Source organism: Falsiroseomonas ponticola, assembly GCF_016805305.1.
GTDB classification, from domain to species: Bacteria; Pseudomonadota; Alphaproteobacteria; order Acetobacterales; family Acetobacteraceae; genus Falsiroseomonas; species Falsiroseomonas ponticola.
Map to the genome: position 1 here is coordinate 221,699 of NZ_JAERQN010000010.1, position 46,882 is coordinate 268,580.

Consider the following 46,882-nt stretch of genomic DNA (forward strand, 5'->3'; position numbering starts at 1 on the left):
TTCAGCGAATTCACATGGCCATCGGCCGGCGAATAGATCGCGCCCACCACATCCGGCCCGATATCCGGCAGCATCCGCTTCGTGCCGGCATGGTCCAGCACCTGATAGGGAATGGCGGGCGCGCCGGGCTGGGCCTGCAGGCGCTGGATGTAGCGCGTGCGCGCCTCCATCTCGTCATCGGAGAGGCAGAGCGCGAAGCCGCCGGGGCGCTGGTGCACCACGTCGATGCCGGTCTCCTCCCGCAGATCGGCCGCGAATCCCGCCCAGCGTTCGGAGGAGCCGTAGGACCAGGCCGAATATTGCGGCATGCCCATGCCCTTGGACTGCACCCAGACCAGGGCGAAATTGGCGCGGGAGGCGCGGCGCGCCACATCGCCCTCATCCAGCACCAGCACGCGGGCGCCGAGCCGCGCCAGGCCGTAGGCCATGCAGGACCCCACCAGCCCGCCACCGATGACGGTGACATCGGCCTCCATCTGCCATTCCCCTTGCATCCCGGGCGCAGCATAGGCGGCGCGCCACGGGGCGACCAGGGAAGCCCCGCCCCGCAAGCGGCGCCTTCACGGCGGTTGCCCGGTGTGTGTAGCCTGTATCCCACAGGCAGGCGGGGGATGGGACAATGCGGATCACGCGACGCGCGATGGCGGGGCTGCTGCCCGCGGTGGCGATCACGGGCGGGGCCTCCGCCCAGGCGACGTGGCAGCCGGGACGGCCGCTGCGCATGCTGGTGGGCTTCCCGCCCGGCGGGGCGGCGGACATCCTGGCGCGCAAGCTGGCGGACAGCCTGACCCAGGCGCTGGGCCAGGCCGTGGTGGTGGAGAACCGGCCCGGCGCCGGCGCGCAGCTGGCGCTGGATGCGGCGGCCAAGGCGCAGCCGGACGGGCTGACCATGTCGCTCTCCCCCATGGGCCCGCTGGCGGTGAACCCGGCGCTGACGCCGGGGCGCCTGCCCTACAACGCGGCGGAGGATTTCACGCCGCTGATCCATGTCTGGGACCAGCCCAATGTCATCGTTGGCGGGCTGGACGTGCCCCAGGCCTGGCCGGCCTTCGTGGAATGGCTGCGGCGGCGGCCGGAGGAGCCCTATGCCTCGGTCGGGCCGGGGTCATCGAACCACCTGACCGGCGCGCTGATGTCCCGCGCGCTGGGGCTCAACCTGCAGCACATCACCTATCGCGGATCGGCGGCGGCGCTGACGGCGATCATGGGCGGCGAGATCAAGCTGTTCGTGGACAACGTCACCACCACCATCCCCCTGGCGCGGGAGGGACGGGTGCGCGCCATCGCGGTGACGACGGCGCAGCGCAGCGCGGCGCTGCCGGATGTGCCGACCTTCGCGGAGCTCGGCCTGCCGGAGCTGACGGTGTCCTCCTGGCAGGTGGTGGTGGGGCCGAAGGGCCTGCCGCCGGCGGTGGTGGCGCGGCTGAACGCGGAGCTGAACCGCGCCATCCGCACCCCCGACGCCATCGCCTGGATGCGCAGCCTGGGCGCGGAGCCCGTGGGCGGCACGGCGGAACAGGCGGCGGCCATGCTGCGGACGGAGCGCGAGCGCTGGGCGCGCCTGATCCCCAGCATGGGCATCACGGTGGACTGAAGCCGGGTGGCTGCCGTCAGCGATAGATCCCGCCGCGTCAGCGATAGATCAATGTCGGCAGCCACAGCACCATGCCCGGCCAATAGGTCACCATCGCCAGGCAGATGAAGAGCGGGATGAGGAAGGGCGCGCAGGCCTTCGTCGTCTCCTCGAAGGTCAGGCCGGAAACGCGCGCCAGGATGTACAGCACCATCCCCACAGGTGGCGTCAGCAGGCCGATCATCAGGTTCAGCACCATGATCAGCCCGAAATGCACGGGATCGACGCCGATCGCGGCCATCAGCGGCAGCAGCACCGGCACCAGGATGGTGATGGCGGCGATCGTCTCCAGGAAGCAGCCGACGACCAGCAGCAGGATGTTCACCAGCAGCAGCACCAGGATCGGGTTGCTGGTGATGGACAGCACCGCGCCGGCCACTTCCTCCGTCACCCGCGTGGTGGTGATGAGCCAGCCGAAGATGGAGGAGCCGGCGACGATCAGCAGCACCACCGCGGTGGTCTCGATCGTCTCCATCGTGACGCGCATCAGGCCCCGGAAGCTCAGCGTGCGGTACACCACCATGCCGAGGATCAGCGCGTAGAAGGTGGCGGCGATGGCGGCTTCCGTCGGCGTGAAGGCGCCGCTCGTCATGCCGCCGACCAGCAGCACCGGCGTCATCATCGGCAGGAAGGCACGCTTGGCGGTATGGCCGAGCCGCGCCCAGCGGAACTCCGCATCCCGGTCGAAGCCCCGGACATGCGCGACCCAGGCGACGGAGGCCATCAGCGTCAGCGCCATCAGCAGCCCCGGGATCAGCCCCGCCGCGAAGAGCTGGCCCACGGAGGTGTTCGCGCTGACGCCATAGATCACCATGGGCAGGGAAGGCGGGATGATGGGGCCGATGGTGGCGGAGGCGCCGGTCAGCCCGACGGCGAAGGGCAGGGGATAGCCATGCTCCTTCATCGCCTTGATCTCGATATTGCCGAGCCCGCCGGCATCCGCGACCGCCGTGCCCGACATGCCCGCGAAGATCACGGACCCCACCACGTTCACATGGCCGAGCCCGCCCTTCAGCCAGCCGACCAGCGCGGTGGCGAAGCTGTAGATGCGTTCCGTGATGCCCGCCGAATTCATCAGGCTGCCGGACATGACGAAGAAGGGGATGGCGAGCAGCGGGAAGCTGTCCACGCCACTCGCCATGCGGTGCAGCACGACGAGCGGCGGCACCGACTGGTCGAACCACACATAGATCAGCGAACCGGCACCGAGCGCGACCGCGACCGGCACGCCCAGCAGCATCAGGCCGAGGAAGCCCGCGAAGAGGATCCAGGTCATCGCGCCGCCCTCACAGGTGCACGCCGCCGAGGGAGGGATCGTCCACGCGATCCGGCTCCCCCCGGCGGAAGCGGAGGATGGCGGCCTGCGCGGCGCGCGCCGTGGTCAGCACCAGGCCGACCAGGATGGAGAGATAGACCCAGGAGAGCGGCCAATCGATCACCACCATGGGCTGGTACTGCATCGCCTCCGCCACCTGCCAGCACAGCCAGCAGAGGATGGCGTAGAAGCAGACGGCGAAGAGGTTGGCGGCCAGGAACATCCAGCGCCGCTGCGCCGCCGGCAGCATGGTCGGCAGGAATTCCACCGCGATATGCGTGCCCCGCCGCGCCGCCATGGCGCTGCCGGTGAAGGTCAGCACCATCAGGATGTAGCGCGCGATCTCCTCGGTCCAGGCGATGCTGTCGTTCAGGATGTAGCGGCTGAAGAACTGCAGGAACACCACGCCCGCCAGCGCCCAGAACAGGATCACGGAGATCCAGTCCTCCGGCGCGAGGTCCGCTTTCTCCTCCGGCGCATCGGCCACTTCCTGCGTCAGCGCGACGAAGAGATCCTCGTCATCGGTGCCTTTTGGCTGCACGAATTTACTGCTCCCAAGGACGTGGTTCGACCCTATCATTCCGGCCAGCACAGGGAGGAATGACAACATGTCCAGGATCGAACGATTGGAAATCCTGCAGGTGGACCTGCCGCCCAAGGTGGCGCGCAGCGATGCGATCCAGTCCTTCGCGACGCAGGAAACACCCATGATGCGCATCACCGACAGCGATGGCGCGACGGGCATCGGCTACAGCTACACCATCGGCCAGGGCGGCTCCTCCATCATCGCGCTGCTGCGCGACCATCTCGGCCCCATGCTGCTGGGGCGAGACGCCGACTGCATCGACGCGATCTGGCATGACCTCTTCATGAAGACGCATGCGCTCAGCGTCGGCCCGCTCGTGGCGCTGTCGCTCGCCGCCATCGACACGGCGCTGTGGGATCTGCGGGGGAAGAAGACCGGGCTGCCGCTGCACCGGCTGGCCGGCGGCGCCAAGCCGCGCATCCCCGTCTACACGACCGAAGGCGGCTGGCTGCATATGAGCCAGGCGGAGATCGTGGCGGATGCGGAAGCCGCGCGCGGCCAGGGCTTCGCCGGCACGAAGATCAAGGTCGGCCGCGCCACGGTGCAGGAGGATATCGCGCGGCTCTCCGCCGTGCGGCGCGTGGTCGGCGACGGCTTCCAGATCATGACCGATGCCAACCAGGGCTTCACGGTGGCGGAGGCGATTCGGCGCGCCGGCGCCTTCGAAGCCGCGGGCCTCGACCTGGCCTGGTACGAGGAACCCCTGCCGGCGGAAGACGTGGAAGGCCATGTCCGGCTTTCCGCCGCGACGCGCATTCCCGTGGCGGTGGGGGAGAGCCTGTATCACCCCGCGCAGTTCCGGGACTACCTGGCGCGCGGCGGCTGTTCCATCGTGCAGGTTGATGTCGCGCGCATCGGCGGCATCACGCCCTGGCTGAAGACCGCGCATCTGGCGGAGACCTTCAACGTCCCGGTCTGCCCGCATTTCCTGATGGAGCTTCACCTGCCGCTGGTCTGCGCGGTACCGAACGGGGCGTGGCTGGAGCACATTCCGCAACTCGATGACATCGCGGCGAGCCGCGTGGTGGTGAAGGATGGCTTCGCCGCGCCGCCGGAGGCGCCAGGCAATGGCATCGAGTGGGACGAGGCGGAGATCGCGCGGCGGCAATCCTTCACGCCGATCGTGCTCCGCTGAGGCGGGTGCCGGGCCGCGGGGCCCGGCGCCCTTCATCAGCCCGCGCGGGATGCGATGGCCTGGAGGCGGTCGTAATGCTCCCGCGTCCAGCCCGCGCCCGCGGCGCTGTCATTGTGCAGCGGCTGCGCCACCGCGCGGAAGGCGGCGCGGTCCGGGCGCTGCACCGTCTTGCCCTGGGCGGTGAACCAGTCCGGCAGCACCAGCTCCGCCTGCCGGATCTCGTTGGTCGCGCGGGTGGAGGCTTCGCGCAGCACCTCCGTGAACACGCCCTTGTCGGCATCGTTCAGCCGCCGCCAGGTATTGCCGGAGACGATGGTCAGCAGGCTTTCCGTGATATGCGCGGTCAGGGAGATGTGGCTCTGCACCTCGTAGAACTTCTTGGCCTGGATGGTCGGCAGCGGATTCTCCTGCCCGTCCACCGTGCCCTGCTGGAGCGCCAGATAGACCTCGGCGAAGGCGATCGGCGTGGCATTGGCGCCGACGCTGCGCGTGAACATCAGGAACAGCGGCGCCTGCGGCACGCGCAGCTTCATGCCGCGCATATCCTCCGGCCGCATCACCGACCGGTTCGCGGTGACGTGACGCTCCCCGTAATAGGTCAGCGCCAGCGCCTGGTGGTTGGTCTGGCGGCTGTAGCCCGCCATCATGTCGCGCAGCAGGTCGCTTTCCCGATACGCCATGAAGTGCTCGAAATCCCGCAGCACATAGGGCGCGTTGGTGATCGCGATGGGGCGGTAGGTGGCGCCGGCGAAGGCGACGCCTGTGTAGATCATGTCCACGGTGCCGAGCGCGAGGCCCTGGTTGATCGTGGGTTCGTTGCCGAGCGCGGAGGCCGGGAAGACCTCGATCGCCCAGCGATTCTGCGTCCGCTGCTGGATCTGCTGCGCGGCCCAGAGGGCCTGGGTGTGATAGGCCTCGTTCGTCTCATAGACATGCGCCCAGCGCAGCCGCGTCTGCGCCTGGGCGGCACGGCCGAGCAGCGCCGGTGCGGCGATCGCCGTGCCGAGCAGCACGCGGCGGCTTGTGATGATGGACATTCGGCAACCTCCCACAGGCACCGGTTGCGCCCGGCGCGTCGTTCCGGGGGGAGCATGGAGAGGTTCGGGGCCGCGCCGCAAGCCCGCCGTGCGGCAGCGGGGTCGCTACCAGCCGGTGGCGAGCAGCGCCTCCACCGCCGCGCGGCCTGGCGCGGCATCCCAGCCGCTGCCGGCGGCGGCCTTCAGCGCGGCCGCGGCGGTGGCGAAGCGCGCGGCCTGCGGGACGGGCGCGCCCTCCGCGATCGCCAGCGCATAGGCGCCATGGAAGACATCGCCGCAGCCCGTGGTGTCCACCGCCTGGACGCGCGGCGCGGGCAGGGGATGCGCGGCGCCGTCCCGCCACCAGAGGCTCCCGGCCTCGCCCAGCGTGACCGCGAGCACCGCGTCGAAGCGCGCGGCGACGGCAGCGAGGCCCGCGGCGGGATCCTCGATGCCGGTGAATTCGCGCAGGCCGCGTTCGGAAAACAGGATGTGGTCCGCCATCGGCGCCAGGCGGTGCAGCGCCGCGCCGGCCGCGACCTCCCCATCCAGCACGCGGGGGATGCCCATGGCGCGGGCCAGGGTGAAGGCATGCGCCGCGCCATCGGGCCAGCGGGGATCGGCCATCACCGCCGCCACGCCCTGCAGCGTGAAGCGCGGCGCCTCCACCAGGCCCTCGCCGGGGAAGACGGCCAGGATGCGCTCGCCCTCCGGGTCCACCAGCACGGCGGAGTTGGGGGTGATGCCGCCTGGCGCCACCAGCTCCGGCAGGTGCCGCACGCCCCGCGCCGCCAGCCCCGCCCGCAGCCATTCGCCCGCGGGGTCGTCGCCCGTGCGCCCGACCCAGAGCGCATCGCCGCCGAGCCTGGCCACGGCGACGGAGGCCGTCGCCGCCATGCCGCCGCCGACATCCTGGTAGCCCGCCGCGACATACTTCCCCGGTGCCGGCGGCAGGCGCGGCATGCGGTAGGTACGGTCGAGCGCGGCCATGCCGATGCAGGCGATGCGGGGGGCGGTCATGGCGCGGACGATGGCACCCGGCCGAGGGCGCCGGAAGACCGGTTGGCGCCCCGGCGTGGATGTGGCACCTTCCACATATGCCCCGCCGCCCCTCCGGCGCCCCGTCCAAGGCGGAGCGCCATCGCAGCATCCTCGCCGCCCTCGCCACCGACCCCACGGTGCGCATCTCCGCCCTCGCGCTGCAATTCGGCGTGGCGGCGGAGACGGTGCGCCGCGACATCGAGGAGCTGACCAGCCAGGGCGCCGTGCGCCGCACCTATGGCGGCGCCAGCGTGGTGCATGCGGGGCTGCAGCCCGAGCTTTCCTCCCGCGAGACGATGGCGGTGGCAGAGCGCGCGCGGATCGGCGCCGCGGCGGCCGCCATGCTGGCGCCGGGTGCCGTGGTGATGCTGGACGCCGGCAGCACCACCGGCCATGCGGCGCGGGCGCTGGCCGCGCGCGGCATCGCGGTGACGGTGCTGACCAACAGCCTGCGCGCCGCGCAGGACCTGGCGGACCACGCCCGCGTCATGCTCTGCCCCGGCGATGTCAGCGGGGCGGAGCAGGGGGTCTATGGGCCGGAGACCGGGGCCTTCCTCTCCCGCTTCAACGCCGATGTCGCCCTGGTCGGGGCGACGGGCCTGACGGCGGAAGGCCCCTGCGATGCCAATAGCCGCGCCGCCTGGGTGAAGCGCGCCATGCTGGCCCGCGCCACCCGCCGCATCCTGCTGGCGGATTCGGAGAAGTTCGGGCGGGAGGTGCTGGAACGCATCTGCCCCATGGCGGAACTCACCGACCTCGTCACCGATCGCGCGCCCGACGGCGCCCTGGCGCGGGCGCTGGCGGAGGCCGGGGTGGCGGTGACGGTCGCGGGGCGTTGATCCCCGAAATCCTATTTGACCATCCACATCGAACGTCGTACCTGCCACAGTCATCGAACCGTCACGGAAACGCCCCCTGTCCCTCGCCCCGCCCCCGCTGAAGCTCTCGCAGGTCGCGCCCCGGGCGCTGGCCGGGCTGCGCTGGGTGCTGGCCGATATCGACGACACCATCACCACCCATGGCCGCCTGGACGCGGCCGCCTACACCGCGCTGGAGAGGCTGCGGGATGCCGGCATCGCCGTGGTGCCCGTCACCGGCCGCCCCGCCGGCTGGTGTGACATGATCGCCCGCTTCTGGCCCGTGGCCGCCGTGGTCGGGGAGAATGGCGCGCTCTGGTACTCGCTGGACCACGCCGCGCGCCGCATGCGCCGCTGGCAGGCGCAGCCGGAAGCCGATCGCCTGGCCCGCCGCGCCACGCTCGATGCCCTGGCGGCGCAGGCGCTGCGGGACGTGCCGGGCAGCGCCATCGCCGCCGACCAGCCCTTCCGGCTGTTCGACGTCGCCGTCGATTTCGCGGAGGATGTGGGCCCGTTGGAAGCCGGCGCGGCGGAGCGCATCGCCGCCATCTTCCACGCCGGCGGCGCGGCCGCGAAGGTCTCCTCCATCCATGTGAATGCCTGGATGGGCGACTGGGACAAGCGGGCGGGGGTCGAGAACCTGTTCGCCACGCTGTGGCAGCCGCTCGATTCGGTGCTGGACCGGGTTGCCTTCCTGGGCGACAGCCCGAACGATGCGCCGATGTTCGGCCGGATCCCGCTTTCCGTGGGCGTCGCCAATGTGGCCCCCTTCCTGCCGGGCATGGCCACGCCACCCGCCTATATCGCCAGCGCCGAGGGCGGCGCCGGCTTCGTCGAATTCACCGAGGCCGTGATCGCGGCCCGCAAGCACCAGGAGAGGAAACAGACGCCATGAGGAAATTCGCCCCCGCCGCGGGCTTCGCGGTTGCGCTGATGGCCTCCATGCCCTGGACGGCCTCCGCCCAGGGCGCCGCCTGCGGCTTCCGCGGCTCGCTCGACGATGCCTATTGCGACGAGAACCGCGACATGGTGGCCGACGTGCCGCGCGAGGCATCGCGCCTGCGCGATCCCTCCACGCTGGTCTTCGCCTATACGCCGGTCGAGGATCCCGCCCTCTATGCCAGCCAGTTCCGGCCGCTGCTGGAATACCTGACCAGCTGCACGGGCAAGCGCACCGTCTATTTCCAGGTGACGTCCAACGCCGCGCAGGTGGAGGCGATGCGCTCCGGCCGCCTGCACATCGCGGGCTTCTCCACCGGCCCCACCGCCTTCGCCGTGAACCTGGCCGGCGCCGTGCCCTTCGCCATCAAGGGCAACGAACAGGCCTTCGAGAGCTATCGCGTCGTGATGATCACGCGCGCCGACAGCAACATCCAGAACCTGACGGACCTCAAGGGCCGCCGCGTGGCGCATACCTCCGCCACCTCCAACTCCGGCAATCTGGCGCCGCGCGCCTTCTTCCCGGGCCTCGGCCTGACGCCGGACACGGATTATCGCGTGGTCTATTCCGGTGGCCATGACCGCAGCGTGATGGGCGTGAATGCGGGCGACTACGATGCCGCGCCGGTGGCCTCCGACGTCTACAACCGCATGATCGCGCGCGGGCAGGTGCGGCGGGAGAATTTCCGCGTGATCTGGGAAAGCGACCCGTTCCCCACCAGCAGCTTCGCCCTGGCCCATGATCTGCGCCCTGAACTCGCGCAACGCATCCGCCAGTGCTTCTACGATTTCCGCTTCCCGGAAGCGATGCGCCGCGACATGGGCGGCAATGACCGCTTCTGGCCCGCGACCTATGCCCAGCAATGGGCGCCGGTGCGCGCCGTGGCGGATGCCGTGAACGCGCCCTACAACCGCGCCGCCTTCGATGCCGAAAGCCGTCGCGAGTTGGAGGCCGAGCAGCGCCGCCAGCAGCAGGCGCCGGCCGCCGCGCCGCGGGTGCAGTAACCATGTCCGCGCGCCACGGTCTGTCCATCAAGGGCCTCGTCAAGGAATACGTGCCCGGCAAGCCCGTGCTGCGCGGCATCGACCTCGACCTGGCGCCGGAGGGGATCACCGCCATCATCGGCCCCTCCGGTACCGGCAAGTCCACGCTGATCCGCTGCATCAACCGGCTGGTGGAGCCCACCCGGGGCGAGATCACGCTGGGCGGCGAAAGGCTGACCGGCATCACCGGCGGGCAGCTTCGCCTGGCGCGGCGCCGCATCGGCATGGTGTTCCAGGAATACAATCTGGTCGAACGCCTGACGGTGATGGAGAACGTGCTGTCCGGGCGCCTCGGCTATGTGCCGCTGTGGCGCGCCTGGCTGCGCAAATACCCGGCCGAGGATATCGCGCTGGCCTTCGAACTGCTGGACGCGGTCGGCCTGCCGGACCATGCGACGCGGCGCGCCGATGCGCTCTCCGGCGGCCAGCGCCAGCGTGTCGGCATCGCGCGCGCGCTGATGCAGCGGCCCGCGCTGCTGCTGGCGGATGAGCCGACCAGCTCGCTCGACCCCAAGACGGCGGTGGAGATCATGGAACTGCTCGCGCGCCTCACCCAGGCCGCGAACGTCCCCGTCGTCATCAACATCCATAACGTCGAACTCGCGAAGCGCTTCGCGCAGCGCATCGTCGGCATGGAAGGCGGCCGCGTGGTCTTCGACGGCCCGCCGGAGGACCTGCAGCCCCACCACCTGCGCCAGATCTATGGCGGCGAGGATTGGCTGTGAGCGCGACCCTGACCGCACGCGAAGCCTTCAAGCCCAACTGGACGGCGCGGCTCGGCCTCATCGCCGTCGCGCTCTACAGCCTCTACGCCATCGGGCAGCTCGACATCTCCTGGGCCCGCCTCTCGGTGGGGTTCGGGGAGGCCGGGCGCTTCCTGGCGCGCATGGTCCCGCCGAATTTCGCGCGTTGGGAATTGCTGCTGGAAGGCATGATCGAGAGCCTGCAGATCGCGGTGCTGGCGACGGTGCTGGGCATCATCATCTCGCTGCCGCTCGGCCTGATGGCGGCGCGCAACCTGGCGCCCTGGTGGCTGTCGGCGCCGATCCGCGGCGTCATCGCGGTGTGCCGCAGCCTGCACTACGTCATCGTCGCGATCCTCTTCGTGAAGGCGATCGGCTTCGGCGCGCTGGCGGGCGTGGCCGCACTGACCGTCGCCTCCATGGGCTTCGTCGCGAAGCTGTTCGCGGAGGCGGTGGAGGAGATCAGCATGAAGCAGGTGGAGGCGATCCGCGCGACGGGCGCCGGGCCCGGCGCGGTGCTGCTCTATGGCGTGCTGCCGCAGGTGGCGTCGCGCTTCATCGGCTTCTCGCTCTACCAGCTCGACAGCAACCTCCGGAACTCCACGCTGGTCGGAATCGTCGGCGCGGGCGGCATCGGCGGCACGCTCTTCGCCGCCTTCAAGCGCTTCGACTACGACTTCGTCTGCGCCATCCTGCTGGCCATCATTGCGCTGATCTTCGTGGCCGAGCTTGTCTCCGGCCGGGTGAGGGCCGCGCTGCGATGAACGCCCCCATGGACGCGACCATGAAGCCGCTCATGCGGGAATGGACCTACCTGACCCCGGCCGAGGCGATCGGCCGCTGGCTGGTCTGGCTCGCCGTCGTTGCCGCCACGGTCTGGGCCGTGCGCAGCATCGACATCATCCCGGAATTCCTGATCGACGCGCCGGAACAGATGGCGGACCTGCTGGTTCGCATGTGGCCGCCCGATGCCGCGCATTACTATCCCGATGTCCATGCCGCGCTGATCGAGACGCTGCACATCGCGACGCTCGGCACCATCCTGTCGCTGTTCCTGGCGATCCCGATCGCGCTGCTGGCGGCGCGGAACATCTGCCGCATTCCCGTGCTGAACGTGACGGCGCAGCTGGTCCTCGTCTCCTCCCGGTCCGTCAATTCGCTGGTCTGGGCGCTGATCTTCGTCGCCGTCTTCGGCCCGGGGCCGGCGGCCGGCACCTTCGCCATTGCCTTCCGCAGCATCGGCTTCGTCGGCAAGCTGCTGGCGGAGGCGCTGGAGGAGACGGCGCCGGGGCCGCTGGAGGCGCTGACCGCGGCGGGCGCGCCCTGGGGCAGCCTGATGCTCAAGGGCGTCTGGCCGCAGGTGCAGCCGGCCTTCTGGGGCATCGCGCTGTTCCGCTGGGACATCAACGTCCGTGAATCCGCGGTGCTCGGCCTGGTCGGCGCCGGCGGCATCGGCGTCGTGCTCGATGATGCCATCAACTTCTTCCAGTGGGACCGCGTTGCGACGGTGCTGCTGGCGATCCTCGCGGTGGTGGTGGTGGCGGAAATCGTCGTCACGCGCATCCGCTCAAGGCTGATCTGAACCCCATGGCTGACACCTTCGACCTTCTCGTCATCGGCGGCGGCATCAACGGCGTCGGCATCGCGCGCGATGCCGTGGGCCGGGGGCTTTCCGTCTGCCTGGTGGAGCGTGGCGACCTCGCGGGCGCTACCTCCTCCAACTCCTCCAAGCTCATCCATGGCGGGCTCCGCTACCTCGAGCATTACGAGTTCCGCCTGGTGCGGGAGGCATTGGCCGAGCGCGAGGTGATGCTGAAGATCGCGCCCCACATCGTCTGGCCGATGCGCTTCGTCCTGCCGCACCGGCCGGAGATGCGGCCGCGCTGGATGATCCGGACGGGCCTGTTCCTCTATGACCACCTGGCGCGCCGCGTCAGCCTGCCACCGGCCGAGGGGCTCGACTTCCGCCGCCACGCCTATGGCACGCCGCTGTCGGAGAAGATCGCCGCCGGCTTCGCCTATTCCGATTGCTGGGTGGAGGATAGCCGCCTGGTGGTGCTGAACGCGAAGGATGCCGCGAAGCGCGGCGCCGATATCCGCGTCCGCACCGCCTTCGCCGGCGCGGAACGCGATGCGGAGGGCTGGACCGCGCGGCTGCGCGGCGCCGATGGCGGCGACACCGCGGTGCGGGCGCGGGCCATGGTGAATGCCGCCGGCCCCTGGGTGCTCTCGGCGCAGGATGCGGCGCATGCGAAGCCCGCGGGCAGCGTGCGGCTGATCCGCGGCAGCCACATCGTGGTCCCCGCGCTCTATGACGGCCCGCAGGCCTATATCCTGCAGAATGACGACCGCCGCGTTGTCTTCGTCATCCCCTACCAGAGCCGCTTCTCCCTGATCGGCACGACGGATGTGCCGCATGAGGGGGATGCCTCGACGGCGCATTGCACGGCGGAGGAAGCCGAATACCTCTGCGCTGCCGTCACGCGGCAGTTCCGCAAGCCGGTCACGCCGGCCGATATCGTCTGGTCCTATGCCGGCGTCCGGCCGCTCTATGACGACGGGGCGGACAATCCCTCCGCCGTCACGCGCGACTATGTGCTGAAGCTGGACACGGAAGCGGCGCCGCTGCTGTCCATCTATGGCGGCAAGATCACCACCTATCGCCGCCTGGCGGAGGAAGCGGTGGAGAAGGTGGCGCATGCGCTCGGCCGGGACGCGAAGGCCTGGACCGATACGGCGCCGCTGCCCGGCGGCGATTTCGGCGGCCGGGACCTGGCGGCGATGGAGGCCGACCTGGCGGAGCGCTATCCCTGGCTGCCCGCGCCCACGCGCGCCCGTCTGCTGCGCGCCTATGGCACGGAAGTGCCCGCGCTGATCGGCGATGCGGAAGGCTGGCAGGCGCTGGGCCGGGATTATGGCGCGGGCCTGACGCAGCGGGAGATCGACTGGCTGGTGCGGGAGGAATGGGCGCGCACGGCGGAGGATGTGCTGTGGCGCCGCTCCCGCCTCGGCCTGCACATGACGGCGACGGAACGGGACGCGGTCGCGGCCTCCATGGGCGGCTGATCAGCGGCGATAGAAGCCGATCAGCCCGGCGATCATCCCGCCTTCCTCGTCATCCGGCAGCAGCACGTTGTCGGGCACGCGCAGCCCGCAGGCGCGCAGATGGGCGAGCAGGGCGGCGGCGATGGCCTTCGGGTCATGCCGCCGCGCGAAGCTGCCCTGGAAGCCCGTGACCTTGGCGATGGTCAGCGCCGTCGCCTTGCGGGGGCGGTGGACGCCGCCGCGGTTCGCATCCACCTTCTCCGTCGTGCTGCCCAGCAGGCTGTTGGACCGGCGATCCACCGGCATGGTACGCACCAGCAGCCAGCCGCGCCGCGCCGCCGCCGTTTCCGGGAAGAGGTGATCGACGGCGAGCTTGCGGCCGGCGACCTCGGATGCCGGCGCTTCATGGCCCAGCTGCTTCACGAAGGCGGCCCAATAGGCGGCGTAGCGGCCATCGCCCTCCGCCTTGTCCTCCGGCCGGACCCAGAGCTGCGGCCGGGATCTCGCATCGTGGCGCATCAGCGCCTCGGTAGGCGACGTGCCGGGCAGGGGGGACCAGCGCCCGCCGCCGCCGGGAAAGCCCGGCTCCGCCAGCTTCTGCACCCAGCTCATATCCGGCAGCGCGATCCAGGCCAGCGGCATGCCGACCGCGCTGTCGAGCCCGAGCCAGGCATCGAGGAGGTCCTGCCACTGGCTGCGCAGGAAGGTCGCGTAGTCCATGGCGGGACGCCCCCAGGTCGGTTCCGTATCGTTGCGGCGGCCGCGAACTGCCGGTAGCGTTTCCCGCATGAAACGCATCCGGGACCTGCTGTTCGGCGCCTCGCTCCTCATCGCAGGCTTGCTGATCCTGATCGTGGCGTCCACCGTCGTCGCCACCGGCTTCGCCGCCGCCGTGCGGACGGTGATGCCGTACAGCGCGGTCCGGGCGCTGGAGATCGATCCATCGTCGCTCACGGCCCGGCTGGTTGACTGGGCCATCGCGGTAGGCCCGTCGGGCAGTTCCGATGGGTCGCAGGCGGCCGATCTCCGATCCGACGGGCAGGGGGAGCGCGAGCGGCGAAGCGCGATGGGCGAGGCCGACGTCATCGACCAGTGGATGGACGCCTGCAAGCGGGCCGTGCAGGCCCTGCTGCCACGAGACGCCCAGGCCCCGACGCTGGGCACCAGTTTTCCCGAACTGGATCGCATCGCCCGCACGGTCTTCCTGGAACGCGTGGGCGCGGCGCAGCGGGCCGAGACCTCCTACGCCGAGTTGCAACTCTTCACCTGGCTGTCGATCGGGCTCGGGCTGCTGACGACGGTGCTGGTCGCCTTCAGCGCGACGGAGTTCGGGCGCGGCGATGGGCGCGTGGCGCGCGGCATCCGCGTGTTGGCCGTGATCTTTCCCGCCGTCGGCACCAGCCTGGCCGCCATCGCGGCCTTCTATGCGCCGCGCGAGGAACTGGCGCGGTCTTCGCAGCTCCTGGCGACCCTGCGGCAGGCGCATGTGCAGATCGCCATCGACCTGCCGCGGATCGCCTGCCCGACCGACGCGGCGACGCGCACGGCCTATCTGACCGCCATCGGCGGCTGGAACCGGCGCTTCGAGGAGGCGCGCGCCGCGGCGGAGGCCGCGGCGCTCTCCGCCATCGATCCGAGCCGGCAGTCGGGGGGCGGGCGCGGCAGCGACCAGGGCACCAACCGGACGACGCCGCCGACGCCGCAGTGACGCCCGGCCTCCAGGCGTCGGCGTGGCGCCCTGTCGCGATCAGTACCGCTTGTAGCTCAGGAACTTGCCCGTCATCGTGATCTTCACGCGGTCGCCCTTCTGGTCGGGCTGCCGTTCCAGGATCATGTCGTAGTCGATGGCGGACATGATGCCGTCGCCGAACTCCTCATGGATCATCTCCTTCCAGCTCGTGCCATAGACCAGCACCAGCTCGTAGAAGCGGTAGATCAGCGGGTCGGTCGGCGGCATGGGCTGGGCGCCGCGATAGGGAATCTCGCAGAGCGTCGCGGCATCCTCCTCATCCAGCTCCAGGATGTCGGCGATGCCCGCCGCGTGGTGCGGCTCCGCGCTCATCTGCCCCATGCACAGCGCGCAGGTCCAGACGGGGGACATGGCGATGCGGTTGGCGATGTCGGCCCATTTCAGGCCCTTCGCCTTCTTGATCTTCAGGATCTTCTTGCCGAGCTCGGTCTTGGCGTCGTTCACGGGGCTCTCCCTGGTTCAGGCAGCGGGTCGCAGTTCCGGCACCGCGCGCGCGGACCATCCGGCGGGCGGGTGGCGCGCATCGAATTCGCGCGACCGGGTGATGAGGAAGTCGAGCACATGGTCCCGCAGCGCGTGGTAGCCGGGCATGTGGTGCAGGCTGGCGCGGGTGCGGGGGCGGGGCAGGGTGTTCACCACCACCTCCGCGATCCGCGCGCCGGGGCCGTTCGACATCAGCAGGATGCGGTCCGCCAGCAGGATCGCCTCATCCACGTCATGGGTGATCATGAAGCCGGTCTGCCCGGCTTCCGTCACCAGGCGCGACACCTCCTCCTGCAGCGCGCCGCGCGTCAGCGCATCGAGGGCGGAGAAGGGTTCGTCCATCAGCAGGATCTTCGGCTGGATCGCCAGCGCGCGGGCGATGCCGACGCGCTGCTTCATGCCGCCCGAAAGCTGCGCGGGCTTGCGGTCCGCGGCGTGGGACAGGCCGACGCGGCCCAGCGCCTCCCGCGCCGCATCCTCGCACATCCGGCGGTTCCAATGCGGGTTGCGGCAGGACAGCGCGAAGGCGACGTTCTGCGCCGCCGTCATCCAGGGCATCAGCGCGTGGGACTGGAAGATGACGGCGCGGTCGAGCGAGGGGCCGCTGACCTCCCGCCCCCCCACGATCAGCGCGCCGTCATCGGGCGCGTCGAGCCCCGCGAGGATGTTGAGGATCGTCGTCTTGCCGCAGCCGGAATGGCCGACCAGGCAGACGAATTCGCCGCGGCCGACGCTGAACCACACATCCTCGAACACCGCGGTCGCGCCGAAGCGCCGCGCGATGCCCTCCACCTGCACATCGGGCCGTTCCATCAGGGACGCGCTCATCGCGCTCACTCCGCCCAGGCGACGGCGCGGGCGAGCAGCCCGAGCAGCCGGTCCAGCGCCAGCCCCACCAGCCCGATCATCAGGATGGCGATGACGATGTCGGCGATGGAGAGGTTGTTCCACTGGTTCCAGACCCAGTAGCCGATGCCCGTGCCGCCCACGAGCATCTCCGCCGCCACGATCACCAGCCAGGCGATGCCGATGGAGATGCGCATGCCCGTCACGATGGTGGGCGCGGCCGCCGGCAGGATGATGCGCGTCGCCGTCCGCCACGGCCCCGCTTCCAGCGTCCGTCCCACATTCAGCCATTCGCGCCGGACGCTCGCCACGCCGAAGGCGGTGTTCAGCAGCATCGGCCAGATGGAGCAGATGAAGATGACGAAGACGGAGCTGATCGAGCTGTCCTTGATGGAGTAGAGTGCGAGCGGCATCCAGGCGAGCGGCGAGACCGGCCGCAGCACCTGGATGAAGGGGTTCAGCGCCGCGTTCAGCAGCGGCGACATGCCGATCGCGAAGCCGAGCGGGATGGCGACGATCGCGGCCAGGCCGAAGCCCGCGCCGACGCGGGCCAGCGAATAGGCGATCTGCACGCCGATGCCCTGGTCATTCGTGCCGCGGACATAGAAGGGGTCGCGCAGCAGCTCCCACAGCCGCTTCGCGATGTCGCTCGGCGCCGGCATGGCGGTCTGCCCGCCCGTCGCCGCCGCCTGGCCCATCAGCGCCGCGTATTCGGGATCGACCGCCGGGCCGGATGCGGTGGTGGCGGCGCGGATCGCCGCTTCCCAGCCGCCGAGGAAGACGGCGAGGATCAGCAGCGACAGCGCCGCCGCACGCCAGAACGGTACTGGTGCCTGCATGGGATCAGCTGCGGATCGCGCGCTCGGTCCAGCCAGCCGGGTTCGCCGGGTCGAAGGTCCGGCCCATGATGGTTTCGGTGCGCAACGCGCTGCCGGGCACGGGCAGGCCGAGTTCGCGCATGGCGCGCCCGGCATCGAGCGCGAGGAACACCTGGCTCGCCACCTGCGCGTAGTCCACATCCTGCCGCAGCTGCCCCCAGCGGCGCATCTGCGTCAGCATCCAGATCGCCATGGAATGCCAGGGGAAGGGGTCGAAGCCGATGCGGTCCGGCACGCGGCGCACCTGGCCGAGCCCATCCGCATAGGTGCCGGTCAGCACCTGGTTCACCACCGTCTCCGGCTGGTTGAGGTAGTTGGCGCCGCTGATCGCGGTCGCGACCTCTCGCCGGTTCTCGGGCTTGGCGGAATAGGCGGTGGCCTCCACGATCGCGCGCATCAGGGCGGCGAAGGTGTTGGGCGCTTCCGTGATCATGGCGCGCGGCACGGCGAAGGCGCAGCAGGGATGGCCATCCCACAGCTCCTTCGTCAGCAGGTGGATGAAGCCCACGCCGTCGAAGACGGCGCGCTGGTTGAAGGGATCGGGGCCGAGGAAGCCGTCGATGTTGTCGGCGCGGAGATTGGCGACCATCTCGGGCGGCGGCACGGCGCGGATCTGCACGTCGCGATCGGGATCGATCCCGTTCTCCGCGAGGTAGTGGCGCAGCAGGTAGTTGTGCATGGAGAAGTCGAAGGGCACGGCGAAGCGGAAGCCGCGCCAGTCGCGCGGGTTGCGCCGCTCCCGGTGCTTGGTCGCCAGCGTGATGGCCTGGCCGTTGACGTTCTCGATCGCGGCGACCGCGAAGGGGATGGGCTGCGCCACGCCGACGCCGAGCGACATGGCGAGCGGCATCGGGCTCAGCATATGGGCGGCATCGAATTCGCGGGCGATGGCGCGGTCGCGGATCACCGCCCAGCCGGCGGCGCGCACCACCTCCACGTTCAGCCCGTGGCGCTGATAGAAGCCCATGGGATGCGCCATGATGATGGGCGTGGCGCAGGTGATGGGGATGAAGCCGACCTTGAGGTCGCGCTTCTCCGGCTGGCCGGCCGGCTGGGCCAGCGCTTCCTTCGCGGCATCCAGCGGGAAGACGGAGGCGAGGGCCGCCAGCACCGTCGCCGCGCCGAAGCGCTCCACCAGCGCGCGGCGGGTCGGGCCGTGGCGGAAGGTGGCGCGCAGCACGGCACCCTCCGCCACCTCCGCCATCGCCTGCTCGGCGGAGGGCGCGGCGCCGGCGCATTCCATCGCGCTGCCATGCTGGCCGCAGCCGCAGCGGTTCAGGCGCGTCTTCGGGTCGAGCGGATTGGCGGTCAGTCGGCGCATGGGGGAGGCTCCCTGGGTCCTGCCGCCGGTTGCAACCGCCGTGCCGCGCGCGCGCATGGCGGGATTCGACGCCATCGGACCGGAGGCGGCGACGCGGATGCCCAGGAAGTAGGCAGTCCGGTCGCATTGCATGCAGCATGGCGCTGGCATCCGGCCGCGCCCGCGCGTTAGCCTCCCCTGGCTTCAGGAGGCACGGCCATGGCCCGTATCACCCTTCCCCTTCTCGCCCTCGCGGGCGGCGTGGCGCTGGCGCCCGGCCAGGCGCGCGCCGATGCCATCGATGGCCATTGGTGCAGCGACGGCGGGCTGCGCCTGACCATCCAGGGGCCGAACCTGCTCTCCCCGGGCGGGGCGCGCATGTCGGGCGATTATGACCGCCACGGCTTCAGCTACACCGCCCCGGCCGGGGAGCCGGGCGGCGGCGGGCGCGTCGATCTCCGCCTGATGGGGGAGAATGCGGTGCGGGTGCAGGCGGCGAACGGCCCGATCGAGCCGGTGTGGCGCCGCTGCGGCCCGCCGGTGTCCTGAAGCGTCAGGCGCCGGCCGGGAAGACCCTTCCGCCCCGCGGCACCAGGCGGCAGGCATCGCCGCGGGCCAGGCTGGCGCCGGGCGCGGCGCGGGCATCCAGCACCAGGCCCGCGGCCTCCACCACCAGGTGAAGCTCGCCGCCCCCCTGCGGGCGCAGCAGCCGCACCGTGGCGCCGCCGCCGGGTTCCGCCAGCAGTTCCGCCGGGCGGAGGAAGGCGGTGGCGGGGCCATCGGGCGCGGCCACGGGCAGGGGGGCGATGGGCAGCGGGTCGAAATGCGCCACCCCGCCCTCGACCCGGCAGGGCAGCCGCGCGGCATCGCCGATGAAGCCCGCGACGAAGGGCGTGGCGGGGCGTTCCAGCAGCGCGTCCGGCGCATCGAACTGCACGACGCGCCCGCGTTCCATCACCGCCACGCGGTCCGCCATCTCCATGGCTTCCTCCTGGTCATGCGTCACCAGGATGGTCGTGATGCCAAGCCGTTCCTGCAGCCCGCGCACCCAGCGCCGCACGTCGCGCCGCACCAGCGCATCCAGCGCGCCGAAGGGCTCGTCCAGCAGCAGCAGCCGCGGCTCGATCGCCAGCGCCCGGGCCAGCGCGACCCGCTGCCGCTGGCCGCCTGACAGCTGGTCCGGGTAGCGCCGCGCGAGGTCGGGGATCTGCACGAGGTCGAGCAGCGCCGCGACGCGCCGCGCGACCTCCGCCCGTTCGGGCCGCGTGGCGCGGGGCCGGACATCGAGGCCGAAGGCGATGTTGTCCGCGACATTCATGTGCCGGAACAGCGCGTAGTGCTGGAACACCACGCCGATCCCCCGTTCCCGCGCCGGGACGCCGGCCATGTCCTGGCCCGCGATGCGCAGCGTGCCGGCATCCATGCCCTCCAGCCCCGCGATCACGCGCAGCAGCGTGGTCTTGCCGGAGCCGGAGGGGCCGAGCAGCGCCACCAGCTCACCCTCCCGCACCGAGAGGTCGGCGCCGTCCAGCGCCGCGGCATCGCCGAAGCGGCGGATGATTCCACTGGCCGAGACCGTCACGCCGCGCGCCCCAGCCGTTCCAGCACCGTCTTCGCCGCCAGCGTCACCAGGCCCAGCAGCGCCAGCAGGGCGGCCACCGCGAAGGCGCCGGCGAACTGGTATTCGTTGTAGAGGATCTCGACATGCAAAGGCATCGTGTTGGTCATTCCCCTGACATGGCCTGAAACGACCGAGACGGCGCCGAATTCGCCCATGGCGCGCGCGTTGCAGAGAAGCACGCCGGAGAGCAGCGCCCAGCGGATGTTGGGCAGCGTGACGCGGCGGAAGATCTGCCAGCCGGAGGCACCGAGCGTGGCCGCCGCTTCCTCCTCCTCCCGCCCCTGTTCCTGCATCAGCGGCAGCACGGTGCGGGCGACGAAGGGGAAGGTGACGAAGATGGTCGCCAGCACCAGGCCGGGCAGGGCGAAGATGATCTGCACGTCCCGCGCCTGCAGCCAGGGGCCGAGCCAGCCCTGCGCGCCGAAGATCAGCACGAAGACGAGGCCTGAGATGACGGGCGAGACGCTGAAGGGCAGCTCCACCAGCACCACCAGCAGCCGCTTGCCCGGGAAATCGTGCTTGGCGATGGCCCAGCAGGCCGCGAGCCCGCCGATGGTGTTGATCGGCACGGTGATGGCGGCGACGACGAGCGTGAGGCGGATGGCGGCGCGGGTATCCTCCTCCGCCAGCGCGTCCCACAGCACGCCCCAGCCACGGCGCAGCGCCTCCGTGAACACGGCGGCCAGCGGCAGGGCCAGGATCACCACGCCGATGGTGATGGCGGCCAGCACGAGCAGCGCGCGGGCGGGGCGCGAATCCTCGGCGGCTGGGCGGAACCGCGCGCTCACGCGAGGTATATCCGCGCGCTCATGCGCGACCTCGCCGCAGCAGGCGTTGCAGCACGGACAGCGCCAGCAGCACGGCGAAGGACAGCACCAGCATGGCGAGCCCGACCGCGGCCGCGCCGGCATAGTCGAACTGCTCCAGCCGGATGACGATGAGCAGCGGCGCGATCTCGCTCACCATCGGCATGTTGCCGGCGATGAAGATGACGCTGCCATATTCACCGACCGCGCGGGCGAAGCCGAGGCCGAAGCCCGAGACCAGCGCGGGCGCCAGCGCCGGCAGCACCACGCGGGCCAGCGCCTGCGGCCGCGTGGCGCCGAGCGTCGCCGCCGCTTCCTCCGCATCCCTGCCGAGGTCCCGCAGCACGGGCTCCACCGTGCGGACGATGAAGGGGAGCGCCACGAAGACCAGCGCGACCACGATGCCCGCCGGCGTGAAGGCGATCTTCCAGCCGAAGGCCGCGGCCAGCGGCGCGCCGAGCCAGCCATTCGGCGCGAAGAGCGCGGTCAGCGCGATGCCCGCCACCCCCGTCGGCAGCGCGAAGGGCAGGTCCACCATGCCGTCCAGGATGCGCCGGCCCGGGAAGCGCAGCCGCACGATGGCATAGGCCAGCAGCAGCCCGATCGGCAGGCTGGCGAGACCCGCCAGCGCCGCCGTGCCGAAGCTCAGCGCCAGCGAGGCCAGCACCCGCTCCTCCGAGAGCGAGCGCAGCACGCCCGCCACCCCCATCTCCCAGGGCTTCACCGCCAGCGCCAGCAGCGGCACCAGCACGATCAGCGAGACCCAGAGCAGCGCGATGCCGATCGAGAGGCCGAAGCCGGGGATCGCCCTGGCCGTCATCGTCCCGGCCGGTAGATCCGGTCGAAGACGCCGCCATCGTTGAAATGGGTGCGCTGCGCCTCCGTCCAGCCGCCGAAGACATCGTCGATGGTGACGAGGTCGATGGCCGGGAAGCGGGATGCGTTGGCGGCCAGCACGGCGGCGTTGCGCGGCCGGTAGAAGTGCCGCGCCGCGATGGCCTGGCCCTCATCCGTGTAGAGGCCGCGCAGATAGGCCTCCGCCACCGCGCGCGTGCCGCGGCGGTCCACGATCTGGTCCACCACCGCGACGTTGGGCTCCGCGAGGATGGAGAAGCGGGGATAGACGATGTCGAACTTGTCGGCGCCGAATTCCTGCAGCGCCAGATGGGCCTCGTTCTCCCAGGAGAGGAAGACATCGCCCTGGGCGCGCTGCGCGAAGGTGGTCAGCGACCCGCGCGCGCCGGTATCCAGCACCGGCACCTGGCGGAACAGCCGCGCCGTTGCTTCCTCCGCCGTCGCGGCGCTGCCGCCGGGCTGGCGCAGCGCCCAGGCCCAGAACGCCAGGTAGTTCCAGCGCGCGCCGCCGGAGGTCTTGGGATTGGGCGTGATGATGGACACGCCGGGCTTCAGCAGGTCCCCCCAATCCTGGATGCCCTTCGGGTTCCCCTTGCGCGTCAGGAAGATGATGGTGCTGGTGTAGGGCGCGCTGTTGCTGGGCAGGCGCGAGATCCAGTCCCGCGCCAGCAGGCCGCGTTCCGCCACGGCGTCCACGTCATAGGCCAGGGCCAGCGTCAGCACATCCGCCGCCAGCCCATCGATGACGGAGCGCGCCTGGCGCCCCGACCCGCCATGGGAGGTGTTGATGCGCACCGCCTGGCCGGACTGCGCCTGCCAGTTGCGGGCGAAGACCGCGTTGTAGTCGCGGTACAGCTCCCGCGTCGGGTCGTAGGAGACGTTGAGCAGCGTGAGCGGCGCCTGGGCGCTGGCGCCGGTGGCGATGAAGGGCGCAGCCGCCAGCAGGGCGCGGCGAGGCAGCGCGAGGCCGGTCTTCGGCATCGGGGGTCACTCCGTCAGGGATGTCGTCGGGCCGCGCGCGGGGCGCGGTTCAGGGCAGGCGCGAGGGGGTCTCGGCGCGCCGACAACAGGGCCGACAGGAAGTGTCGCTGGGCACGGCCACGGCATCCTCCGTCAGGGTCGGGTGGCCCGGGATCACCGGGGTCGCCGAAACCCTATCGGGATGATGGGGATTCGATCAAGCCCTTTCCGTCACCGCCTCCAGCAGGGCGGTCACGGCGGGGCGCGGCGTGGGGGTGGCGATGTCGGCCAGCATGGTGCCGTCCAGGATTTCCGCGGTGGCGTCCCGCACCTGGCGCATCACGCGGCGGATGGCGCAATCCGCGGGCTCCACGCAATCGACGCAGGGGCGATAGGCGGTCAGGCTGGCGCAGGGGATCGGCGCCAGCGGCCCGTCGATGGCGCGGATCAGGTCCGACAGCGCGATCTGCGTCGCGGGCCGGGCCAGGGCGTAGCCGCCGGCCTTGCCGCGCAGGCTGTCCACGAAGCCGTGGCGCCGCAGGTCGAGCAGGATGGCTTCCAGGAACTTCCTCGGCGCCCGGGCACGCTCCGCGATCTCATGGATCGGCATGGTGGCGCGGCGCGCGGGGGCGGCCGCGCCGGCCTCCGCCAGCACGGACAATGCCTTCAGACCGTACTTGGCCTTCTGCGTCAGCATGTCTTCTCATACGATGCCAGGCGGGGCGGGGCCAAGCCTGGGAGCGGGTTCATGCTCCGAAATCGGCGTTGGGGAGGAAGATTCATGTCCGTGACCGGGATGACGCGCCGGGCCGCCCTGGGGGCGGGGCTGTCCATGGCGGCGCTGCCGCTGGCGGCGCAGGAAAGGTTCCCGGCGCGCCCCGTGCGCCTGATCGTCGCCTTCCCCCCGGGTGGCGGCACGGACATCCTCGGCCGGCTGCTGGCGCAGCGGATGCAGGAGGCGCTGGGCCAGCCGGTGGTGGTGGAGAACCGGGGCGGCGCGGGCGGCAACATCGCCGCCGTGGCCGTCGCCCAGTCCGCGCCGGATGGCTATGCGGTGCTGTTCACCGGCAGCAGCCTGGCGGTGAACGAGGTGCTGTTCCGCAGCCCCGGCTATGACAGCCGGCGGGAATTCGCCGCCGTGGCGCGCCCGGCCAGCACGCCCATGATGCTGGTGGTGCACAAGGACCTGGCGGCGCAGGACGTGGCCGGGCTGATCGCGGCGGCCAAGGCGCGGCCCGGCGCGCTGAACTGCGCCGTGCCCGGCGCCGGCACCAGCCAGCACCTGGCCTTCGAGCTGTTCAACGAGATGGCGGGCACGCGCATCACCGGCGTGCCCTATCGCGGCGGCGGCCCCGCCATCGCCGCGGTGGTGAGCGGCGAGGTGCAGATGCTCTTCACCTCCGCCGGGTCGGTGGAGGCGCTGGTGCGGGACGGCCGCATGCGGGCGCTGGCCGTGACCACCCGCGCGCGCATCCCCGGCTGGCCCGAGGTGCCGACCGTCGGGGAGGCGCTGCCCGGCTTCATCGCCGAGCTGTGGTACGGCCTCTACGCCCCCGCCGCCACGCCGCCGGCGGTGGTGGCGGCGCTGGAGGGCGCGGTGCGCGACAGCGTGGCCGACCCGGCCTTCGCCCAGCGCCTGCGGGAGCGCGGCTTCGAGCCCGATTTCCTCGGCGCCGCCGCCACCGCGGCCGCGACGCAGGAGGAACGGGCGCGATGGGAACCCGTGATCCGGCGCGCCGGGATCACGCCCGAATGAGCCGCGTGATCGGCCATGTCCGGGACCTGCGCCGCTTTCCCGTGAAATCCATGGGCGGCGAGGCGCGCGACGCGCTGGAGCTGCGCTGGCCCGGCCTGCTGGGGGACCGGCAATACGCCTTCCACCGGCTGGAGGAACGCGGCCGCTTCCCCTGGCTGACGGCGCGGATCGTGGCGCCGATGGTGCTGTTCCAGCCCCGCTACCGCGAGCCCGAGGACCCCCGGACCAGCGCCGTCAGCGTCCTGACGCCGGAGGGGGAGGAGCTGGACCTGCACGACCCCGCGCTGCTGGCCCGGCTGTCGGCGGCGGCCGGCCAGCCCATCGGCCTGATGCAGGTGGGGCGCGGGGTCTTCGACACCATGCCGGTCTCGATCGGCACCACCACGGGGCTCGGCCTGGTGGATGCGCTGCATGGCGCGGCGCTCGATCCGCGGCGCTTCCGGCTGAACGTGCTGATCGACACCGAGGAGCCGGAGGAGGCGCTGAAGGGCAGGCGGCTGGCCTTCGCCAGCGGCGCCAGCCTGTTGGTGAACGAAGGCATCCCGCGCTGCGCCATGGTGCAGGTGGACCCGGACACGGCGGCGCGCGATCCCTCGGTCCAGAAGACGGTCATCCACCACTTCGACAATTGCGTCGGCCTCTATGCCGCGACGGCCGCGTGCGGCGCCATCCGCGTGGGGGATGCTGTGGCGCTGCTGGATTGAGGCGCCGGGGCGCGCGGGCTACACCCGCCGGGTGACAGCAGCCCGACGCAACCTCGCCCTCGGGCTGTTCTTCGGCCTCACCGCGGCCATCACCTGGGGCAGCCAGGCGGTGGTGGCGCGGGCGGGGACGCTGGCGGGGTTCTCGCCGCTCGATCTGTCCGTGCTGCGCTTCGCCACGGCGGGGCTGATCCTGCTGCCCTTCGCCTGGCGCGGGCGGCATGCGCTGGCGCGGGTCGGGCCCTGGCGGCTGCTGGTGCTGGCCTGCTGCGGGGGCTTCGGCAATTCGCTGCTGTTCGGCGGCGGCGTGGTCTTCGCCCCGGCGACGCATGGCGGGACCATCGCGCCCATCACCGCGGCCGTGACGGGCGCGCTCTTCGCCATTCCCGCGCTGGGGGAGGTGCCGACGCGGGGGCGGGTGGTGGCGCTGGCGGGGCTGGCGCTGGGGCTGCTGCTGCTGGGCTGGGACGGGTTGCGGGGGGACCATCCCGGGGCCTGGCGGGGCGATATCCTGCTGTTCCTGGCGGGCGCCATCTGGGGCGGCTTCACGGTGCTGCTGCGGCGCTGGTCCATCCCGGCCCTGCCGGCCACGGCGGCGATCTGCGCCATTTCCGCCCTGGTGGTGATCCCGCCCTGGGTCTTGCTCGGCTTCGGCGCGGTGCCGGACCTGTCCTGGCGGGACGCGGCGCTGCAGATGGGCGGGCAGGGGATCATGTCCTCCGTCATCGCCATCAGCCTCTATGCCAAGGCCACGGAATACCTGGGCGCCACGCGGGCGGCCTGCGTTTCGACCATGATGCCGGTGGCGGCGATCATCCTCTCCGTCACGCTGCTGGGCGAGAGCCTCGGCCCGCTGAAGGTCGCCGGCGTCGCGCTGGCGGTGGCGGCGATGCTGGGGGCGGTGCTGTTCACCGGGCGACGCGGCGCGGCGCGCTGAGGCTAGATCGTCGGCACGGTGCCGCCATCGATCGCGTACTCCGCGCCATGGATCGCCGCGGCGCGGTCCGAGGCGAGGAAGGCGATCAGCTCCGCCACCTCCTCCAGCCTGGCGGGGCGGCCGATGGGGATGCCGCCCAGCGCCTCCAGGATCGCCTGCCGCGCCGCCTCCGGCGTGGTGCCGCCGCTGGCGGCCAGGCGCTCGACCAGGGCTTCCGACGCCTCGGTGTAGATCCAGCCGGGGGAGACGGTGTTCACCCGCACGCCCCTGGGCCCGACCTCCTTCGACAGCGCCTTGCTGTAGGTCGTCAGCGCGGCCTTGGCGGCGGCATAGGCCGTGGTGGAGTCGGGCAGCGGCACGCGGCGCTGGATCGAGCCGACATGGATCACGGCCCCCGAACCCCGGGCCGCCATCGACGGCACCAGCAGGCGGTCGAGACGCACGGCCGGCATCAGGTTGAGGTCGAGCTCGGCCCGCCAATGGTCATCCGTCAGCGCCGCGAAGCCGCCGCCGGGGGCGCCGGAGCCGCCGAGCACATGGACCAGTACATCGACGCCGCCGAGGCGCTCCATCGCGGCCTCCGCCAGCGCCCGCGCGCCCTCCGCCGTCGTCAAATCCGCGGCCATGAACGCGGCGCCGGCGAGGTCCGCGGGCGGCTGGCGCGCCGCGGTCATCACGCGGGCGCCGGCGGCGAGGAAGCGGGCCACGGTGGCGCGGCCCGTTCCCTTGCTGCCGGCGGTGACCAGGATGCGGCGGCCCTCGAACTCGCGCCCCTCGGCCATCACGCGATCTCCAGCGCGGCGATGGCGTCGTCGCGGACCGTGAAGCGGAAGGTGAAGGCGATGGGGCTGCCCGGGAAATCGCCGCTGGTCAGGCCCTCCACGACGATCCCGCCGGCCTCCGCGTGCCAGCGCCGTGGCGTGAAGACGGCGCGGGCCGCGATGGTCGCGCCCGCGATCCAGGCGCGGATGGCGTCCCGCCCCGCATGGGTGCCGCCATCGTCCCGCACCACGGCATCCCGCGCGAAGGGGGCCAGCATGCCGGCCGCATCCAGCCTGGCATTGGCGGCGGCATAGGCGGCGATCGGGGGCGGCAGGGGTTGGGTCATGGCCAGTCTCCGGCGTTGCTTGTGCCGCGGGAAAGCTCGGTCCAGGGTGCCGGCATGACAAGAACGAACCAGGAAGTAAGGGACTTACCCGCCGGTGAGCGCCCGGCCTACACGGCCCAATCCGCGGCCGAGGGCGTGCAGGGCGTCATCCGGATGCTGGAGGGGCGATGGAAGCTCGTGATCCTGTTCCAGCTTTTCGGCGGGCAGGTGCGGCGCTTCTCGGAGCTGGAGCGGGCGATACCGGGCGTGTCGCAGAAGATGCTGATCCAGCAGTTGCGGCAGCTGGAGGCCGATGGGCTGGTGGCGCGGGTCGTCCACGCCCAGGTGCCGCCGAAGGTGGAGTATCACCTGACCGAATGGGGCCAGGCGCTCTGTCCCGCGCTGGACGGGCTGCTGCGCTGGGTGGAGGCGGCGCGGTAGGGGTGTGGCTTTTTAGTCGCTAACCCGATTTAGCCGATTATGCCGTTTATGCGGGTTTAGCACCGTTTTCGCGGGGTGTGCCTGGGCGATGCACGCCCCGATCACCCTCCCGCCCTCGGGGGGAGTGCTTGAGCGGGCATGGGTGTGGCGCTTGATGGGGAGAACATAGCCCGAACGCGGCCGGTATTCCAGCATATTCGCGGGTCAGGGCGCCGGGCGGGGGGGCGTGCGGCAACGCCACCCGCATTCCCCACGAAGGTACCGCATGACCGGCCAGTCCCGGATGCGGGGCCACCCCGCGACCATGGCGATGATGGAAAGGCCGCCCACCACCAGCCAGTCGCGACGGTTCAAGACTGCCTAGGGCTCCGGGTCCTGCCTGGCCCAGCGGGGCATGGCGCAGCCCATCAGGGCGGCCATCCGGTCCCGCGCCAGAAGGCGTTCGCGGGTCAGGCGGCGGATCGCCGCCTCATCGGGCACGCCGCGCGACCGTTCGGCGGCGATCAGCCGCTCCAGATCCGCCAGGCGATCCACCAGGCGACCCATCAGGGTGCTGCCGGGCGGTAAGCTGCCGTCCATAGTCCCCAGACCTCCTCATGCCGTCGCTGCGCGGGGGCGCGGCGGTTCAGTGGGAGGCCCGACATCGCGGATGCCGGGGGGCAGCCCGCCAGAGGGGCCCGGGCCTCGGATGGAAGGCTGGACCCGGCCCGTGGCGATTTCAAGACTGTAATGCGACACGGTTGAGTGTTTTGTCGCAACGGTTTAGCCCCGGTTCATCCCGTGCTCGAAAGTCGGGGCACCGCTGCCCAACTCGTGGTCACATGGGCGCAGGGCTCGGCCGCACCCTCCGCCCGCAGCGTCACCTCGCCATAGGAGAGCGTCCGCCCCTTCTTGATGACGCGCGCCTCCGCCAGCACGGCGCCGGGGGGCGGCGCGCGGAGGAAGGTGATGGAGAGGCTGGCGGTCAGGCTCTCATCCCGCCCCCCGGTCAGGGTCAGCAGCGCCGCCCACATCGCCACATCGGCCAGGCCCATCAGGGCGGGGCCGGAGACGGTGCCGCCGGGGCGGAGCAGGTCGTCGCGCTGCGGCAGGCGGAGCAGGGCGCGGCCGTCCCCGGCTTCCAGCACCTCCACCCCCCAGGCGCCGGCCAGCGGCACGCCGGTGCGGACGCGGGCGGTGAGGTCGGCGGGACTCACTGGCCCACCACGATGCGGCCGATACAGGGATTCCGACCCAGCCAGTAGCAGAGCTCGGCGGGGCGGTTGATGGCGAAGAGGGAGAGGTCGCAGCGCAGCCCCGGCGCCAGCGCGCCCCGATCCGGGAGGCCGAGCGCGGCGGCGGCATGGGTGGTGACGCCGGCCAGGGCTTCGGCCACCGTCAGGCGGAACAGGGTGCAGCCGAGGTTCAGCATCAGCAGCAGGTTGGGGGAGGGGCAGGAGCCCGGGTTGCAATCCGTCGCCAGCGCCATGCGAAGCCCCGCCGCGCGCATCGCCGCGATGTCCGGCAGGTGGGTTTCGCGGATGAAGTAGTAGGCGCCGGGCAGCAGCACGCCGACCGTGCCGGCGCGGGCCATGGCTTCGATGCCCGTCGCGCTTGCGTATTCGATGTGGTCGGCGGAGAGCGCGCCGAACCGCGCGGCCAAGCCCGCGCCGGCATCGTCGCGCAGCTGGTCGGCATGGAGCTTCACGGGCAGGCCCAGCGCGCGCGCGGCGAGGAACACCGCCTCCGTCTCCGCCGGCGTGAAGCCGATGGCGCTGTCGGTGAAGGCGTCCACCGCATCGGCGATGCCCTCCGCCGCGATGGCGGGGAGGATGGCGTCCGCGACATGGCGGGCGAAATCGGCGCGGTGTCCCTGGTACTCCGGCGGCACGGCATGGGCGGCGAGCAGCGTCGTCGTCACGGCGACGTCGCGCCGGCGGCCCAGCGCCCTGGCGGCGCGGAGCATCCGTGCCTCCGTCTCCAGGTCGAGGCCGTAGCCGGACTTGATCTCGACGGTGGTGACGCCCTGCGCCAGCAATTCGTCGAGGCGCGGCAGGGCGCTGTCGATCAGCGCCTGCTCCGTCGCCGCGCGCGTGGCGCGGACGGTGGAGAGGATGCCGCCGCCGGCTTTCGCGATTTCCTCGTAGCTCGCGCCCTCCAGCCGCATCTCGAATTCCCGGGCGCGGTCGCCGGCGAAGACGAGGTGGGTGTGGCAGTCGATCAGCCCGGGCAGGATCCAGGCGCCGTCGCAGCGCGTGACGCTGGCAGCGGAGGAAGGAAGGTCCGCGCGGCGGCCGACCCAGGCGATGCGTCCATCCTTGGACGCGATGGCGCCATCCTCGATGATGCCGAGCGGGTCGTCGCCGCGTGGCATCGTCGCGCCACCGGCGCGCGGGATCATGGTGGCGAGGTTGGCGTCCAGCCAGACGCGGTCGAAGCTCATGCGGGAAGGTCCACCAGCGAGGCGAAGGCGCCATGCTGCACCAGGCGCTTCACCGCCGCCATGTCGGGGGCCATGAAGCGGTCGCCATCCCAGGTCGCTGCCACGCCGCGCACCAGCCCCTTGGCCTGCTCGATGGCGGCGGAGGAGCGGAGCGGCGCGTGGAAATCGAGGCCCTGGGCCGCGCAGAGCAGTTCGATGGCGAGGATGGTGGCGAGGTTGTCCGCCATCTCCGCGAGCCGCAGCGCGGCGTTGGTCGCCATGCTGACATGGTCTTCCTGGTTGGCGCTGGTGGGCAGGCTGTCCACGCTGCGCGGCGTGGCGAGCGCCCGGTTCTCCGCCACCAGCGCGGCCGCGGTGACCTGGGCGATCATGAAGCCGGAATTGATGCCGCCCTCGGCGACGAGGAAGGCGGGCAGGCCGGACAGCACGGGATCGACCAGCAGCGCGATGCGGCGTTCGCTGATGGCGCCGATCTCCGCGATGGCGAGCGCGATGGTGTCGGCGGCGAAGGCGACGGGCTCCGCATGGAAATTGCCGCCGGACAGCACATCGCCCTCCGCGGTGACGAGGGGGTTGTCGGTGACGGCGTTCGCTTCGCGGACGAGGACCGCGGCGGCGTTGTCCAGCAGGTCGAGGCAGGCGCCGGCGACCTGGGGCTGGCAGCGCAGGCAATAGGGGTCCTGCACGCGGCTGTCGCCTTCCCGGTGGCTGTCGCGGATGGCGCTGCCTTCCATCAGCGCGCGCAGCGTGGCGGCGGCACGGATCTGGCCGGGCTGGCCGCGCAGCGCATGGATGCGCGGGTCGAAGGGCGTGTCCGAACCCCGCGCGGCATCCACCGACATGGCGCCGGCCATCAGCGCGGTGCGCAGAAGGTCCTGCGCCGCGAAGAGCCCGGCCAGCGCGATGGCGGTGGAGACCTGGGTGCCGTTCAGCAGCGCGAGCCCTTCCTTCGGGCCGAGTTCCAGCGGCGCGACATTGGCCAGCGCCAGGGCCTGGGTGCCGTCCAGCACCTGGTCGCCCTGGAAGGCCTCGCCTTCGCCGATCAGCACCAGCGACATGTGGGCGAGCGGCGCCAGGTCGCCGGAGGCGCCGACCGAGCCCTTGGCGGGGATGGCCGGGAGGACATCATGGGCGAGGAGGGCCAGCAGGCTGTCCACGACAGCGGGCCGCACGCCGGAGGCGCCGCGCGCCAGGGACATGGCCTTGAGCGCCAGGATGAGGCGCACGACGGGGGCGGGCAGGAAGGCGCCGGTGCCGGCGGCGTGGCTGCGCAGCAGGTTGAGCTGCAGCCTGGCCAGCCGGTCCGGCGGGATGCGGGTGGAGGCGAGTTTCCCGAAGCCGGTGTTGACGCCGTACAGCGCCTCCCCGGTCTGCAGCCGGCGCGCCAGCGCATCGGCGGAGGCCTGGGTGACGGCGCGCCAGCCGGGGGCGAGTTCGGCGGGGCCGCCCTGCATGAGGGCGCGGAGCTGGGGAAGGGTGGCGGCGCCGGGTGTGATCACGGGTGGAGCCCTTCAGGAATGCACGTTATGGTTGCAGTTCTTGGTGCAACTCGCCTAGAAGGCGGGGCAGTCACGAGCGGTGGAGGCGGTGCGTGCCGGCGCATATGGGTCTGGGCGACCTGGTGAAGGTGCCCTTCGCGTTCCTGGCCATCAATCTGAGCCCGCGCCAGCATGCGCGGCGCGCGCGGCAGAACGGCATCATCACGCCGGCCGCCATCTGGCATGCCTTCACGCAGCGGCGGGCGCGGCGAGAGCGCAGCTTCACCACCTATGCGACCTGGCGGGCGCGGATGGATGACTATGATCCGCTGCTGCAGGCCAACCAGGGGCCGCATGGCCTGAACGTGGTCGCCCAGGCCGAATGGAACCTCTATCTGGCGCCGGGCACCGCCTTCGATGGGCTGATCAACACCATCTTCGCCAATAATCCCGGCCTGACGGTGACGCTGATCGTCCACAAATCCGACATGAACCGGCTGAAGCGGATCGAGGCGCAGCCGGCGGGCGGCCAGGTCGCGATCCTCTGGAGCGACGCCTAGGCTCATCGCGCCAGCATCGGCAGGTCGAGCCCCTTCTCCCGCGCGCAATCGATGGCGATGGCGTAGCCCGCATCGGCGTGGCGCATCACGCCCGTGGCGGGGTCGTTCCACAGCACGCGGGCCAGGCGGCGCGCGGCGGCTTCCGTGCCATCGGCGACGATGACCATGCCGGCATGCTGGGAGAATCCCATGCCGACGCCGCCGCCATGGTGCAGGGACACCCAGGTGGCGCCCGACGCCGTGTTCAGCAGCGCGTTGAGCAGAGGCCAGTCGCTGACGGCATCCGATCCATCCTGCATCGCCTCCGTCTCCCGGTTGGGGGAGGCGACGCTGCCGGAATCGAGATGGTCGCGGCCGATGACGATGGGGCCGATCGCGCCCTTCGCGACCATCTCGTTGAAGGCCAGGCCGAGGCGGTCCCGCTGGCCGAGGCCGACCCAGCAGATGCGGGCGGGCAGGCCCTGGAAGGCGATTCTCCTCTGTGCCATGTCGAGCCAGTTGTGCAGGTGCGGATCGTCGGGGATCAGCTCCTTCACCTTCGCATCCGTCTTGCGGATGTCGTCGGGGTTGCCGGACAGGGCGGCCCAGCGGAAGGGGCCGACGCCGCGGCAGAACAAGGGGCGGATATAGGCGGGGACGAAGCCCGGGAAATCGAAGGCGTTGGCGAGGCCTTCCTCCTTCGCCATCTGGCGGATGTTGTTCCCGTAGTCCAGCACGGCGGAACCCATGCGCTTGAAGTCGAGCATGGCCTGGACATGGCCGACCATCGACTTCTTGGCGGCGGCCGCGACGGCGGCGGGATCCGACTCGCGCATCGCCTCCCATTGCGCCAGCGTCCAGCCGGCGGGGAGGTAGCCATTGGCGGGGTCATGGGCGCTGGTCTGGTCGGTGACGATGTCGGGCACCACGCCGCGCCTGACCAGTTCGGGGAAGACATCGGCGGCATTGCCGAGCAGGCCGACGCTGATGGCGCGGCCCTCCGCCGTGGCGGCGCGGATCATGGCCAGCGCCTCATCCAGCGTGTCCGCGCGGTGGTCGAGGTAGCGGGTCTCGAGCCGCTTCTCGATGCGGCTGGGCTGGCATTCGACGGCGAGGACCGAGGCGCCGGCGAAGACGCCGGCCAGGGGCTGCGCGCCGCCCATGCCGCCGAGGCCGGCCGTCAGGATCCATCGCCCCTTGAGGCTGCCGCCGAAATGCTGGCGGCCGGCCTCGACGAAAGTCTCGTAGGTGCCCTGCACGATGCCCTGGGAGCCGATATAGATCCAGGAACCGGCCGTCATCTGGCCGTACATCATCAGCCCCTTGCGATCCAATTCGTTGAAGTGCTCCCAACTCGCCCAGCGGGGGACGAGGTTGGAATTGGCGATGAGGACGCGGGGCGCGTCGGCATGGGTGCGGAAGACGCCGACGGGTTTTCCTGACTGCACCAGCAGGGTTTCGTCGTCGTTGAGGCGCTTCAGCGTGGCGACGATGCGCTCATAGCTCTCCCAGTCGCGCGCCGCGCGGCCGATGCCGCCATAGACGACGAGGTCGCCGGGCTTCTCCGCCACCTCGTCATCCAAATTGTTCATCAGCATCCGCATCGCGGCTTCCGTCGTCCAATGGCGGCAGGAAAGGTCGAGGCCGCGGGGGCTGCGGATGGCAGGCGCGTTGCGGCGGCGCGGATCGGACATGAGGGGCTCCCGGTCGAGGCGATCCAGCATTGCCGATGCCCCGGATTATGTCTAGACATAATGCGCCATGACCCGCCACGCCGACATCCGCCAGCAGATCGAGGGGCTGATCCTCTCGGGCACGCTCAAGCCCGGGGACCGGCTGCCCTCGGAGCAGGAGCTGGTGGCGGCGCATGGGGTGGCGCGCATGACCGTCAGCCGCGCGCTGGCGGACCTGGTGGCGGCGGGGCTGGTGGTGCGCAGGCGGAAGGCGGGGAGCTTCGTGGCGGCGCCGCCGTCGGAGGAAAAGCTGCTCGGCGTGCCGGATATGCGGGAGATGCTGCCGGGGCATTCCCATGCCGTGCTGAAGCGGGCGGTGCGGGTGGCGGGGGCGGCGGACCGGGCGCGGATCGGCGCGCTGCCCAGGGGGGCGCGGGTGCTGGCGCTGCTGGTGCGGCATGACAGCCAGGGCGTGCCCGCGGCGATGGAGGACCGGCTGGTGAGCCTGGCGGCGGTGCCGGAGGCGGCGGGGGCGGAGTTCCGCGACTCGCCGCCGGGCACCTGGCTGCTGGACCGCGTGCCCTGGACGGAGGCGGAGCACCGCATCCGCGCGGCGGCGGCGGATGGGGCGGTGGCGGCGGCGCTGGGCATGGCGGCGGGCGCGCCCTGCCTGGTGATGGAGCGCCGCACCTGGCGGGGCGACCAGCCGGTGACGGCGGCGCGCATCACCTGGCCGGGGGACCGGCATGAGGTGACGGTGCGCGCCATGCGGGGACCGTTGCGCGGCTGACGCGGATGGGCCATGCGGGATGGGTGCAGGGGGGAAATCTGCCATGGTGACGCGGCGCTTCATCGCCACGGACGCGCTGCTGCCAGGCGGCTGGGCGCGGGATGTGCTGGTCGAGGTCGATGGCGCGGGCTGGATCACCGCCGTGACGCCGGGCTTCGCGGGCCAGGCGGGCACCACGCGGCGGCTGCACGGGCATGTCGTGCCTGGCGTCCCGAACCTCCACTCCCACGCCTTCCAGCGCGCCATGGCGGGCGGCGCGGAACGCCGCAGCCCGGAGGGCCGCGACAGCTTCTGGACCTGGCGGGAGACGATGTACCGCTTCGTCGGCCTCTTCACGCCGGAGGATGCGGAGGCCGTCGCCGCGCAGCTCTATGCGGAGCTGCTGGAGCACGGCTTCACCGGCGTGTGCGAGTTCCACTATTTGCACCACCAGCCCGACGGCACGCCGCATGACGACCCCGCCGAGATGGCGAAGCGGCACATCGCGGCGGCGCGGCGGGTGGGCATCGGGATGACGATGCTGCCCTCGCTCTACCGGCATGGCGGCATCTTCGGCGTGGAGCCGCATGCGGGGCAGCGGCGATTCCTCAACGACCTCGACGGCTTCGCGCGCATCGTGGAGGGGGCGCGGGAGGCCTCGGCCGGGGATCCGCAGATGGCGGTGGGTCTCGCGCCGCATTCGCTGCGCGCCTGCACGCCGGCGATGATCCGCAAGGTCTCGGGCTTCGCGGGGCCGATCCACATCCACGCGGCGGAACAGCCGAAGGAGGTGGAGGAATGCCTGGCGGTGACGGGCAAGCGGCCGGTGCGGTGGATCCTCGACAGCCTGCCGGTGGATGAGCGCTGGGTGCTGATCCATGCGACGCATATGGACGATGGCGAAGTCACGGACCTCGCGAAGACCGGCGCGGTGGCGGGGCTCTGTCCCTCGACCGAGGCGTCGCTGGGCGATGGGACCTTCGCGCTGACGCGGTATCTGGCGGCGGGCGGGCGGTTCGGGATCGGCACGGACAGCCATGTGGGCACGGCGCCGCGCGACGAGCTGCGCCAGCTGGAGACGAGCCAGCGGCTGCGCGACCATGCCCGCGCGGTGGCGACGGGCGCGGCCAATCCCCACCCCGGGCGCACGCTGCTGGAAGGCGCGCTGGCCGGCGGCGTGCAGGCGAGCGGGCGCAGGATCGGCGCCATCGCGCCGGGGATGCGGGCGGATCTGGTGGAACTGGACCCCGCGCATCCCACGCTGGTCGGGCGCGCCGGCGACGGGCTGCTGGATGCCTGGGTCTTCAGCGGCCAGGGCAACCCCGTCCGCACCGTCGTCTGCGGCGGGCGCGTGGTGGTGGAGGCCGGGCGGCATGTGGACGCGCTGCCGATCGGGGAGCAGTTTGCGCGGACAATGCGGAGATTGCTGGCATGAGTGGTCAACTGGCGGGGCAGGTCGCGATCATCACCGGCGGCAGCCGGGGCATCGGGCGGCAGATGGCGCTGCTCTTCGCGCGCGAAGGCGCCGACATCGCCTTCTGCCACCTGGATGACGCGGCGGGCGCGGCGGAGGTGACCGCGGGGATCGAGGGCCTCGGGCGCCGGGCCTTCCATCGCTCCGTCGATGTGGCGGACAGCGACGGGCTGCGGGCCTTCATCGCCGATGCGCAGGCGGCGCTCGGGCCGTGCGACGTGCTGTGCAGCAATGCGGGGATGAACCTGCGCGGGCCGTTCGAGACACTGCCCGACGAGCATTTCGACCGCGTCATCGCCGTGCATGTGAAGGCGGCCTGGGTCGGCGCCAAGGCGGTGTGGGATGGGATGGCCGCGCGCGGCCGCGGGCGGATCATCGTCACGGCCTCGCAGCTCGCCTTCAAGGGCGGCATCGGGATCGTGCCCTACGTCACCGCCAAGGCGGCGCTGGTCGGCTTCGTGCGCGCGCTGTCGCGGGAGGGGGCGCCGAAGGGCATCCTGGTGAACGCCATCGCGCCGGGGCCCGTCACCACCGACCTGACGGCGCAGCTCGGCGAGGGCTGGGCGGAGCGGACGGGGGCGGGGCTGCCGATCGGGCGCGTCGGCAAGCCGGCGGAGATCGCGGCGGCGGCGCTGCTGCTGGCCTCCTCGCCCGGGGGCGACTTCTTCGTGGGCGCGACGCTGTCGCCGAATGGCGGGGACGTGATGCATTGAGCACTGTGCGGGGGCTGACGCCGGCGGAGGCCGCGACCGCGGTCGAATGGGCGGCGGCGGAGGGGTGGAATCCGGGGCTGTCGGACCTCGGCTGCTTCCTGGCGCAGGATCCCGGGCTGTTCCTCGGCGTGGAGGAGGGGGGGCGGTTGGCCTCCGTGATTGCGGCCACGCGCTACGGGGCGGAGTTCGGCTTCATCGGCTTCTACATCGCGCGGCCGGCGATGCGGGGGCATGGCCTCGGCATGATGGTGTGGCAGGCGGCGATGGCGCGGCTGGCGGGGCGGCTGGTCGGGCTGGACGGCGTGGTGGCGCAGCAGGCGAACTATCGCAAATCCGGGTTTTCGCTGGCCTGGAACAACATCCGCTTCGGCGGCGTGCCGGCTTCGGCGGGCGCCGTTCCGGCGGATGTGGTGGCGGCGTCGAGCGTGCCCTTCGCGGCGCTGGCGGCGCTGGACCGTTCCGTGTTTCCGGCGGAACGCGAGGGGTTTCTCCGCGCCTGGCTGGCGGCGCCGGGGCATGTGGCGCTGGCGGTGTTGCGGGACGGGGAGGTGGCGGGCTTCGGCGTCATCCGCCCGGCGCAAGAGGGGCACAAGATCGGGCCGCTGGTCGCGGCGGATCGGGGGGTCGCGGAGCGGCTGGTGGCGGCGCTGATCGCGCAGGCGGTGCCGGCGGGGGGTTCGGTGTTCCTGGATGTGGCGGAGCCTCAGCGGGAGGCGGTGGGGCTGGCGGAGGGGCTGGGGCTGGCCCCGGTGTTCGAGACGGCGCGGATGTACACGGGGGCGGCGCCCGCGGTGCGGATGGAACGGCTGTTCGGCATCACGACCTTCGAACTGGGCTGAACCGCCCCCGCGCCATCGTGATCGCGCGCCGCGCCCCATTCGCCGCTTGCACCCGGCGAAGGACGCCCCGGCCGTGCTAGCGCCTTGCCGTGATGAAGGGCACGGGCGGCATTCCAGGCCTGGGAAGGTGTAGCGCGGGGCCATCCGCGAGGGGCCGCGCCGCGTGACGCGCCCGGCCCCCCGGCTGCGCTTCGCGGTCCTGCTGCTCGGCCTGGTGGTGGCGGTGCTGGTGCCCTCCCTCGGCTTCGGCGCCTTCGCCGCCTGGCAGGCCGTGCAGGGGCGGCAGGATGCGGCGGGGGCGCGGCTGGTCGATACGGCCCGGGACCTCGCCTCCGCGCTGGACCGGGAGATCGACCGACACCTCGGCATCCTGCGCGGCCTGGCGGCGGCGGAGGCGCTGGATGGGCCGGCGCCGGACCTGCCGCGCTTCGAGGCGCAGGCCAGGCGCGTGGTCGGCACCTTCGGCACCAGCGCGACCCTGCTGGATGCGGTGACGCTCCGCCCGCTGCTGGATACCGCCGCCCCCCCGGGCAGCGCGCCCGGTGGCGCCATGCCCGCCCATGCCGTGGTGCGGGACCGGCGGGCGCCGGCGGTGACGGATTTCCTGCCGGGCGGCGCGGGCGGCCATGCGGCCAGCATCGGCGTGCCGGTGGAGCGCGACGGCGCCGTCCGCTTCGTGCTGGCGGTGCGGATGGAGGCGGAGGCCTTCCGCCGCGCCCTGGCCGCGCCGCTCGGCGCGGGGCCGCGCTTCGCCTCCCTGACCGATGGGCGCGGCGTCGTGGTGGCGCGGTCCGACGCGCATCACGGCCGCCGGACCGGCCAGCCGATCCCGGCGGCGAACCGGCGGCAGCTGGCCGCGGCGCCGGCCGGGCTCTACCGCGCCGCCACCTTCGATGGCGTGCCCCATGTCTTCGGCTTCCACCGCCTGGCCCTGGCCGAGGGCTGGACGGTGGTGGCGGCGGAACCCGCGGCCGGCTTCGATGCCGCCTGGCGCATCACCGCGCTGACGCTCGGCGCCGGGGCGGGGCTGGCGCTGCTGCTGGGCTGCGGCCTGGCCTTCGTCATCGCGCGGCTCGTGCTGCAGCCCGTGCGGCGGCTGGAGGCGCATGCGCGCGTGCTGGCGGATGGGGAGGGGCCGCTGCCGGTCGGCGCCGCCGCCGCCATGCCCCCCGCGCGGGTGGCGGAGCTGGAGGCGCTGCGGCGCGGCTTCGCGGCGGTGGAGACGGCGATCGGCGCGCGGGAGGAAAGGCTGCGGCAGGAGGCGGAGCGCGTGGCCCTGGCGCTGGCCGCCGGCGCCATCGTCGGCACCTGGGACTGGGACCTGGTGACGGACCGCTTCAGGCTGGATGAGCGCTTCGCCTTCTATTTCGGCCTCGACCCCGCGCGGGCGCGCAGCGGGCTGTCGCTGGAACAGGTCATCGCCACCGTCCATCCGGACGACCTGCCCGGCCTGCGCACCGCCATCGCCGGCGCCATCGCCCGCGGCGGCCCCTATGCGCATCCCTACCGCGTGCGCGGGCGGGACGGCGTGTTCCGCTGGATCGAGGCGAATGGCCGCGTCTATCTCGGCCCGGATGGCAGGCCGCTGCGCTTCCCGGGCGTGCTGCTGGACATCGAGGCGCGCCGGAACCTGGAGGCGGAGCGCGACCGGTCCGCCATGCTGCTGCGCGCCTTCATCGCCGCCATGCCGGGCGTGGTCTACGCCAAGGACCGGGAGGGCCGGATGCTGGTGGCGAATGAAGGCGTGGCCAGGCTGGTGGGCAAGCCGCTCGACACGATCCTGGGCCGGACGGATGCGGCGTTCCTCGATGATCCCGCGCAGGCCGCGGCCGTGGCGGCGAATGACCAGCGGATCATGGACAGCGGCGTGGCCGAGCAGGTGGAGGAGGCGGTGACCCTGCCCGATGGCAGCCCGGCGATCTGGCTTTCCACCAAGGCGCCCTTCCGCGACGGGGTGGGGAAGGTGGTCGGGCTGATCGGGTCCTCCGTGGACATCACCGCGCGCATCCAGGCCGAGGCGCGGCTGCGGGAGAGCGAGACGCAGCTGCGCCTGGCGAGCGAGGCGGGGGCGATCGGCTTCTTCTCCTGCGACATGGAGAGCGGCGCCACCTACTGGTCGGAGATGATGTACCGGCTCTACGGCCTCGACGCGTCGCTGCCGCCGCCTTCCATGCTGCCGGAGGGCGCGCATCTGGACATGGTGCATCCCGAGGATCGCGCCGCCCTGCGCGACCGGCGCCTGGCGGCGATGGCGGACCGGGCGCTGGTGACCTTCGCCTTCGAGTTCCGCATCCGCCGCGGCGATACCGGGGAGGTCCGCTGGATCGCGAGCCGCGGCGAATTCGTCCGCGCGGTGGATGGAACGGTGCGGATGATCCGCGGCGGGCAGCAGGATGTGACGGCGCGGCGGGAGGATGCGGACCGGCTTCGGCTGATGGTGCATGAGCTGAACCACCGCGTGAAGAACACGCTGGCGACGGTGCAGAGCATCGCGGCGCAGAGCCTGCGCGGCACCGATGAAGGCGTGCGGAAGGGGCTGGAGGCACGGATCCTGGCGCTGGCCGCGGCGCATGACGTGCTGACGCGGGATGGCTGGGCGGGGGCCAGCATCGATGAGGTGGTGGCCGGCGTGCTGGCGCCCCATGGCGGGCGGGACGGCGCGCGCTTCCGCGTGCAGGGCCCGCCGCTGCGGCTGGTGCCGCGCGTCGCGGTGACGCTGTCCATGGCGCTGCATGAGCTGGCGACGAATGCGCTGAAATACGGGGCGCTGTCGGTGCAGTCGGGGCATGTGGCGATCGGGTGGGAGACGGTGGCGGGCGATCCCGCGCTGTTCCGCCTGCGCTGGACGGAACGCGGCGGCCCGCCGGCGGCGCCGCCGGAGCGCCAGGGCTTCGGCACGCGGCTGATCGAGCGCAGCCTGGCGCATGACCTGGGCGGCACGACGCGGATCGATTTCGCGGCGGAGGGGGTGAGTTGCGTGGTGGAGGCGCCGCTGGCGGGGGTGGTGGCGCCGGCGGGGGTGGTGGCGCTGCCGCGGGTGGGGCGGGCGGGGTAGGGGGCGGGAACGCAGGAGGAACATCGTGCTTGACAGTGAAGCGGTCCACGACCACCTTCGACGTCAAGTGGGACGGGAATGCTCGTCCGGCGTCTGGCCTCGGGGAAGCCCGGGGCCTTTCGCTTTTCAGGGGAATATCTTGAGGCCGTAGCCCGATATCCGGCCCGCGGAGCTACGTCGCATTTTCGGCTCGATCAGGTCATAGGCGCGGTTGGGTTGCGCCGGATTGATGACGTGGCGGCCGATGGGATGGGCAACGAGGTCAGCGACCTGCAGCCCTGTCGAGTTGTGCTTCTTGTCCATGAACCGGATGGCCAGATTCGGCATAGGGCCGCCATGGACGCCTTGTCCGTCCTTGATGCGCAGGAAGGACAGTTCGAGCGTCGCGTCCTCTGTCCTGCCGCGCCGTTCGACAATGACATGCGTCAGCCTGTCGGCCTGCGCCTTCTCCTGCAGCCAGCGCTGCAACCTTTCCATGCAGAAGGCGAGTGCGATGTCGTAGGGGTTCGATGGTTCGCTGTAGCGCGCGACGTGGCGCTGCTTGTCGATGACGGCGGCGATGATGGTGACCGGCATGTCGGCCATGAGCCGGTGGAGGCGGTCGGTGAACCGCCCGCGCGTGTCCGGGTTGAGAAGGATGTTGAACTCGCCTGTCGCCTTGCGGATGTCGTGGCTGTGGAGGACCACGCAGTCGCAGCCCCAGAAGTCGAACTTCAGGCGCTGGACGCTGGGCACGGCGTGGCTGATGTAGGCGTTCTTCTCGAAGATGCAGAAGGCGAGGACGAAGACCGGGTTCTGCGGGTTGATGGAGGTGAGGCTGTGATCGCCGCTCTCATCCGCGTAGACGACATAGTCGCTGAACTGCATGCGTAACGATATCACGGGCGGGCGCGGTAACGGAGTCCGATTCGGCCGGCCCGCCCCTGGGCCTCTGCATCCCGTCTGCGGGTCTCAGCGTGCTGCCGCCGCCTCGCCGCGCACCAGGCGCTGCACCTCGAACCCCTGGCCCAGCGCGATCGCCACGGCGGCGGCGTAGTCCGCCTCGCTCATCGCCGGCGTGCGCGACAGCACCCAGAGGTAGTTCCGCCCCGGCGCGCCGACCACGGCCCAGCGGTATTCCGGGTCCAGCCCGATCACCCAGTAGTCGCCGTAGAAGGGCCAGAAGAAGGTGACGCGCAGCTTCGCATTCCCGCTGCCTTCCACGGCATAGGCGCTGGCCGTCGCCACCTGTTCCTCGCCCCGCGCATCGCGGCAGCGATTCACCACGCCGACCGTGCCGTCCGGCCGCGCGGTGTAGGTCGCGGTCGTGTTCGTGCAGGCGCGGCCGCCGCCGTCCTGGAAGCGGTTGGGGAAGCGGGCGATCTCGTGCCAGGTGCCGGCGTAGCGGGCTAGGTCCACGCTCGCGACCGTCGCGGGCGGCGGCTCCGCAGGGGGCGTGGCGCAGGCGGCGAGCAGCAGGGGCAGGGCGAGCAGCAGGCGGCGGATCACGGGCGGGACTCCCACGGTTTCATCCACCAACGCGCGGATCGCCCGGAACGATCCCGGGCGGCAGGCTCGCCACATGGTCGAAGATGGCGCCGGCCGTGGTGATCCAGACCTGGTCGCGGTGCTGCGCGATCTCGGCAAGCGCCCGCCGCAGGTGCCGCATCCGGTGGGGCTGGCCGATGATGTAGGGGTGCAGCGCGATGCCCATCACCTGGGGCAGCCCGTCCCGGACCTGGCGCAGGCGTTCGTGGAAATCATCCAGGATCATCGCCGCGAAGGCATCGCCGCCATCCTTGCGGCCGACGATGGCGGGGATGTCGTTCACCTCCTGCGGGTAGGGCATGGCCAGCAGGGGGCCTGACCGCGTCCGCATCCAGACGGGCGCGTCGTCCGCGCACCAGTTCATGGTGTAGCGGTAGCCGGCCTCGGCCAGCAGGTCGGGGGTGGTGCGGCTCTCCGCGATCCAGGGGCTGAGCCAGCCGCGCGGCGCCGTGCCCTCGGCAGCCAGGATCGCCGCGGTCGAGTCGGCGATCAGCTTCGCCTCCTCGGCCTCCGGCAGCACGGATTGGCGTTCGGAATTGGTGCGGCCATGGCCGGCCATCTCGTCGCCCCGGGCGCGATGGGCGGCGATGAGGTCCGGCGCGTAGTCGTACATGGCGCTGTTCAGCAGCAGCGTCGCGGGCAGGGCCAGCTCGTCCAGCGTCTCCAGCAGCCGCCAGGCGCCGACGCGGTTGCCGTAGTCCCGCCAGGCGAAGTTCAGGATATCGGGCTGCGGGCCGCCGGGGGCGAGTTCCGCGCCCAGGCCCTCGCCGAAGGCGAAATGCTCCAGGTTCACGCCGAGATAGACCGCGAGCTTCCCGCCATTCGGCCAGGCATAGGGCGCGCGGCCCCGCCAGGCCGTGTAGTCGTAGCGTCCATGGGTGGGCAGCATCGGGCACTCCGGCGATCGGTCGCGGCGGAGGTGGGTCATTTCGCGCGCCCCGGCAACCCCGCGAAAACGCCGCCCCGGGTGGGATGACCGTTTCGCGCCGGTGGCCTATGGTCCGGCGCAATGGGACGGGTCAGACAGGGTGAGGGGGCGGCCGGGGCGCTGCTGCGGCGGGAAGCGCGCGCGGCGCGGGCGCATCTGGCCGTGCCGCTGGTGCTCGGCATCGGGCAGGTCGCCACCGGCATCGGCCAGGCCTGGCTGGTCGCGCTGCTGATCGCCCGGCTGCTCGGCATCGGGGATGCGGGCTGGACGGAGCTGGCGGCGGCTGGGGCGCTGGCGCTGCTCTCGGCCGCGATCGGCATCGCCCAGGAACGCGCCCTGATCGCGGCGGGGGAAGCGGCCAAGACCCGCCTTCGCAACCAGGCCTTCGCGCGGCTGCTGGCGACGGGGGCGGAGGACCAGCGCCCGGTCGGCGAACGCGCCGCGCTGGTGGTCGATCGGATCGAGGCGCTGGAAGGCTTCCTCACGCGCTGGCTGCCCGCCGCCATGCTGGCGATCGCGGGGCCGCTGCTGGTGGCCGCGGCCGCCTTCGCGGTGGATGCGACCAGCGGCGCCATCCTGCTGGTGGCGGGGCTGCTGGTGCCGGTGGCGATGGCGGTGACGGGCATCGGCGCGGCGCAGGCCAGCCGCCGGCAGTTCTCCGCGCTGGATCGCCTGTCCGGCCGCTTCCTCGACCGCATGCGCGGGCTGCCGACGCTGGTGCTGTTCCGGCGGCAGGAAGCGGAGGCGACGGCGCTGCGCGTCGCGGCCGACGAGCTGCGCGGGCGCACCATGCGGGTGCTGCGGGTCGCCTTCCTGTCTTCCGCCTCGCTGGAGGCGCTGGCGGCGGCGGCCATCGCCTGCCTCGCGGTGCGGCATGGCGCGGTGCTGGGGCTGACGCATCCGGACCCCGCGGGCGCCATCTTCACCCTGCTGCTGGTGCCGGCCTTCTTCGCGCCGCTGCGCGCCTTCTCCCAGGCCTATCACGAACGCCTCGCCGCCCGCGGGGCCGCGGCGGAGCTGGCGCCGCTGCTGGAGGATGACGGCGCCGCGCCGGGCTACCGGCTGGAGGAAGTGCCGAACAAGCTGGTCGTCACCTTCCAGGACGTGACGCTGACCTACGACCCCGCCCGCCCGCCGGCGCTGGACGGGCTGAGTTTTCGGGTGCTGCCCGGGGAGACGCTGGTGCTGGCCGGGCCCTCCGGCGCGGGCAAATCCTCCGTCCTCCGGCTGCTGATGGGCTTCCGGCGGCCGGATGGCGGGCGGATCGCCTTCAACGGGCAGGACGCGACCCTGCTGGCCCCCGCCGAGCTTCGCCGCCTGACCGCCTATGTCGGCCAGCGCGCGCACCTGTTCCGCGGCACGCTGCGGGAGAATATCGCCCTGGCCCGGCCCGATGCCCCGCCCGCGGCGGTGGAGGCGGCGGCCGAGGCGGCGCGGGTGATGGATTTCGCGCGCGGCCTGGCGCAGGGGCTCGACACGCTGGTGGGGGAGGGCGGCTTCGGCCTCTCCGGCGGGCAGGCGCAGCGCGTGGCGGTGGCGCGGGCCTTCCTGCGGGACGCGCCGCTGGTGCTGCTGGATGAGCCGACGGCGCATCTGGACCCGGGGACGGAGGCCGAGGTGCTGGAGAGCATCCGCCGCCTCTGCGCCGGGCGCACCGCCATCATCGCCACCCATTCGCGCCTGGCGCAGCGCACCCTCGGCCGGGTGCTGGAGATCGAGGGCGGGCGCGCGGTCGGCGCCCGGATGGCGGGCGAATGAACGCGGACCTGCTGCGCGTGCTGGGGCTGTGGCGGAGCCGCGCCTGGTGGCTGGCGGCCGGGCTCGCCATGGCCTGCGCGGCCTCGCTGGCGGGGCTCGCGCTGCTGGCACTCGCCGGGCGCGGGGTGGCGGAGGGCGTGACGCCGGCCGCGATCTTCGCCGGCGGCGCGGCGGCCTTCTTCTGGCTGCGGCCCGTCGTGATCCTGCGGCCGGTCTTCCGCTACCTGGAACGCCTGGTCACGCATGCCGCCACCTTCCGGGCGCTGGCGGATACGCGCGTCTGGTTCTTCCGGCGGCTGGCGGAACGGCTGCCAGCGGGGCTCGGCTTCCGGCGGGCGGGGGACCTGCTCGGCCGCCTCGTCTCCGATATCGATGCGCTGGACCGCGTCTATCTCGGCGCCATCGTGCCGGGCGCCGCGGCGGTGGCGGCGGTGCTGGCCATCACGGTGGTGCTGGGGGCGGTTTCGCTGCCGCTGGCCGCGCTGGTCTCCGTGCCGCTGGCGCTGGCGCTGCTGCTGCCGCCGCTGCTGGCGCCGGGCGCGGCGGCGGCCGGCGAACGGGTGGCGGTGGCGCAGGGGTCGCTGCGCGCCGCCGTGGTCGATCCGCTGACCGGCATCGAGGATACGCTGGCCGCCGGCGCCGAGGGCCGCGCCGCCGCCCGCGCGGACCGCGAGGGCCAGGCCCTGGCCGCGGCGCAGCGCGCGCTGTCCCGCCGCGCGGCTTATGGCGGCGCCGCCGGGATGCTGCTGACCCAGGCGGCCATGCTGGGCGCGCTGGCCTATGGCCTGGCGGTCGGGGAGGGCGGCGTCGCCGCCGCGGTGCTCGGCCTGTTCCTGGCCACCGCCGCCGCCGAGGCCTTCGGCCTGCTGCCCCGCGCGGGCGCGGCGCTGGCCGCCGCGGGCGCCAGCGCCCGCCGCCTGTTCGAGGCCGCGGACCAACCCGCGCCCGTCGCCGAGCCCGCCGAACCCGCCACGCCGCCGCGCGGCCACGCCATCAAGGTGGAAGGGCTGCGCTTCGCCTGGGCGCCGGACCGGCCACCCGTCCTCGACGGGCTCGACCTCGACGTGCCGGAAGGCGCGCGCGTCGCCCTGCTCGGGCCCTCCGGCATCGGGAAATCCACGCTGACCTCCCTGCTGCTGAAGCTCGCGGCACCGCAGGGCGGGCGGATCACGCTGGGGGGCGTGGATATCGCGACCCTGCCGGCCGACGCCGTGCGGTCCCGCATCGCCTGCCTGACGCAGGATGCGCGCCTCTTCGACGACAGCATCGAGGAGAACCTCCGCCTCGCCCGGCCGGACGCGCCGGAAGCGGATCTCTGGCAGGCGCTGGACCGCGCCGGGATCGGGGAGATGGTGCGCGCCCTGCCGGAAGGCCTGGCGACGCGCTGCGGGGAAGCCGGGGCGCGCTTCTCCGGCGGCCAGGCGCGGCGCCTGGCCCTGGCCCGCGCGCTGCTGACCGACGCGCCCGTGCTGATCCTCGATGAGCCGGCCGCGGGACTCGACGCCGAGACCGAACGCGCCTTCCTGGAGACGCTGGGCGAAGCCACCCAGGGCCGCAGCGTGATCCTGATCGTCCACCGCCTGATCGGCGTGGAACGCCCCCACCGGATCCTGCGGCTGGCGGCGGGGCGCGCCCTTCCGGCGATGGGGTGAGGGTGGCTCGCCAGGGGGCTTTGCCCCCCGGCACCCCCCACCAGGGTCCAGCGGGACCCTGGACCGCGTCATGATGGGATCAGGGGAGAGGGGCCGGAACGCGCGCTTGTCCGACGCGCGCGCAGGCCCCTCTCCCCTGATCCCATGAAGGGGGTTCCGAGCAACCGTCTTGCGCTGGGCGTGGTGGGGTCAGGCGGTCTGGTGGTTGGAGGTGGCCCAAGGCTGTCGTGTGCGCATCATGGCGTTCAGGATGACGACGAGTTTGCGCATGACGGCGCCG

Annotated in this window: 48 protein-coding genes (1 of these 48 only partly in view); 23 read left to right on the top strand and 25 right to left on the bottom strand. The window is 72.2% G+C overall.

The window, feature by feature from the left end; translation table 11 throughout:
- Nucleotides 1-476, bottom strand: partial view of an NAD(P)/FAD-dependent oxidoreductase gene (locus JJI54_RS24890; RefSeq protein WP_226382073.1) — the beginning only. Its footprint begins 637 nt before the window's first position; only the first 476 of its 1,113 coding nucleotides appear in the window; the start codon lies at nucleotides 474-476; the stop codon falls past the left edge of the window.
- 143 nt (nucleotides 477-619) lie between these two features.
- On the opposite strand from JJI54_RS24890, the gene JJI54_RS24895 reads away from it, so the two are divergent.
- Entirely contained in the window at nucleotides 620-1,594 is a 975-nt protein-coding gene (locus tag JJI54_RS24895) for a Bug family tripartite tricarboxylate transporter substrate binding protein (RefSeq protein ID WP_203076111.1), read from the top strand.
- A gap of 37 nt (nucleotides 1,595-1,631) precedes the next feature.
- Here the strand turns inward: JJI54_RS24895 and JJI54_RS24900 are convergent, their stop codons facing one another.
- Both JJI54_RS24900 and JJI54_RS24905 read right to left on the bottom strand, forming a co-directional pair.
- Nucleotides 1,632-2,909, bottom strand: coding sequence for a TRAP transporter large permease (locus tag JJI54_RS24900; protein WP_203076112.1), 1,278 nt, complete (start codon nucleotides 2,907-2,909; stop codon nucleotides 1,632-1,634).
- A gap of 10 nt (nucleotides 2,910-2,919) precedes the next feature.
- Nucleotides 2,920-3,489 (bottom strand): TRAP transporter small permease, encoded by a 570-nt coding sequence (locus tag JJI54_RS24905; protein ID WP_203076113.1) that lies wholly within the window; start codon nucleotides 3,487-3,489, stop codon nucleotides 2,920-2,922.
- A 67-nt stretch (nucleotides 3,490-3,556) separates the two neighbouring features.
- Here JJI54_RS24905 and JJI54_RS24910 point away from each other — a divergent pair, with 67 nt between their 5' ends.
- The gene (locus tag JJI54_RS24910; protein WP_203076114.1) at nucleotides 3,557-4,669 is read left to right on the top strand and encodes a mandelate racemase/muconate lactonizing enzyme family protein; all 1,113 of its coding nucleotides are present in this window, start codon (nucleotides 3,557-3,559) and stop codon (nucleotides 4,667-4,669) included.
- 35 nt (nucleotides 4,670-4,704) lie between these two features.
- Here the strand turns inward: JJI54_RS24910 and JJI54_RS24915 are convergent, their stop codons facing one another.
- The gene (locus tag JJI54_RS24915) at nucleotides 4,705-5,706 is read right to left on the bottom strand and encodes a sialic acid TRAP transporter substrate-binding protein SiaP (protein WP_203076115.1); all 1,002 of its coding nucleotides are present in this window, start codon (nucleotides 5,704-5,706) and stop codon (nucleotides 4,705-4,707) included.
- A gap of 105 nt (nucleotides 5,707-5,811) precedes the next feature.
- Nucleotides 5,812-6,705: a PfkB family carbohydrate kinase gene (locus JJI54_RS24920; RefSeq protein ID WP_203076116.1), complete on the bottom strand. Its 894-nt coding sequence runs from the start codon at nucleotides 6,703-6,705 to the stop codon at nucleotides 5,812-5,814.
- A 77-nt stretch (nucleotides 6,706-6,782) separates the two neighbouring features.
- Here JJI54_RS24920 and JJI54_RS24925 point away from each other — a divergent pair, with 77 nt between their 5' ends.
- The 7 genes from JJI54_RS24925 to glpD all read left to right on the top strand — a co-directional run bounded on the left by JJI54_RS24925 (nucleotide 6,783) and on the right by glpD (nucleotide 13,375).
- Nucleotides 6,783-7,565, top strand: coding sequence for a DeoR/GlpR family DNA-binding transcription regulator (locus JJI54_RS24925; protein ID WP_203076117.1), 783 nt, complete (start codon nucleotides 6,783-6,785; stop codon nucleotides 7,563-7,565).
- 145 nt (nucleotides 7,566-7,710) lie between these two features.
- Nucleotides 7,711-8,478, top strand: coding sequence for an HAD-IIB family hydrolase (locus JJI54_RS24930; protein WP_318987578.1), 768 nt, complete (start codon nucleotides 7,711-7,713; stop codon nucleotides 8,476-8,478).
- Entirely contained in the window at nucleotides 8,475-9,527 is a 1,053-nt protein-coding gene (phnD, locus tag JJI54_RS24935; RefSeq protein ID WP_203076118.1) for a phosphate/phosphite/phosphonate ABC transporter substrate-binding protein, read from the top strand. The genes JJI54_RS24930 and phnD overlap by 4 nt, the downstream gene beginning before the upstream one ends.
- Nucleotides 9,528-9,529: 2 nt before the next feature.
- Entirely contained in the window at nucleotides 9,530-10,291 is a 762-nt protein-coding gene (gene phnC, locus JJI54_RS24940) for a phosphonate ABC transporter ATP-binding protein (RefSeq protein ID WP_203076119.1), read from the top strand.
- Complete coding sequence (phnE, locus tag JJI54_RS24945) at nucleotides 10,288-11,073, top strand: phosphonate ABC transporter, permease protein PhnE (RefSeq protein WP_203076120.1); 786 nt, start codon at nucleotides 10,288-10,290, stop codon at nucleotides 11,071-11,073. Before phnC ends, phnE (JJI54_RS24945) begins: the two co-directional genes overlap by 4 nt.
- Before the next feature lie 8 nt (nucleotides 11,074-11,081).
- Nucleotides 11,082-11,891 carry a phosphonate ABC transporter, permease protein PhnE gene (gene phnE / locus JJI54_RS24950; RefSeq protein WP_226382075.1) on the top strand — a complete coding sequence of 270 codons (810 nt, stop codon included), beginning with the start codon at nucleotides 11,082-11,084 and terminating at the stop codon, nucleotides 11,889-11,891.
- Nucleotides 11,892-11,896: 5 nt separating this feature from the next.
- The gene (gene glpD / locus JJI54_RS24955; protein WP_203076122.1) at nucleotides 11,897-13,375 is read left to right on the top strand and encodes a glycerol-3-phosphate dehydrogenase; all 1,479 of its coding nucleotides are present in this window, start codon (nucleotides 11,897-11,899) and stop codon (nucleotides 13,373-13,375) included.
- Here the strand turns inward: glpD and JJI54_RS24960 are convergent, their stop codons facing one another.
- The gene (locus tag JJI54_RS24960; protein ID WP_203076123.1) at nucleotides 13,376-14,074 is read right to left on the bottom strand and encodes a hypothetical protein; all 699 of its coding nucleotides are present in this window, start codon (nucleotides 14,072-14,074) and stop codon (nucleotides 13,376-13,378) included. It lies immediately after the preceding gene.
- Nucleotides 14,075-14,141: 67 nt separating this feature from the next.
- Here JJI54_RS24960 and JJI54_RS24965 point away from each other — a divergent pair, with 67 nt between their 5' ends.
- Nucleotides 14,142-15,062 carry a hypothetical protein gene (locus JJI54_RS24965; RefSeq protein ID WP_203076124.1) on the top strand — a complete coding sequence of 307 codons (921 nt, stop codon included), beginning with the start codon at nucleotides 14,142-14,144 and terminating at the stop codon, nucleotides 15,060-15,062.
- A gap of 39 nt (nucleotides 15,063-15,101) precedes the next feature.
- Here JJI54_RS24965 and cynS read toward each other — a convergent pair whose 3' ends face one another.
- The 4 genes from cynS to JJI54_RS24985 are packed head-to-tail and all read right to left on the bottom strand — an operon-like array spanning nucleotide 15,102 to nucleotide 18,632.
- Complete coding sequence (cynS, locus tag JJI54_RS24970; RefSeq protein ID WP_203076125.1) at nucleotides 15,102-15,548, bottom strand: cyanase; 447 nt, start codon at nucleotides 15,546-15,548, stop codon at nucleotides 15,102-15,104.
- Nucleotides 15,549-15,563: 15 nt separating this feature from the next.
- Nucleotides 15,564-16,415, bottom strand: a complete 852-nt coding sequence (locus JJI54_RS24975) for an ABC transporter ATP-binding protein (RefSeq protein ID WP_226382076.1) — start codon at nucleotides 16,413-16,415, stop codon at nucleotides 15,564-15,566.
- A 5-nt stretch (nucleotides 16,416-16,420) separates the two neighbouring features.
- A complete protein-coding gene (gene ntrB / locus JJI54_RS24980) occupies nucleotides 16,421-17,272 on the bottom strand; it encodes a nitrate ABC transporter permease (protein ID WP_203076126.1) in 852 nt (283 codons plus the stop codon).
- A 4-nt stretch (nucleotides 17,273-17,276) separates the two neighbouring features.
- Complete coding sequence (locus JJI54_RS24985; protein ID WP_203076127.1) at nucleotides 17,277-18,632, bottom strand: CmpA/NrtA family ABC transporter substrate-binding protein; 1,356 nt, start codon at nucleotides 18,630-18,632, stop codon at nucleotides 17,277-17,279.
- 198 nt (nucleotides 18,633-18,830) lie between these two features.
- Between JJI54_RS24985 and JJI54_RS24990 the strand changes: the two genes are divergently transcribed.
- Complete coding sequence (locus tag JJI54_RS24990) at nucleotides 18,831-19,160, top strand: hypothetical protein (RefSeq protein ID WP_203076128.1); 330 nt, start codon at nucleotides 18,831-18,833, stop codon at nucleotides 19,158-19,160.
- Nucleotides 19,161-19,164: 4 nt separating this feature from the next.
- On the opposite strand, the gene JJI54_RS24995 is transcribed toward JJI54_RS24990, so the two are convergent.
- The 5 genes from JJI54_RS24995 to JJI54_RS25015 form a co-directional block, all read right to left on the bottom strand.
- Nucleotides 19,165-20,193, bottom strand: a complete 1,029-nt coding sequence (locus JJI54_RS24995) for a sulfate/molybdate ABC transporter ATP-binding protein (RefSeq protein WP_203076129.1) — start codon at nucleotides 20,191-20,193, stop codon at nucleotides 19,165-19,167.
- Nucleotides 20,190-21,020: a sulfate ABC transporter permease subunit CysW gene (gene cysW, locus JJI54_RS25000; RefSeq protein ID WP_318987579.1), complete on the bottom strand. Its 831-nt coding sequence runs from the start codon at nucleotides 21,018-21,020 to the stop codon at nucleotides 20,190-20,192. Before cysW ends, JJI54_RS24995 begins: the two co-directional genes overlap by 4 nt.
- 19 nt (nucleotides 21,021-21,039) lie before the next feature.
- The gene (gene cysT / locus JJI54_RS25005; RefSeq protein WP_203076131.1) at nucleotides 21,040-21,858 is read right to left on the bottom strand and encodes a sulfate ABC transporter permease subunit CysT; all 819 of its coding nucleotides are present in this window, start codon (nucleotides 21,856-21,858) and stop codon (nucleotides 21,040-21,042) included.
- The gene (locus JJI54_RS25010) at nucleotides 21,855-22,874 is read right to left on the bottom strand and encodes a sulfate ABC transporter substrate-binding protein (RefSeq protein ID WP_203076132.1); all 1,020 of its coding nucleotides are present in this window, start codon (nucleotides 22,872-22,874) and stop codon (nucleotides 21,855-21,857) included. The genes cysT and JJI54_RS25010 overlap by 4 nt, the downstream gene beginning before the upstream one ends.
- Nucleotides 22,875-23,070: 196 nt before the next feature.
- Nucleotides 23,071-23,550, bottom strand: coding sequence for an RrF2 family transcriptional regulator (locus JJI54_RS25015; RefSeq protein WP_203076133.1), 480 nt, complete (start codon nucleotides 23,548-23,550; stop codon nucleotides 23,071-23,073).
- An 84-nt stretch (nucleotides 23,551-23,634) separates the two neighbouring features.
- Between JJI54_RS25015 and JJI54_RS25020 the strand changes: the two genes are divergently transcribed.
- The 3 genes from JJI54_RS25020 to JJI54_RS25030 are packed head-to-tail and all read left to right on the top strand — an operon-like array spanning nucleotide 23,635 to nucleotide 26,247.
- Nucleotides 23,635-24,609 (top strand): Bug family tripartite tricarboxylate transporter substrate binding protein, encoded by a 975-nt coding sequence (locus tag JJI54_RS25020; RefSeq protein ID WP_203076134.1) that lies wholly within the window; start codon nucleotides 23,635-23,637, stop codon nucleotides 24,607-24,609.
- Complete coding sequence (locus JJI54_RS25025) at nucleotides 24,606-25,313, top strand: MOSC domain-containing protein (protein ID WP_203076135.1); 708 nt, start codon at nucleotides 24,606-24,608, stop codon at nucleotides 25,311-25,313. Before JJI54_RS25020 ends, JJI54_RS25025 begins: the two co-directional genes overlap by 4 nt.
- 31 nt (nucleotides 25,314-25,344) lie before the next feature.
- A complete protein-coding gene (locus JJI54_RS25030; RefSeq protein ID WP_203076136.1) occupies nucleotides 25,345-26,247 on the top strand; it encodes a DMT family transporter in 903 nt (300 codons plus the stop codon).
- Nucleotides 26,248-26,249: 2 nt separating this feature from the next.
- Here JJI54_RS25030 and JJI54_RS25035 read toward each other — a convergent pair whose 3' ends face one another.
- Nucleotides 26,250-27,029: an SDR family oxidoreductase gene (locus JJI54_RS25035; protein WP_203076137.1), complete on the bottom strand. Its 780-nt coding sequence runs from the start codon at nucleotides 27,027-27,029 to the stop codon at nucleotides 26,250-26,252.
- Nucleotides 27,029-27,355, bottom strand: coding sequence for a nuclear transport factor 2 family protein (locus JJI54_RS25040; RefSeq protein WP_203076138.1), 327 nt, complete (start codon nucleotides 27,353-27,355; stop codon nucleotides 27,029-27,031). The genes JJI54_RS25035 and JJI54_RS25040 overlap by 1 nt, the downstream gene beginning before the upstream one ends.
- A gap of 54 nt (nucleotides 27,356-27,409) precedes the next feature.
- On the opposite strand from JJI54_RS25040, the gene JJI54_RS25045 reads away from it, so the two are divergent.
- Nucleotides 27,410-27,775 (top strand): winged helix-turn-helix transcriptional regulator, encoded by a 366-nt coding sequence (locus tag JJI54_RS25045; RefSeq protein ID WP_203076139.1) that lies wholly within the window; start codon nucleotides 27,410-27,412, stop codon nucleotides 27,773-27,775.
- A 360-nt stretch (nucleotides 27,776-28,135) separates the two neighbouring features.
- Here the strand turns inward: JJI54_RS25045 and JJI54_RS25050 are convergent, their stop codons facing one another.
- From JJI54_RS25050 to hutH, 4 genes are all read right to left on the bottom strand, one after another.
- Nucleotides 28,136-28,354, bottom strand: coding sequence for a DUF465 domain-containing protein (locus JJI54_RS25050; protein WP_164692824.1), 219 nt, complete (start codon nucleotides 28,352-28,354; stop codon nucleotides 28,136-28,138).
- A gap of 194 nt (nucleotides 28,355-28,548) precedes the next feature.
- Nucleotides 28,549-28,971: a PaaI family thioesterase gene (locus JJI54_RS25055; protein ID WP_203076140.1), complete on the bottom strand. Its 423-nt coding sequence runs from the start codon at nucleotides 28,969-28,971 to the stop codon at nucleotides 28,549-28,551.
- Nucleotides 28,968-30,197 (bottom strand): imidazolonepropionase, encoded by a 1,230-nt coding sequence (gene hutI, locus JJI54_RS25060; RefSeq protein WP_203076141.1) that lies wholly within the window; start codon nucleotides 30,195-30,197, stop codon nucleotides 28,968-28,970. The genes JJI54_RS25055 and hutI overlap by 4 nt, the downstream gene beginning before the upstream one ends.
- Nucleotides 30,194-31,696 (bottom strand): histidine ammonia-lyase, encoded by a 1,503-nt coding sequence (gene hutH / locus JJI54_RS25065; RefSeq protein WP_203076142.1) that lies wholly within the window; start codon nucleotides 31,694-31,696, stop codon nucleotides 30,194-30,196. Before hutH ends, hutI begins: the two co-directional genes overlap by 4 nt.
- A 92-nt stretch (nucleotides 31,697-31,788) precedes the next feature.
- Between hutH and JJI54_RS25070 the strand changes: the two genes are divergently transcribed.
- Nucleotides 31,789-32,235, top strand: a complete 447-nt coding sequence (locus JJI54_RS25070; protein WP_203076143.1) for a hypothetical protein — start codon at nucleotides 31,789-31,791, stop codon at nucleotides 32,233-32,235.
- Nucleotides 32,236-32,237: 2 nt separating this feature from the next.
- On the opposite strand, the gene hutU is transcribed toward JJI54_RS25070, so the two are convergent.
- Complete coding sequence (gene hutU, locus JJI54_RS25075; RefSeq protein ID WP_203076144.1) at nucleotides 32,238-33,908, bottom strand: urocanate hydratase; 1,671 nt, start codon at nucleotides 33,906-33,908, stop codon at nucleotides 32,238-32,240.
- Between the two features lie 67 nt (nucleotides 33,909-33,975).
- Here hutU and JJI54_RS25080 point away from each other — a divergent pair, with 67 nt between their 5' ends.
- The 5 genes from JJI54_RS25080 to JJI54_RS32445 all read left to right on the top strand — a co-directional run bounded on the left by JJI54_RS25080 (nucleotide 33,976) and on the right by JJI54_RS32445 (nucleotide 40,737).
- Entirely contained in the window at nucleotides 33,976-34,677 is a 702-nt protein-coding gene (locus JJI54_RS25080; RefSeq protein WP_203076145.1) for a UTRA domain-containing protein, read from the top strand.
- 43 nt (nucleotides 34,678-34,720) lie between these two features.
- Nucleotides 34,721-36,091, top strand: coding sequence for a formimidoylglutamate deiminase (locus JJI54_RS25085; RefSeq protein ID WP_203076146.1), 1,371 nt, complete (start codon nucleotides 34,721-34,723; stop codon nucleotides 36,089-36,091).
- The gene (locus JJI54_RS25090; protein WP_203076147.1) at nucleotides 36,088-36,843 is read left to right on the top strand and encodes an SDR family NAD(P)-dependent oxidoreductase; all 756 of its coding nucleotides are present in this window, start codon (nucleotides 36,088-36,090) and stop codon (nucleotides 36,841-36,843) included. The genes JJI54_RS25085 and JJI54_RS25090 overlap by 4 nt, the downstream gene beginning before the upstream one ends.
- A gap of 5 nt (nucleotides 36,844-36,848) precedes the next feature.
- Nucleotides 36,849-37,682 (top strand): GNAT family N-acetyltransferase, encoded by an 834-nt coding sequence (locus JJI54_RS25095; RefSeq protein WP_318987581.1) that lies wholly within the window; start codon nucleotides 36,849-36,851, stop codon nucleotides 37,680-37,682.
- A 163-nt stretch (nucleotides 37,683-37,845) separates the two neighbouring features.
- Nucleotides 37,846-40,737, top strand: coding sequence for a PAS domain-containing protein (locus tag JJI54_RS32445; RefSeq protein ID WP_203076149.1), 2,892 nt, complete (start codon nucleotides 37,846-37,848; stop codon nucleotides 40,735-40,737).
- Nucleotides 40,738-40,863: 126 nt separating this feature from the next.
- Here the strand turns inward: JJI54_RS32445 and JJI54_RS25105 are convergent, their stop codons facing one another.
- From JJI54_RS25105 to JJI54_RS25115, 3 genes are all read right to left on the bottom strand, one after another.
- On the bottom strand, nucleotides 40,864-41,604 hold the full coding sequence (locus tag JJI54_RS25105; RefSeq protein WP_203076150.1) for a DUF3800 domain-containing protein: 741 nt from the start codon (nucleotides 41,602-41,604) through the stop codon (nucleotides 40,864-40,866).
- 84 nt (nucleotides 41,605-41,688) lie between these two features.
- Complete coding sequence (locus tag JJI54_RS25110) at nucleotides 41,689-42,225, bottom strand: lipocalin family protein (RefSeq protein ID WP_203076151.1); 537 nt, start codon at nucleotides 42,223-42,225, stop codon at nucleotides 41,689-41,691.
- 19 nt (nucleotides 42,226-42,244) lie between these two features.
- Nucleotides 42,245-43,153, bottom strand: a complete 909-nt coding sequence (locus tag JJI54_RS25115; protein WP_203076152.1) for a polysaccharide deacetylase family protein — start codon at nucleotides 43,151-43,153, stop codon at nucleotides 42,245-42,247.
- 120 nt (nucleotides 43,154-43,273) lie between these two features.
- Here JJI54_RS25115 and cydD point away from each other — a divergent pair, with 120 nt between their 5' ends.
- Both cydD and cydC read left to right on the top strand, forming a co-directional pair.
- The gene (gene cydD / locus JJI54_RS25120; protein WP_203076153.1) at nucleotides 43,274-44,950 is read left to right on the top strand and encodes a thiol reductant ABC exporter subunit CydD; all 1,677 of its coding nucleotides are present in this window, start codon (nucleotides 43,274-43,276) and stop codon (nucleotides 44,948-44,950) included.
- Entirely contained in the window at nucleotides 44,947-46,602 is a 1,656-nt protein-coding gene (gene cydC, locus JJI54_RS25125; RefSeq protein WP_203076154.1) for a thiol reductant ABC exporter subunit CydC, read from the top strand. The genes cydD and cydC overlap by 4 nt, the downstream gene beginning before the upstream one ends.
- The last annotated feature ends 280 nt before the right edge of the window (nucleotides 46,603-46,882 follow it).

Excerpts from the sequence above, each read along its gene's own strand:
- JJI54_RS24990 (WP_203076128.1), top strand. The coding sequence starts at position 18,831 with ATGGCCCGTATCACCCTTCCCCTTCTCGCCCTCGCGGGCGGCGTGGCG.
- JJI54_RS24915 (WP_203076115.1), bottom strand. The coding sequence starts at position 5,706 with ATGTCCATCATCACAAGCCGCCGCGTGCTGCTCGGCACGGCGATCGCC.
- JJI54_RS25025 (WP_203076135.1), top strand. The coding sequence starts at position 24,606 with ATGAGCCGCGTGATCGGCCATGTCCGGGACCTGCGCCGCTTTCCCGTG.
- JJI54_RS25010 (WP_203076132.1), bottom strand. The coding sequence starts at position 22,874 with ATGCCGAAGACCGGCCTCGCGCTGCCTCGCCGCGCCCTGCTGGCGGCT.
- JJI54_RS25105 (WP_203076150.1), bottom strand. The coding sequence starts at position 41,604 with ATGCAGTTCAGCGACTATGTCGTCTACGCGGATGAGAGCGGCGATCAC.
- phnE (WP_226382075.1), top strand. The coding sequence starts at position 11,082 with ATGGACGCGACCATGAAGCCGCTCATGCGGGAATGGACCTACCTGACC.
- JJI54_RS24910 (WP_203076114.1), top strand. The coding sequence starts at position 3,557 with ATGTCCAGGATCGAACGATTGGAAATCCTGCAGGTGGACCTGCCGCCC.
- ntrB (WP_203076126.1), bottom strand. The coding sequence starts at position 17,272 with ATGCAGGCACCAGTACCGTTCTGGCGTGCGGCGGCGCTGTCGCTGCTG.
- JJI54_RS25090 (WP_203076147.1), top strand. The coding sequence starts at position 36,088 with ATGAGTGGTCAACTGGCGGGGCAGGTCGCGATCATCACCGGCGGCAGC.
- JJI54_RS24925 (WP_203076117.1), top strand. The coding sequence starts at position 6,783 with ATGCCCCGCCGCCCCTCCGGCGCCCCGTCCAAGGCGGAGCGCCATCGC.
- JJI54_RS25045 (WP_203076139.1), top strand. The coding sequence starts at position 27,410 with ATGACAAGAACGAACCAGGAAGTAAGGGACTTACCCGCCGGTGAGCGC.
- hutI (WP_203076141.1), bottom strand. The coding sequence starts at position 30,197 with ATGAGCTTCGACCGCGTCTGGCTGGACGCCAACCTCGCCACCATGATC.
- cydD (WP_203076153.1), top strand. The coding sequence starts at position 43,274 with ATGGGACGGGTCAGACAGGGTGAGGGGGCGGCCGGGGCGCTGCTGCGG.
- JJI54_RS25040 (WP_203076138.1), bottom strand. The coding sequence starts at position 27,355 with ATGACCCAACCCCTGCCGCCCCCGATCGCCGCCTATGCCGCCGCCAAT.
- JJI54_RS25020 (WP_203076134.1), top strand. The coding sequence starts at position 23,635 with ATGTCCGTGACCGGGATGACGCGCCGGGCCGCCCTGGGGGCGGGGCTG.
- JJI54_RS25080 (WP_203076145.1), top strand. The coding sequence starts at position 33,976 with ATGACCCGCCACGCCGACATCCGCCAGCAGATCGAGGGGCTGATCCTC.
- phnD (WP_203076118.1), top strand. The coding sequence starts at position 8,475 with ATGAGGAAATTCGCCCCCGCCGCGGGCTTCGCGGTTGCGCTGATGGCC.
- JJI54_RS25050 (WP_164692824.1), bottom strand. The coding sequence starts at position 28,354 with ATGGACGGCAGCTTACCGCCCGGCAGCACCCTGATGGGTCGCCTGGTG.
- JJI54_RS24965 (WP_203076124.1), top strand. The coding sequence starts at position 14,142 with ATGAAACGCATCCGGGACCTGCTGTTCGGCGCCTCGCTCCTCATCGCA.
- JJI54_RS24920 (WP_203076116.1), bottom strand. The coding sequence starts at position 6,705 with ATGACCGCCCCCCGCATCGCCTGCATCGGCATGGCCGCGCTCGACCGT.
- hutU (WP_203076144.1), bottom strand. The coding sequence starts at position 33,908 with ATGTCCGATCCGCGCCGCCGCAACGCGCCTGCCATCCGCAGCCCCCGC.
- JJI54_RS25015 (WP_203076133.1), bottom strand. The coding sequence starts at position 23,550 with ATGCTGACGCAGAAGGCCAAGTACGGTCTGAAGGCATTGTCCGTGCTG.
- JJI54_RS24985 (WP_203076127.1), bottom strand. The coding sequence starts at position 18,632 with ATGCGCCGACTGACCGCCAATCCGCTCGACCCGAAGACGCGCCTGAAC.
- JJI54_RS24960 (WP_203076123.1), bottom strand. The coding sequence starts at position 14,074 with ATGGACTACGCGACCTTCCTGCGCAGCCAGTGGCAGGACCTCCTCGAT.
- phnC (WP_203076119.1), top strand. The coding sequence starts at position 9,530 with ATGTCCGCGCGCCACGGTCTGTCCATCAAGGGCCTCGTCAAGGAATAC.
- JJI54_RS24900 (WP_203076112.1), bottom strand. The coding sequence starts at position 2,909 with ATGACCTGGATCCTCTTCGCGGGCTTCCTCGGCCTGATGCTGCTGGGC.
- JJI54_RS24975 (WP_226382076.1), bottom strand. The coding sequence starts at position 16,415 with ATGAGCGCGTCCCTGATGGAACGGCCCGATGTGCAGGTGGAGGGCATC.
- JJI54_RS25115 (WP_203076152.1), bottom strand. The coding sequence starts at position 43,153 with ATGCTGCCCACCCATGGACGCTACGACTACACGGCCTGGCGGGGCCGC.
- cysT (WP_203076131.1), bottom strand. The coding sequence starts at position 21,858 with ATGACGGCCAGGGCGATCCCCGGCTTCGGCCTCTCGATCGGCATCGCG.
- JJI54_RS24895 (WP_203076111.1), top strand. The coding sequence starts at position 620 with ATGCGGATCACGCGACGCGCGATGGCGGGGCTGCTGCCCGCGGTGGCG.
- JJI54_RS25035 (WP_203076137.1), bottom strand. The coding sequence starts at position 27,029 with ATGGCCGAGGGGCGCGAGTTCGAGGGCCGCCGCATCCTGGTCACCGCC.
- glpD (WP_203076122.1), top strand. The coding sequence starts at position 11,897 with ATGGCTGACACCTTCGACCTTCTCGTCATCGGCGGCGGCATCAACGGC.
- cydC (WP_203076154.1), top strand. The coding sequence starts at position 44,947 with ATGAACGCGGACCTGCTGCGCGTGCTGGGGCTGTGGCGGAGCCGCGCC.
- JJI54_RS25085 (WP_203076146.1), top strand. The coding sequence starts at position 34,721 with ATGGTGACGCGGCGCTTCATCGCCACGGACGCGCTGCTGCCAGGCGGC.